49 protein-coding genes, 4 tRNA genes and 1 pseudogene (2 of these 54 only partly in view) are annotated in these 57252 nt (G+C 73.4%); 25 read left to right on the forward strand and 29 right to left on the reverse strand.

Annotated features, from left to right (window positions below):
• Nucleotides 1–4059, reverse strand: the 5' portion of a protein-coding gene (gene eccCb, locus Q2K19_RS04515) for a type VII secretion protein EccCb (protein WP_302767914.1). The gene continues 276 nt to the left of window position 1, outside the view; the window shows 4059 of its 4335 coding nt (coding positions 1–4059); its start codon is at nt 4057–4059; its stop codon lies beyond the left edge, outside the window.
• 3 nt (nt 4060–4062) lie between these two features.
• Entirely contained in the window at nt 4063–4488 is a 426-nt protein-coding gene (locus Q2K19_RS04520) for a hypothetical protein (protein ID WP_302767915.1), read from the reverse strand.
• Between the two features lie 391 nt (nt 4489–4879).
• On the opposite strand from Q2K19_RS04520, the pseudogene Q2K19_RS04525 reads away from it, so the two are divergent.
• Nucleotides 4880–5233, forward strand: a pseudogene (locus tag Q2K19_RS04525) (hypothetical protein); the annotation flags it as partial.
• The gene (locus Q2K19_RS04530) at nt 5230–5805 is read left to right on the forward strand and encodes a flavoprotein (protein ID WP_302767916.1); all 576 of its coding nucleotides are present in this window, start codon (nt 5230–5232) and stop codon (nt 5803–5805) included. The pseudogene Q2K19_RS04525 and the gene Q2K19_RS04530, both read left to right, overlap by 4 nt.
• Nucleotides 5806–6006: 201 nt before the next feature.
• Here Q2K19_RS04530 and Q2K19_RS04535 read toward each other — a convergent pair.
• The 3 genes from Q2K19_RS04535 to Q2K19_RS04545 all read right to left on the reverse strand — a co-directional run bounded on the left by Q2K19_RS04535 (nt 6007) and on the right by Q2K19_RS04545 (nt 8523).
• A tRNA-Lys gene (locus Q2K19_RS04535) sits at nt 6007–6079 on the reverse strand.
• Nucleotides 6080–6162: 83 nt separating this feature from the next.
• A complete protein-coding gene (locus Q2K19_RS04540; protein ID WP_302767917.1) occupies nt 6163–8328 on the reverse strand; it encodes an acyltransferase family protein in 2166 nt (721 codons plus the stop codon).
• A gap of 119 nt (nt 8329–8447) precedes the next feature.
• A tRNA-Lys gene (locus tag Q2K19_RS04545) sits at nt 8448–8523 on the reverse strand.
• A gap of 185 nt (nt 8524–8708) precedes the next feature.
• Here Q2K19_RS04545 and Q2K19_RS04550 point away from each other — a divergent pair.
• Both Q2K19_RS04550 and Q2K19_RS04555 read left to right on the forward strand, forming a co-directional pair.
• Complete coding sequence (locus Q2K19_RS04550) at nt 8709–9971, forward strand: L,D-transpeptidase (protein ID WP_302772273.1); 1263 nt, start codon at nt 8709–8711, stop codon at nt 9969–9971.
• Nucleotides 9972–10182: 211 nt separating this feature from the next.
• Nucleotides 10183–11487, forward strand: coding sequence for a L,D-transpeptidase (locus Q2K19_RS04555; RefSeq protein ID WP_302767918.1), 1305 nt, complete (start codon nt 10183–10185; stop codon nt 11485–11487).
• A gap of 102 nt (nt 11488–11589) precedes the next feature.
• Here Q2K19_RS04555 and Q2K19_RS04560 read toward each other — a convergent pair.
• Both Q2K19_RS04560 and orn read right to left on the reverse strand, forming a co-directional pair.
• Nucleotides 11590–11665: transfer RNA gene (locus Q2K19_RS04560), tRNA-His, on the reverse strand.
• Between the two features lie 101 nt (nt 11666–11766).
• Nucleotides 11767–12324, reverse strand: coding sequence for an oligoribonuclease (orn, locus tag Q2K19_RS04565; protein ID WP_302772274.1), 558 nt, complete (start codon nt 12322–12324; stop codon nt 11767–11769).
• A gap of 107 nt (nt 12325–12431) precedes the next feature.
• Between orn and Q2K19_RS04570 the strand changes: the two genes are divergently transcribed.
• The gene (locus Q2K19_RS04570; protein ID WP_302767919.1) at nt 12432–13688 is read left to right on the forward strand and encodes a glycosyltransferase 87 family protein; all 1257 of its coding nucleotides are present in this window, start codon (nt 12432–12434) and stop codon (nt 13686–13688) included.
• 154 nt (nt 13689–13842) lie between these two features.
• Here Q2K19_RS04570 and Q2K19_RS33490 read toward each other — a convergent pair whose 3' ends face one another.
• The 3 genes from Q2K19_RS33490 to Q2K19_RS04585 all read right to left on the reverse strand — a co-directional run bounded on the left by Q2K19_RS33490 (nt 13843) and on the right by Q2K19_RS04585 (nt 17425).
• Nucleotides 13843–14790, reverse strand: coding sequence for a hypothetical protein (locus Q2K19_RS33490; protein WP_446839691.1), 948 nt, complete (start codon nt 14788–14790; stop codon nt 13843–13845).
• 178 nt (nt 14791–14968) lie between these two features.
• Nucleotides 14969–15694 carry a YcnI family copper-binding membrane protein gene (locus tag Q2K19_RS04580; protein ID WP_302767920.1) on the reverse strand — a complete coding sequence of 242 codons (726 nt, stop codon included), beginning with the start codon at nt 15692–15694 and terminating at the stop codon, nt 14969–14971.
• An 18-nt stretch (nt 15695–15712) separates the two neighbouring features.
• On the reverse strand, nt 15713–17425 hold the full coding sequence (locus Q2K19_RS04585) for a copper resistance CopC/CopD family protein (RefSeq protein WP_302767921.1): 1713 nt from the start codon (nt 17423–17425) through the stop codon (nt 15713–15715).
• 278 nt (nt 17426–17703) lie between these two features.
• Between Q2K19_RS04585 and Q2K19_RS04590 the strand changes: the two genes are divergently transcribed.
• From Q2K19_RS04590 to Q2K19_RS04605, 4 genes are read left to right on the forward strand one after another with little or no spacing between them, the layout of a single operon-like run.
• Nucleotides 17704–18291 (forward strand): sigma-70 family RNA polymerase sigma factor, encoded by a 588-nt coding sequence (locus Q2K19_RS04590; RefSeq protein ID WP_302767922.1) that lies wholly within the window; start codon nt 17704–17706, stop codon nt 18289–18291.
• Between the two features lie 38 nt (nt 18292–18329).
• Nucleotides 18330–18848 (forward strand): MauE/DoxX family redox-associated membrane protein, encoded by a 519-nt coding sequence (locus Q2K19_RS04595; protein ID WP_446839690.1) that lies wholly within the window; start codon nt 18330–18332, stop codon nt 18846–18848.
• Nucleotides 18841–19557, forward strand: a complete 717-nt coding sequence (locus tag Q2K19_RS04600; protein ID WP_302767923.1) for a DsbA family protein — start codon at nt 18841–18843, stop codon at nt 19555–19557. The genes Q2K19_RS04595 and Q2K19_RS04600 overlap by 8 nt, the downstream gene beginning before the upstream one ends.
• Nucleotides 19554–20645 carry a hypothetical protein gene (locus Q2K19_RS04605; protein ID WP_302767924.1) on the forward strand — a complete coding sequence of 364 codons (1092 nt, stop codon included), beginning with the start codon at nt 19554–19556 and terminating at the stop codon, nt 20643–20645. The genes Q2K19_RS04600 and Q2K19_RS04605 overlap by 4 nt, the downstream gene beginning before the upstream one ends.
• A gap of 111 nt (nt 20646–20756) precedes the next feature.
• Here Q2K19_RS04605 and Q2K19_RS04610 read toward each other — a convergent pair whose 3' ends face one another.
• The 4 genes from Q2K19_RS04610 to Q2K19_RS04625 are packed head-to-tail and all read right to left on the reverse strand — an operon-like array spanning nt 20757 to nt 23408.
• Nucleotides 20757–21515 carry an energy-coupling factor ABC transporter ATP-binding protein gene (locus Q2K19_RS04610; protein ID WP_302767925.1) on the reverse strand — a complete coding sequence of 253 codons (759 nt, stop codon included), beginning with the start codon at nt 21513–21515 and terminating at the stop codon, nt 20757–20759.
• Nucleotides 21512–22282 carry a cobalt ECF transporter T component CbiQ gene (cbiQ, locus tag Q2K19_RS04615; protein ID WP_302767926.1) on the reverse strand — a complete coding sequence of 257 codons (771 nt, stop codon included), beginning with the start codon at nt 22280–22282 and terminating at the stop codon, nt 21512–21514. Before cbiQ ends, Q2K19_RS04610 begins: the two co-directional genes overlap by 4 nt.
• A 14-nt stretch (nt 22283–22296) precedes the next feature.
• Entirely contained in the window at nt 22297–22692 is a 396-nt protein-coding gene (locus tag Q2K19_RS04620; RefSeq protein ID WP_302767927.1) for a PDGLE domain-containing protein, read from the reverse strand.
• The gene (locus Q2K19_RS04625) at nt 22689–23408 is read right to left on the reverse strand and encodes an energy-coupling factor ABC transporter permease (RefSeq protein ID WP_302767928.1); all 720 of its coding nucleotides are present in this window, start codon (nt 23406–23408) and stop codon (nt 22689–22691) included. The genes Q2K19_RS04620 and Q2K19_RS04625 overlap by 4 nt, the downstream gene beginning before the upstream one ends.
• Before the next feature lie 121 nt (nt 23409–23529).
• On the opposite strand from Q2K19_RS04625, the gene bcp reads away from it, so the two are divergent.
• The 4 genes from bcp to Q2K19_RS04645 all read left to right on the forward strand — a co-directional run bounded on the left by bcp (nt 23530) and on the right by Q2K19_RS04645 (nt 25585).
• Nucleotides 23530–24000, forward strand: coding sequence for a thioredoxin-dependent thiol peroxidase (gene bcp / locus Q2K19_RS04630; protein ID WP_302767929.1), 471 nt, complete (start codon nt 23530–23532; stop codon nt 23998–24000).
• Between the two features lie 31 nt (nt 24001–24031).
• Complete coding sequence (locus tag Q2K19_RS04635) at nt 24032–24412, forward strand: hypothetical protein (protein WP_302767930.1); 381 nt, start codon at nt 24032–24034, stop codon at nt 24410–24412.
• Between the two features lie 491 nt (nt 24413–24903).
• A tRNA-Leu gene (locus Q2K19_RS04640) sits at nt 24904–24990 on the forward strand.
• Nucleotides 24991–25054: 64 nt separating this feature from the next.
• Complete coding sequence (locus tag Q2K19_RS04645) at nt 25055–25585, forward strand: GNAT family N-acetyltransferase (protein ID WP_302767931.1); 531 nt, start codon at nt 25055–25057, stop codon at nt 25583–25585.
• A gap of 21 nt (nt 25586–25606) precedes the next feature.
• Here the strand turns inward: Q2K19_RS04645 and Q2K19_RS04650 are convergent, their stop codons facing one another.
• The gene (locus Q2K19_RS04650; protein WP_302767932.1) at nt 25607–26440 is read right to left on the reverse strand and encodes a CmcI family methyltransferase; all 834 of its coding nucleotides are present in this window, start codon (nt 26438–26440) and stop codon (nt 25607–25609) included.
• 127 nt (nt 26441–26567) lie between these two features.
• On the opposite strand from Q2K19_RS04650, the gene Q2K19_RS04655 reads away from it, so the two are divergent.
• Both Q2K19_RS04655 and Q2K19_RS04660 read left to right on the forward strand, forming a co-directional pair.
• Entirely contained in the window at nt 26568–27647 is a 1080-nt protein-coding gene (locus tag Q2K19_RS04655; RefSeq protein ID WP_302767933.1) for an LCP family protein, read from the forward strand.
• Between the two features lie 110 nt (nt 27648–27757).
• Nucleotides 27758–29296: a sugar transferase gene (locus tag Q2K19_RS04660; RefSeq protein ID WP_302767934.1), complete on the forward strand. Its 1539-nt coding sequence runs from the start codon at nt 27758–27760 to the stop codon at nt 29294–29296.
• A gap of 57 nt (nt 29297–29353) precedes the next feature.
• Here the strand turns inward: Q2K19_RS04660 and Q2K19_RS04665 are convergent, their stop codons facing one another.
• The 3 genes from Q2K19_RS04665 to Q2K19_RS04675 are packed head-to-tail and all read right to left on the reverse strand — an operon-like array spanning nt 29354 to nt 32966.
• Nucleotides 29354–30334 (reverse strand): glycosyltransferase family 4 protein, encoded by a 981-nt coding sequence (locus Q2K19_RS04665; RefSeq protein ID WP_302767935.1) that lies wholly within the window; start codon nt 30332–30334, stop codon nt 29354–29356.
• Nucleotides 30331–31233: a glycosyltransferase family 2 protein gene (locus Q2K19_RS04670; protein ID WP_302767936.1), complete on the reverse strand. Its 903-nt coding sequence runs from the start codon at nt 31231–31233 to the stop codon at nt 30331–30333. The genes Q2K19_RS04665 and Q2K19_RS04670 overlap by 4 nt, the downstream gene beginning before the upstream one ends.
• The gene (locus Q2K19_RS04675; protein ID WP_302767937.1) at nt 31230–32966 is read right to left on the reverse strand and encodes an O-antigen ligase family protein; all 1737 of its coding nucleotides are present in this window, start codon (nt 32964–32966) and stop codon (nt 31230–31232) included. The genes Q2K19_RS04670 and Q2K19_RS04675 overlap by 4 nt, the downstream gene beginning before the upstream one ends.
• Nucleotides 32967–33403: 437 nt before the next feature.
• Between Q2K19_RS04675 and Q2K19_RS04680 the strand changes: the two genes are divergently transcribed.
• Nucleotides 33404–35191 (forward strand): hypothetical protein, encoded by a 1788-nt coding sequence (locus Q2K19_RS04680; RefSeq protein ID WP_302767938.1) that lies wholly within the window; start codon nt 33404–33406, stop codon nt 35189–35191.
• A gap of 12 nt (nt 35192–35203) precedes the next feature.
• Here the strand turns inward: Q2K19_RS04680 and Q2K19_RS04685 are convergent, their stop codons facing one another.
• The 7 genes from Q2K19_RS04685 to Q2K19_RS04715 all read right to left on the reverse strand — a co-directional run bounded on the left by Q2K19_RS04685 (nt 35204) and on the right by Q2K19_RS04715 (nt 43730).
• Nucleotides 35204–36709, reverse strand: a complete 1506-nt coding sequence (locus Q2K19_RS04685; protein ID WP_302767939.1) for an oligosaccharide flippase family protein — start codon at nt 36707–36709, stop codon at nt 35204–35206.
• The gene (locus Q2K19_RS04690; RefSeq protein ID WP_302767940.1) at nt 36706–37770 is read right to left on the reverse strand and encodes a glycosyltransferase family 4 protein; all 1065 of its coding nucleotides are present in this window, start codon (nt 37768–37770) and stop codon (nt 36706–36708) included. The genes Q2K19_RS04685 and Q2K19_RS04690 overlap by 4 nt, the downstream gene beginning before the upstream one ends.
• A gap of 22 nt (nt 37771–37792) precedes the next feature.
• Nucleotides 37793–38875, reverse strand: a complete 1083-nt coding sequence (locus Q2K19_RS04695; protein ID WP_302767941.1) for a glycosyltransferase family 4 protein — start codon at nt 38873–38875, stop codon at nt 37793–37795.
• Complete coding sequence (locus Q2K19_RS04700; protein WP_302767942.1) at nt 38872–40026, reverse strand: glycosyltransferase family 4 protein; 1155 nt, start codon at nt 40024–40026, stop codon at nt 38872–38874. Before Q2K19_RS04700 ends, Q2K19_RS04695 begins: the two co-directional genes overlap by 4 nt.
• On the reverse strand, nt 40023–41204 hold the full coding sequence (locus Q2K19_RS04705) for a glycosyltransferase (RefSeq protein WP_302767943.1): 1182 nt from the start codon (nt 41202–41204) through the stop codon (nt 40023–40025). The genes Q2K19_RS04700 and Q2K19_RS04705 overlap by 4 nt, the downstream gene beginning before the upstream one ends.
• 100 nt (nt 41205–41304) lie before the next feature.
• Complete coding sequence (locus tag Q2K19_RS04710) at nt 41305–42426, reverse strand: glycosyltransferase (RefSeq protein ID WP_302767944.1); 1122 nt, start codon at nt 42424–42426, stop codon at nt 41305–41307.
• A gap of 8 nt (nt 42427–42434) precedes the next feature.
• Nucleotides 42435–43730, reverse strand: coding sequence for a hypothetical protein (locus Q2K19_RS04715; protein ID WP_302767945.1), 1296 nt, complete (start codon nt 43728–43730; stop codon nt 42435–42437).
• Between the two features lie 97 nt (nt 43731–43827).
• On the opposite strand from Q2K19_RS04715, the gene Q2K19_RS04720 reads away from it, so the two are divergent.
• Genes Q2K19_RS04720 through Q2K19_RS04760 form a run of 9 tightly spaced genes read left to right on the forward strand, consistent with a single transcriptional unit; the run spans nt 43828 to nt 53581 of the window.
• Nucleotides 43828–44676, forward strand: a complete 849-nt coding sequence (locus Q2K19_RS04720) for a MurR/RpiR family transcriptional regulator (protein WP_302767946.1) — start codon at nt 43828–43830, stop codon at nt 44674–44676.
• Nucleotides 44677–44688: 12 nt separating this feature from the next.
• Entirely contained in the window at nt 44689–46338 is a 1650-nt protein-coding gene (gene hutU, locus Q2K19_RS04725; RefSeq protein ID WP_302767947.1) for a urocanate hydratase, read from the forward strand.
• 11 nt (nt 46339–46349) lie between these two features.
• Complete coding sequence (locus Q2K19_RS04730) at nt 46350–47570, forward strand: allantoate amidohydrolase (protein WP_302767948.1); 1221 nt, start codon at nt 46350–46352, stop codon at nt 47568–47570.
• A complete protein-coding gene (locus tag Q2K19_RS04735) occupies nt 47567–48922 on the forward strand; it encodes a formimidoylglutamate deiminase (protein ID WP_302772278.1) in 1356 nt (451 codons plus the stop codon). Before Q2K19_RS04730 ends, Q2K19_RS04735 begins: the two co-directional genes overlap by 4 nt.
• Entirely contained in the window at nt 48919–50127 is a 1209-nt protein-coding gene (gene hutI / locus Q2K19_RS04740) for an imidazolonepropionase (RefSeq protein WP_302767949.1), read from the forward strand. The genes Q2K19_RS04735 and hutI overlap by 4 nt, the downstream gene beginning before the upstream one ends.
• On the forward strand, nt 50115–51653 hold the full coding sequence (gene hutH / locus Q2K19_RS04745) for a histidine ammonia-lyase (RefSeq protein ID WP_302767950.1): 1539 nt from the start codon (nt 50115–50117) through the stop codon (nt 51651–51653). Before hutI ends, hutH begins: the two co-directional genes overlap by 13 nt.
• Before the next feature lie 34 nt (nt 51654–51687).
• Nucleotides 51688–52080 carry a hypothetical protein gene (locus tag Q2K19_RS04750; protein ID WP_302767951.1) on the forward strand — a complete coding sequence of 131 codons (393 nt, stop codon included), beginning with the start codon at nt 51688–51690 and terminating at the stop codon, nt 52078–52080.
• Entirely contained in the window at nt 52077–52280 is a 204-nt protein-coding gene (locus Q2K19_RS04755; protein WP_302767952.1) for a DUF6186 family protein, read from the forward strand. Before Q2K19_RS04750 ends, Q2K19_RS04755 begins: the two co-directional genes overlap by 4 nt.
• Nucleotides 52281–52330: 50 nt before the next feature.
• Nucleotides 52331–53581, forward strand: a complete 1251-nt coding sequence (locus tag Q2K19_RS04760; RefSeq protein ID WP_302767953.1) for a DUF6891 domain-containing protein — start codon at nt 52331–52333, stop codon at nt 53579–53581.
• 41 nt (nt 53582–53622) lie between these two features.
• Here the strand turns inward: Q2K19_RS04760 and rdgB are convergent, their stop codons facing one another.
• From rdgB to Q2K19_RS04780, 4 genes are all read right to left on the reverse strand, one after another.
• Complete coding sequence (gene rdgB / locus Q2K19_RS04765; protein WP_302767954.1) at nt 53623–54237, reverse strand: RdgB/HAM1 family non-canonical purine NTP pyrophosphatase; 615 nt, start codon at nt 54235–54237, stop codon at nt 53623–53625.
• Nucleotides 54234–54959, reverse strand: coding sequence for a ribonuclease PH (rph, locus tag Q2K19_RS04770; RefSeq protein ID WP_302767955.1), 726 nt, complete (start codon nt 54957–54959; stop codon nt 54234–54236). Before rph ends, rdgB begins: the two co-directional genes overlap by 4 nt.
• 102 nt (nt 54960–55061) lie before the next feature.
• Nucleotides 55062–56225 carry a glycosyltransferase gene (locus Q2K19_RS04775; RefSeq protein ID WP_302767960.1) on the reverse strand — a complete coding sequence of 388 codons (1164 nt, stop codon included), beginning with the start codon at nt 56223–56225 and terminating at the stop codon, nt 55062–55064.
• Nucleotides 56222–57252, reverse strand: the 3' portion of a protein-coding gene (locus Q2K19_RS04780; protein WP_302767962.1) for a glycosyltransferase family 4 protein. Its footprint extends 112 nt past the window's final position; the window shows 1031 of its 1143 coding nt (coding positions 113–1143); its start codon lies beyond the right edge, outside the window; the stop codon is at nt 56222–56224. Before Q2K19_RS04780 ends, Q2K19_RS04775 begins: the two co-directional genes overlap by 4 nt.

Below are 57252 nucleotides of genomic sequence, written 5' to 3' on the forward strand. Positions count from 1 at the left end.
CGGGTTGGTGCCGCCGGAGGCGACCAGGTCGTAGTCGTCGACCAGGAGGTAGAGATCGGGCCCCTGCCACCAGCTCCGGTCGCGCAACTGGGCCCGGGTCACCTCCGGGCCGGGCAGGCGTTCCTGCAGGGCGCTGCGGATCGAGCTGAGACCCTGACTGAACGCCTGACTCGACGGCGCGTAGTCGAGCAGGTGCTCGCCCTCCACCGCGCCGAGCAGGCCACGCCGGTAGTCGGCGATGACCAGCCGGGCCTGGGCCGGGGTGTACCGCTCGGCGATGCCCCGGGCGATCAGCCGCAGCAGGTTGGTCTTGCCGCACTCCGCGTCACCGAACACGGTCAGGTGCGGCTCGCCGGCCAGGTCCAGATGGACCGGGGCCAGCGCCGACTCGTCCAGCCCGATCGGCACCCCGGGCATCGCCGGGTCGCGCAGGTGGTTCAGCTCGGCGACGGTGAGCCGCCGCGGCAGCAGCCGCACCGGCGGCGCCGGCGGGCCCGGCCAGGCCCGGGCGGCCCGGTCGGCCAGGGCGGCGATGGCCTCCGCCAGGTCCGTCGCGTCGTGTGCACCGTCGATCCGGGCCAGCGCGGTCATGAAATGCAGCCGGCCCTTGGCCAGCCCGCGGCCCGGCGACGAACGGGGCACGTTCGCCGCCGCGTGCCGGTCGAACTCCGACTCCGCCGGATCGCCGAGCCGCAGCTCCAGCCGGGTGCCGAGCAGGTCCCGCAGGCTGGCCCGGATCTCGCTCCAGCGCAGCGCGGTGAGCACCACGTGCACGCCGTGGCCGAGGCCGCGCTGGGCGATCCCGGTGACCGCGTCGGCCAGGTCCTCGTACTCCTGGCGCAGAGCGCCCCACCCGTCGACCACCAGGAAGACGTCGCCGAACCGGTCGTCGATGGGCTCGCCGGCCGCCAGCGCGGCGCGGAGCCGGGCCATGGCCTCCGGGCCCCGGCGGGCGAAGTCGGCCTCCCGGGCGTCGATCAGCGCGTTCACCTCGGCGATCGTCCGCCGTACCGCCTCGGTGTCCCGCCGGCTGGCCACCCCGGAGACGTGCGGCAGCCGCTCCAGCGTCCCCAGCGCACCGCCGCCGAGGTCGAGGCAGAAGAACTGCACCTGCCGCGGGGTGTGGGTGAGGGCCAGGGCGGCCACCAGCGTCCGCACCAGGCTGCTCTTGCCGGACAGCGGTGCGCCGACCACGGCGACGTGCCCGCCACTGCCGGCCAGCTCCAGCACCAGCGGATCACGGCGCTGCTCGCGGGGCACGTCGACCACGCCGACCGGCACGCTGAGCGGCGCCGGCCGCTCGGCCACGGTCAGCCCCCGGGCCGGGTCGGTCAGCAGCGGCGGCAGCAGCTCGTCCAGGCTGGGCGGCTCACTCAGCGGCGGCAGCCAGATCTGGTGTGCGGGCGTGCTCCGCTCGCGCAACCGCTCCACCAGCACGTCGAGCATGCTCCGGCCGAGCAGCTCCGGCGGCAGGGCCTCGCCGCTCTCGCCCGGCCCCATCGGCCCCGAGACGTACGCCCCGCGGAACGCCGTCATCGTCCCGGCCGCCTTGAGGTAGCCGTGCCCCGGCGCGATGGGCAGGTCGTACGCATCGGGCACGCCGAGCACCACCCGGCTCTCCATCGCGGAGAAGGTCCGCAGCCCGATCCGGTAGGACAGGTGGCTCTCCAGCCCGCGCAGCCGCCCTTCCTCCAACCGCTGGCTGGCCAGCAGCAGGTGCACCCCGAGGGACCGGCCGACCCGGGCCACCTGGACGAAGACGTCGATGAACTCGGGTCTGGCCGTCAGCAGCTCGGAGAACTCGTCGCAGATGACCAGCAGGGTGGGCAGCGGCGGCAGCGGCGCGCCCGCCGCCCGGGCCTGCTCGTACTCCCAGCGGCTGGCCCGGTTGCCGGCGCTGCGCAGCAGCTCCTGCCGGCGGAGCAGCTCGCTGGTCAGCGCGTCGGCCAGCCGGTCGATCAGGGCGAGGTCGTCGGAGAGGTTGGTGATCAGGCCGCTGACGTGCGGCAGCCCGGTCAACGGGGCGAAGGTGGCGCCACCCTTGAAGTCGATCAGGACGAGGTTCAGCTCCGCTGCGGAGTGCCGCGCCGCGAGGGCCACCACGAGGGTACGCAGCAGCTCGCTCTTGCCCGATCCGGTCGCCCCGACCAGCAGGCCGTGCGGGCCCATGCCGTCCTGGGCCGACTCCTTCAGGTCGAGCAGCACCGGCCGGCCGCGCTCGTCGAGGCCCAGCGGCACCCGCAGGTGGTCCGGGCCCAGCGGGGTGTGGCGCCCGTCGAAGGCCGCCAGCGCCGCCCGGTCGGGCAGCCCGAGGACGACCAGCGCGTCGTCCGGCTGCGCGTCGGCCAGCGCCGGCTCTCCCCCCGCCGTCGTCCCGATCGTGGTCGTTCCCCACGCCTCGGCGATCGCCAGCACCATCAGCCCGCTGCCCTCCGGCGCCGCGGCCTCCGTCTCCGCGTCGCCGTCGATGTCGCCTGCGGTCAGGTCGGGCAGGGCGATCCGGAAGGTACGCCGGCCGTGGATGGCCCAGCCCGGCGTGTTCAGCGGCAGCCGGGCCGCCTGGTCGGGGTTGACCAGCGACTCGTCCGGACGGGACAGCCGGGTCTCGATCCGGATCTGCGGCAGCTCCCGCAGCTCCTCCGGGATCCCCCGCCAGCTGCGTTCGACGATGACGACGTGCATGCCGTAGCCGAGCCCCTTGTTGGCCAGGTCGACCACCCGGGAGGCGAAGTCCGGCAGCAGGGTGGCGAAGTCGCGCCAGCGGTCGACCACCAGGAAGACGTCCGGGGTCGGGCCGTTGTCCAGCGCGGCACGGCGGGCCCGGAGGCTGGTCGGCGACTCCAGGTTGAACCGGCGGAAGAGCTGCTTGCGGTCGAGGACGTCCTGCTCCAGCCGGTCGAGGAGCTTGCCCACCTCCCCCACCTCGTCGTCGCCGACGACCGCCCGCACGTGCGGCAGGCGCAGCATCGGGCCGAGCCAGTTCCCGCCCGACTCCAGGCAGTCGAAGGTCACCTCGGCGGCGGAGTGGGTGAGCGCGAGCCCGCCGATGATGGTGCGGAGCAGCGTCGTCTTGCCGGTGCCCGCCCGGCCGACCACCAGCAGGTGCCCCTCCGAGGAGGCCAGGTCGAGCCAGACGGGCTCGCCGGCCGGCTGGTCGATCCGCTGCGCCTGACCGACCGGCACCTTGAGCAGCCCGCGCCGGCGCCAGTCGGTCGCGCAGAGCTTCACGTCGTCGGTCGGCTGCAACGGCCCGAGCAGGTCACCCAGGCGGGGGTCCCGCTGGTCCCGGCGCCGCCGCTGCCGGTGGTGGCCCTCCCGGGAGAGGGCGATGTGGATCGCGTCGCTGGCGGAGCCGAACTGGCACGGCGTCTGCGCCGAGCGCTTGGGCAGCTCCAGGTGGACGTACCGCCAGAGGTCGTCCGGGGTGATCCGGCCCTGGCCGGTGATGTCCGCCGCCCCGGTGCTCAGGCCCTGGATGACGGTCTCGGTGAACGCGGAGCGGAGCCTCGGCCCGCTCTCCGACGCCGGCCGCCCGTCGTCGGCGCGCTCCACCGCGTTGGTCGCGGTGATGACGTAGCGGCCGTACCCGGTCTTCAGCTCGCCGTCGATGGCCAGGTCGTCCGTGGTCTTCAGGCCGGCCCCCTCGAACGCGCCGCTGTAGCAGCAGTCGAGCAGCATGACCGAGCTGGCCGCGTCGGACTCGTCGAGCAGCTCCCGGATGAAGGACGCGGAGACGGCGGTCGACGAGAGGTGGTCCAGCTCGGTGTTGGCGACCGCCAGGTGCAGCCGGCCGCGCTTGCTGCTCCGCACGCCGTGCCCGGAGAAGTAGAGCAGGACCAGGTCCTCCGGGCCGGCCGCCCGGAGCATCGCCTCGACCGCCCGCTCGATGGAGCTCTTCGACTCGTTCTCCAGCAGCACCGTCTGGTCGAACGCGCCGACATCGGCGTCGGCCAGCAGACTCAGCAGGTCCCGCGCCTCCTCCCGGGGCGCGTACAGGTCGGCCAGCGACTCGTCGATGTACCGGTCGTTGGCGATCAGGAGCGCCCGCCGCTGTCCCACGGCTCAGCTCCCGACCGGGGCGCCCCCACCGTCCGGCGACGAGGCGGGTAGTGCCGGGGCGGACGGCTCGTCGAGGAGCTGCGCCAACCGGTCCAGGACGGCCGGATCGAGCCGGGTGTCGCCGGTGACCACGACCTCCCGGTCGCCGTTGCGGATCCGGATCGACCGCGCCTTCACCCGGTCGGCGTACGCCACGGCGACCTGGGCCAGGGCCCGCATGGTGGACGCCGAGAAGAGCCCGCCGACGACGAGCATCCCCAGCTCCCACGCCTGCGCCGACTTGCCGTGCCCGGCGGCCGGCGACTGGGCGTGCGCGACCCGCAGCCCGCGTACGGTGCGCAGGTCGTCGGCGAGCCCGGCGGTGAGCCCGTCGACGCGTTCGGCGGGCAGGGCGGTCGACGGCTCGATCAGCAGGGACAGCTCGGACAAGGCCCACCTCCGGCAGCGAGACTGTCTACATTCAACACCACCCGGGGCGGGAAGCGGTGCCGGCATTGGCGTCCACTGCCTCACAGAGGTTGTCGTACGGGTGGCGGGGATGCCGTTCACGACGAGGCCTCCTCGATCCTGACGGCCGTCGTGCTCTCGGATTCCGCGACGCTGCCCGGCACCGCCGCGCACCTCCATACTGGCGGAGGCAGCATCCCCGACATCGACTCGGACGGCGACGTGCGGCGCAGAGACCTCCTGACCGGCGCGACGATCAGCGGCCCTGCGGAGCGTCGCAACCCTGCTCAACGCGCTGGTCGCACCACCACCCCGAAACACCGAGACAGTTGCCTTACCGGTCCGGCAATCGCTCGAGACGTCGCCGCTGCCAAGACCAGGCGCAGATGCCATGCTCGATAAGGCCTCCCACGCCGCCGGACGACTCGGCTGCGACGGCAACGACCGGTGGACCGGCTTCGGTTCCACCAACGTCCTGCTGCACCGCGTCAACATCGCGCTGACCCTGGGCGACGCCGGCACCGCCATCACCCTCGCTCGCCAGGTACCGCTGGACAAGATCCGCCTCGCCGAACGCAAGGCCTCCCTGTTCGTCGACGTGGCGCGGGCCTACACCCAGTGCCGGCCGGCGGTTCAGCGCATCGCCGCTGAGCTTGCAGTCCGCAGCCGCGGGCACGTCCGTAGTGCCGTCGTCGACTTCGCCCAGCACGCGGGGATCCGGGTATGACCGGTGGCCACCTGCAAATCGTCGTCTGCGCTGCCGGCCCTGCCGCAGACGTGACCCAACTGATCAAAACCGCGACGCAGCAATCGTGGACAGCGGCGGTCACCGCCACCCCCAGCGCCCTCGACTTCATCGACGCCCAAGCGATAGAGCAGCTGACCGGGCACCCCGTGCGGTCCACCTACCGATCGTCCCCCGGCACCCGCCGCTCCCTCCCCGCCACTGACGCGCTCGTCATCGCCCCCGCCACCTACAACTCCCTCAACAAGATCGCCCTCGGCATCGCCGACAACTACGCGATGATCACGGTCGCCGAGCTGATCGGCCGGCAGGTGCCTACCGTGGTCGTCCCGTTCGTCAACGCCGCCCTGGCCGCCCGCGCACCCTTCCAGCGCGCCATGGCCGACCTCCGCGACGAACGCGTACGGGTCTTGCTGGGGTCTGACGACGGATGGGAACCGCACCCACCGGGCAGCGGCAGCAGCCACCAGCGGGAATTCCCGTGGGCGGCGGCGTTCGAAGCAGCGACGCGGATGGCCGGAGACGGGCCGGCCAGCAGCGCCGATCACGGCTGACCCACCTTGCCTCCGGCCCAGGCGGCAAGATCAGATCCAGACATCGGCCAGTCAGGCTGGCACAGGTGTCCACGATCATGGCGCTGCGTCCACCGTCGGCCGGCACGATCCGCACCGCCCCCGACCAGCCAGCCGTCAACCTCGATACGAAAACGGCTCTGGCCTGGTGGAGAACCACCAGGCCAGAGCCACTATCACCGGTGCGCCGCCAGGGACTCGAACCCCGAACCCGCGGATTAAGAGTCCGCTGCTCTGCCAGTTGAGCTAGCGGCGCTCGCTGGCAACGGGGAGAAACCTTAACACGGGCCCGACCGGCCGTTTCTCCGGGCCGCCCGGACCGGCGGCCCGGACCGTCCGTCAGCGGGCGGGTAGCCCGACAGCGGCCAGGGCGACCGCGAGCCGCGGCGTCATAGATCGGACGTACGTCGAGGTCAGGTGGGAAGTGTCCCGGTAGAGGAGCACGTTGCCGATCACCGGAGCGCAGGGCCCGACCGGGCAGATCGCGTCGAACAGGTCGATCATCGGTACCCCGGTGCCGGGAACAGCGGCCCGCTGGGTCTGATACCCCCGGTCGGCGTCGTGTCGGCCGCGGTCGAAGGCACACGACGACAGGTGGCTCCGGTTCTGGTCGACGCACTTGTAGACGCTGAGCCCAGGATCCGGGTTGTTGGCGATCACTATGACCTTCGTGCCGACCGCCGCGAGCGTCCGCCACGACCTGTGCATCCCGGCGACCATCGCGTCGACCGACTGCTTTCCGTCGCCGTCGAGGGCCGTCGCCGCGTACTGGGAGGTGACCACGTAGTCGGGACGGTCCGCGACCAGCTTGGTGAGCAGCGAATTGTTCCACTCGGTGCACGACGGATAGCGCTTCTTGGTGTCGATGACGAGGTGGTCGGCCGACGAGAGCGGACAGTTCGACTTGATGTAGACGGTGAGCTTCCAGTGGTTCCGCGTGGCCAGCACCTGGAAGGCCGGCAACCACTGCTCGATCTTGGAGTCGCCGGCGAGCACGACCTCGGTGGCCGAGTTCCGGTCCCCGTACGTGCACGACAGCACCGTCGCGGACATCTGGTCCTGATGGCACTTGTCCTGGTAGGTGTCCGGCAGGTCGCGCTTCGCCTTCAACGGGTCCGGAGTGATGAACGGGACCTGGTCGGTCACCCGGCCGCGCGGATCGTTGAGGGGGTTCGCGGCGAGCACCGCCGCGCCCGGCGCCGTCCGCGGGGCGGCCGCGCCACCGCTCGCCGTCGAGAACAGGACGAGCAGCGCGAGACCGGCGCTGACGCCGACGAGGGTGAAGTTGGCGCCGAGGCTGAGGGCGAGCCGTGGCGAGCGGGAGACCGCCGCCGAGTATCGCAGCGGGTTCTCCACCAGCCGGTACGTGATCCAGGCGGGGATGACCGAGGCGGCCGTGATCGCCAGGCCCCGGGTGACCGACAGGCCGTGCCAGTGCGCGGTCGCGATCACCAGCAGCGGCCAGTGCCACAGATAGAGCGAGTAGGACAGGTCGCCGACCCAGCGGAACGGCCGGGTGCCGAGCAGCGCGACCGGCCCGGCCCGACCGGCGCTTGCGCCCGCCGCGAGCACGGCCGCGGCGCCGAGCGTCGGCAGCGCCGCGGCGTAGCCCGGCCACGCCGTGCCCGCGGTGACGAGCAGGCCGGCGGTCACCACGGCGGCGAGTCCGAGCCAGCCGCTCACGACGGCGGCGCCGCGCGGCATGCGCGCCCATCTCGACCCGACGAGTGCGATGCCGGCACCGATCGCGAGTTCCCACATCCGGGTCGTGGACATGAAGAACGCCTGTGCCGGCGAGGACTTCGTCTCGGAGATCGACCAGGCGAACGACGGCAGCGCGACGACGAGCAGGCCGACCCAGAGGATCGGCGTGACGCCCCGACGGAGCAGCCGGGCCGCGAGGATGGCCGCGAGGATCAGCAACGGCCAGACGATGTAGAACTGCTCCTCCACGGCGAGCGACCAGAAGTGCTGCACCGGCGACGGCTGCGCATCCTGCGCCAGGTAGTCGACCGCCCGATCCGCCAGGCGCCAGTTCACGACGTACGTGGCCGCGCCGACGATGTCCCCGCCGATCTCCTGCCAGCTGGTTCTCGGAACGAACCGCCACACGAGTGCCGCGGTCACCACGAGGACGACCGCCGCCGCCGGCAGGATCCGTTTCGCGCGGCGGGCGTAGAAGGCCGACAGCGAGATGCGGCCGGTGCGCTCGATCTCCTTGACCAGCTGCCCGGTGATCAGGAACCCGGAGATGACGAAGAAGACGTCCACGCCGACGAATCCGCCGGGCAGCCACGGCAGGCCGGCGTGGTAGAGCAGGACCAGCCCGACGGCGACCGCGCGCAGGCCGGCGACGTCTCCACGGAACGAGTTGCCGGTGGGCTGCTCCCGCGTCGCGCGCCGCAGGCCGGGGCGCCAGCGCGGCCTCGGCGTACGGATCGACGTAGGCTGCTCGGCGCCATGGCCCGAGCCGGAGCCGGCAAGTGTCGGCTGCGCCAGTGTCATGCAGGTCCTCTCGCGCCGTGGATCCGGGGAACCATAGCCCCGGAGGCGCACCCGCCGGCGTCCGGGTCGGAAAAGCGGTCAGGCCCGGTCCATGAGGACCAGGCCTGAGGTGTTACTGCTGGTGCGCCGCCAGGGACTCGAACCCCGAACCCGCGGATTAAGAGTCCGCTGCTCTGCCAGTTGAGCTAGCGGCGCTCGCTGGCAACGGGGAGAACATTAGCACGGCTCTTGACCCGGGTTCCAATCCGATCCCCGGCTCCCCTCTTCGGGCGAGCTTAAGGGACAAAGCCGCCAAACTTCCCATTTCCCTAGGCCAGGGGCCGGAGGTGAGGGCAGGGATGCGGCACGATGTGCGCCAGGCATGCGAGAACGGGGTGGGCATGGGCAGGTTCGCGCGGGCCGGGGCGATGGTGGGCGCCCTGGTCCTCACAGCGTCGCTGGCACTGACCGGCTGCGGGGACGACCACAAGAAGCCGACGTTCGTGGCCGGGGGGCAAGCGGGCCAACCCACCCCGAGCGCGTCGGCGGGCACCACGGGTGACCCGGCCCAGCCGGCCCCTGCGCCGCTGCGGGTGAGCCCGGCCGACGGGTCGTCCGGGCGGCCGGTCAGCACCGAGATCAGCGCGGGCATCCCCGGCGGCAAGGTGTCGAAGGTCGTCCTCACCGCCGCGAACGGCAGGTCGGTCCCGGGTCGGCTGCGCCTGGACGGCTCGTCCTGGGTGCCGTCCGCCCCGCTGAAGTACGCCACCCGCTACACCGCCACCGTCAGCGGGACCGACCAGGACGGCCAGACCCACCAGGGCACCAGCACCTTCACCACGATGGCCAGGCCGAAGTCGATGATCGGCTCGGGGCTCTACCTGTTCAGCGGCAAGACGTACGGCGTGGCGATGCCGGTGGTGGCCGAGTTCTCGCCGGGCATCCCGAAGAAGGACCGGGCCGCGGTGCAGAAGCGGATGTTCGTGCAGACCGACCCGCCGCAGCCGGGTGCCTGGCACTGGCTCGCCAACGGCACCCAGGCCTATTACCGGGCGCCGGAGTACTGGAAGCCCGGCACCACCATCACGGTGCGGCTGGCCCTGGCCGGCATCCCGCTGAGCAACGGCCGCTACGGCAACGTCGACCGGAGCGCGACCGCCAAGATCGGCCGCTCCTTCGAGATGAAGGTCGACAACGCGACCAAGCAGATGACCGTGTACGAGAACGGCGCCGTGATCCGCACCCTGCCGGTCAGTCTCGGCAAGAAGAGCACCCCGTCCTCCAGCGGCACCATGGTGGTGATGGAGAAGAAGGAGTCGACGGTCTTCGACACCCGGGACGAGCCGGACCCGAACAACCAGTACGTCACCGAGATCGACTTCGCCCAGCGGATCACCTGGGGTGGCGAGTACATCCATGCCGCACCCTGGTCGGAGGGGGTGCAGGGGCGCCGCAACGTCTCGCACGGCTGCGTGAACGTCTCGATGGCCGACGGCCGGTGGCTCTTCGGTCGGACTCTGGTCGGGGACCCGATCACCGTCCGCGGCACCGAGCGGAAACTCGCGCCGGGGAACGGCTGGACGGCGTGGAGCATGAGCTGGTCGCAGTTCGTCGCCGGCAGTGCCCTGCCGGTGCCTGAGGGTGGCGCCGGACCGGCCTTCTGAACCCGGCGGACCGCGGCCTCCGGGGATCTCGGGACACGGTTCGCCCAGGTCACGGCGGACGGAGTAGGGTCCAGCCGCTCCACACAGCGCGGCAAGGTACCAGAATCGTTACATCGCAGGCGGGTGTTTCGGTTCACTTCCGGCAACGGGTATTCGTCTCCGTGCGTCTGTAGGGAACGATGGGACCGGGGACCACGACTGTGAGGGAATCATGCGAGCTAGCCAGGACGAGCTGATCCGGCCCGGGGCCGCCCGGCGCGGCGGGGGGCGCCGCGTGTTCGCGGCCGCGGTGCTCGCCGCCGTGATGGCCCTGACCACCGCCTGCACCGGTGGTGGCGGCGGCGACAAGGGGTCGAGCTGGCAGGGTGGCGGGGAGAGCGCCCCGAAGGCGGCGGCCACCATCACCGAGCCCAGCGCCGACGCCAAGGACGTGCCCGCCTCCACCGCCATCACCTTCACCACGAAGGAGGCGAAGGAGACCACCGTCGAGCTCAAGGACTCCGCCGGCAAGGCCGTCGAGGGTGAGCTCGCCGAGGACGGGAAGAGCTGGCTGCCCGCGGGTGCCCTGGAGTACGGCGAGACGTACACCGCGACGGTGACGGCGACCGGCGACGACGACAAGCCGGCGACGGCGACCAGCACCTTCACCACCATGGCCAAGCCGGCCAAGCAGATCCGGATCAGCAGCTTCCTCGGCGACAACCAGGTCGTCGGGGTGGGCATGCCGCTGATCGTGCGGTTCAGCCGGGCCATCCCCGAGGACTACCGCGACGACGTCCAGCGGCGGATGACGGTCACCGCCAAGCCAGCCCAGGAGGGCATCTGGCACTGGGTGAGCCCGACCGAGGTGCACTACCGGCCGAAGGTGTTCTGGAAGGCCAACAGCACGGTGACCTACCGGGTGCAGGCCGGCGGCCTCCCGCTCGGCGACGACTGGTACGGCCGCTCCGACCTCACCGTCGACATCAAGATCGGCCCGTCGTTCGTGATGACCGTGGAGAACCGCACCAAGACGATGACGGTGACCAAGGACGGCCGGGTGATCAAGAAGATCCTGGTGAGCCTCGGCAAGAAGAGCACCCCGTCGTCCAGCGGCACCATGGTGGTGATCGAGAAGCTCCGCCACACGGTCTTCGACACCATGGAGGAGCTGGGCCCGGAGGAGGGCTACCGCACCGAGATCGACTACGCCCAGCGGCTCACCTGGGGTGGCGAGTTCATCCACGCCGCCCCCTGGTCGGAAGGCGTGCAGGGCAAGGTGAACGTCTCGCACGGCTGCGTGAACGTCTCGATGAAGGACGGCAACTGGCTCTTCGCCAACACCCGGATGGGCGACCCGATCACGGTGAAGGGCACCGAGCGCAGGCTCCAGAACGGCAACGGCTGGACCGACTGGAACATGAGCTGGGACGAGTACGTCAAGGGCAGCGCCCTCCCGTACGAGCCGCCGGCGCCGCCGAGCGACGAGGCCAGCCCGGGCACGACCGACGAGCCGAGCGTCGAGCCGACCCCCTGACCCGCGCGTACCCGTCAGGAGCCCTCTTCCCGGAGAGGGCTCCTGCCGTTTCTGCCCCGGATATGCCGGAAGCCCCCTCCCGAGGGAGGGGGCTTCCGTGACTGGGGTGACTGATGGGAATTGAACCCACGACAACCGGGACCACAACCCGGTGCTCTGCCAACTGAGCTACAGCCACCATGCTCTCCGCGCCGGTCGACCCGGGCGGGGCGCGGACTAATAATAGCCACACCCCTGCCGGCCGCGTCCACCGGGTTCGGGCCCGGCCGCCCCGCGGGCTCAGAGCTGGGCGGCGATCGCCTTGGCGCTCTCCACGTCCGGGCCGGGCAGCGGGACGAAGATCGTCCGCCGGTAGTACTCCAGCTCCCGGATGCTCTCCCGGATGTCGGCGAGGGCCCGGTGGGCCAGCCCCTTCTGCGGCTGCCCGAAGTACACCCGCGGATACCAGCGGCGGCAGAGTTCCTTGATCGACGAGACGTCGATCATGCGGTAGTGCAGGTGCGCGTCGAGGCGCGGCATGTCCCGGGCGATGAAGCCCCGGTCGGTGGCGATCGAGTTGCCGCACAGCGGCGCGGTGCGCGGGTCCTTGACGTGGGTGGCGACGTAGTCGAGCACCATGTCCTCGGCCTCGGCGAGGCTGACCGTGGAGCGGCGGACCTCGTCGGTGAGCCCGGACTTGGCGTGCATGGTGCGCACGATCTCCGGCATCCCGTCCAGCGCCGCCTCGTCGGCGTGGATGACCACGTCGACGCCCTCACCGAGCACGTTCAGATCGGGGTCGGTGACGAGCGCGGCGACCTCGATCAGCGCGTCCCGGCCGAGGTCCAACCCGGTCATCTCACAGTCGATCCAGACGAGAAGATCAGCCACCGGACCAGACTACGCGCCGCCGACCCACCCGCGCCTCGGCACCATGGCCCGGGTGGACCGTTAGGGTTTCCCCCGTGCCCGCCGAACCCGTCGCACCGCCCGCCGTCACCGAGGACGACCCGGGCGGCCGCGCGGCCCGTCGGCTCGTCACGGTGGTGGCGCTCCTGGCGGTGCTGCCGGTGCTCTACTGGCCGGGACGGGTCCACAACTTCTTCGATCTGAAGATTTACATGCGGGCGATGGACTGGTGGGCGGCCGGGAACCCGCTCTACGACTACATGCAGCCCGACCGGGTGCAGGGCGCGCTCTACTTCACCTACCCGCCGTTCGCGGCGCTGCTGCTGCGGCCGTTCGCCCTGCTGCCGCTGGGCGCCACCGTGGTGATCTTCACGGGGCTGACCGTGCTCGGCGTGGTGGTGACGACGCGCTGGCTGGTGACGCCGATGGTCCAGCGGCACGACCTGCCCCGGCTCTTCACGCTCACGGTCGCCGTGGTGCTGGTCTTCGCGGTGGAGAGCACCCGGGAGACCATCACCTTCGGTCAGATCAACATGCTGCTGGTGGTGCTGATCCTCGCCGACCTGCTGTTCGCCGTACCCGGGGAGCGGCGCTGGGCCGGGGTGGGCGTGGGGCTGGCGACGGCGCTGAAGCTCTTTCCCGGCATCTTCATCCTCTACCTGCTGGCCACCCGGCGCTGGCGGGCGGCGGTGGTCGCGTCGGCGACCGCGACGGTCGCGACCCTGCTGGCCGCGGCGGCCGCGCCGGCCGACTCGTGGCGGTTCTGGACGCACGAGCTGTGGGCGACGGACCGGGTGGGACGGACCGACTACACCGGAAACCAGTCGCTGTTCGGCCTGCTCAGCCGTCTCACCGCGCCGGAGAAGCCCAGCCAGCTGCCCTGGCTGCTGCTGGTCCTGGCGGTCACCGCGTACGGGCTGTGGCGGGCGGCCCGGGCCGCGCGGGCCGGCGACCCGCTGGCCGGGCTCACCCTGACCGGCCTGGTCGGCGGGCTGGTCAGCCCGATCACCTGGACCCACCATCTGTACTGGTTCATCCCGGCGGTGGTGGTGCTGGTCGACGCCACCCTGGACGCCGACCCGCGCACGGTGTCCGGCGCCCGCCGGCGCCGCTGGCTGCTCGCCGTCGCGGTCGGCACCGCGTTCGTGATCATCTACGGGGTGGTGACCTTCCTGGACTGGGGTGTCGCTCCGGCGCGGACGGACAACCTCGGTGAGTTCGTCGCCCGGAACGCGTACGTGCTGCTCAGCCTGTTGTTGCTGGTGGCGCTGCCAACTCGGCGGGCCAGGAAGGACAGGCCTGCCGCACCCTGAAACTTGCACCAAATGGACAGAACTCGCGACCGCGTTTGTTCGGCGCTAATCTGGACCCAACTACCTCAAGTTTCTCCCAGGTAGCACCGATCCCCCGGTGACGGTGGCCCTCCGTGTCGGCAGCGCGGAGGGCCACCGGCCGTTCGGCGGGAGGTCAGCCGTCCGCGTCCCCTGGCGAGGCCGGTCGCGCCGCACCGTCCACCCCCGACGGACGGGGTGTCTCGGCGGTCGTGGCCGGCGGCCACGACCACGCCGGACCGCCGGGCAGGTCGGCCAGGGTCTCCGGGCGGCGCCTGGGCACCGGCCCGATCGCCGCCCGGGCGCGCTCGGCGTGCACCGTGCCCACGGCGACCAGTTGCCGCTCGGGCAGGGGCGACCGCTCCGGCCGCGCCCCCAGCCCACTGAGCGAGCTCACCCCGAGCCGGCCGGCGAGCACCGGCACCTGGTCCGGCTCGACGACAAAGACCACCTCGCGCGGCCGCACCGGCCGCAGCAGCACCACCACGGCGAGGGCGACCAGCAGCAAGCCGCCGGCGAGCAGCGCCCAGGCCGCGCCCGGGAACCACCCGACCCGCAGCTGCGCCCGCAGCTCCAGGGCCAGGTCGGCCCGCCCGTCCGGCCGCATCACCACCAGGCTCAGCGACCGGTCGGCCAGCTCGGCCGGGCTCCACTCCAGCGCGCCGATCCCCTCGCGTACCCAGAAGTCCTGATCGAGCGGGGCAGCGGTGGCGGTGCCGGCGACGGCCGGGCCGGCCGGCTGCAGGCGCACCGGCAGCGGGCCGCGCGCGAGGGCCACCCGGTCGACGGTGGCGTGCGGGGTCGCGGCCAGCCAGCGTCCCACCTGGTCGGTGGGGGCCAGGCCGAGGAAGGCCGGGCCATCGGCGGTGCGCGCGGTCAGCCGCAGCCGGGCCTGCCCGGTCCGGGTGAAGGGCGCCTCGGCGCGGAGCAGGCGGTCCACGTCGGTGACCACCACGGCCTGCCCCGGGGTACGGACCGTCTCGAAGCGGGCGCCGAAGCTGCCGTCCGGGTCGGCGTGCCGGGCGGCGGCCCAGAGGCCGACGCCGGTCAGCAGCACTGGAATCCCCACGATCAAGAGCAGCATGCCGGCGATCGTTCGCACGAACCGCATTCGCGTCGTCCCCCTCGGTAGCCAATTACCCGGCCGACCTTACCGACGCGAACCGCCCAATCACCGGATATCCACGGCAAGCATCTGGCGGGACCGCAGAACGCACGCCGGCCCGCCGGAAGATCCGACGGGCCGGCGACTTCGAAGCGGGTCAGGACTTCGGCGTGGGCTCCCGGCGGGTGCGCAGGAAGGCCAGCCCGCCGAGGATCAGGCCGGCCAGGCCGGCGACCAGGCCGGCCAGCCCGAACGCGGTGGCGGCGCCGGAGTCGGAGTCGTCGTCACCGCCCGACGCGGCCGGCGCGGCGCTCGCGACGGGCGACGCGGACGCCGAGGCGGCGGTCAGGGTGAGCACCGGCGCCGGGTTCTCCGGCTCCTCCGCGCCCGGCGTCGGCTCCTCGATCCAGCGCGACACGTTGCCGTCCGAGTAGGTCTGGAGGACCTTGAACACCATCTTGTCGACCTGCGGCAGCGGCCCCATCGACACCGGGAACTCCTGGAACTCGCCCGGCTTGACCCCGCCACCGGCCGTCGCGGTCCAGGTCAGCTTCGACACCGCCTCGGTGAGCTGGCTGCCGTGCACCTCGATCGGCGGGTCCACCTTGCGCTTCTCCACCGCGACCGTCCACCCGGCCACCGGCTTGGTGGAGACCGATCCGAGCGGCGCGTTCTCCGGCAACACCACCTCCACCTTGGTGGTCGACGCCGTGTCGCTCTCGTTCGGCACCCGGAAGTCGAACCGGCCGTAGCCGCCCTGGGTCGCCTCCTTCGGGTTGATCGTGACGTGCGCCGAGGCGGCACCCGCGAGGCCGAACACGGCCGTGGCGACGGCGGCGAGCGTGAGCGCGGCAGCGGTTGCCGGGCGCCGGAATCGGATCATGGGTCGGAGAGCCTTCCGTTACTTGACGGGCACGGTGGCGGTCACCGTGGCCTGGTCGATGTCGGACGTGCGGACGGTGAAGCGGAGCTGCCACTGCCCCGCCGCCGGCAGGTTGATCTCGCCGGTGGCGTGGTTGTCGGTCAGCGGCAGCAGCGGGATCTCGATCGGCTCGATGCCGGCCGACGGCAGCGCGGCCGTGGCCTTCCACTCCTTGACCGGCTGCGGCCGGTTGTCCTTCGTGTACGCGTAGAGGTGCAGCGAGTTGTTGCCGCGCTCCGCCGGGTCGATCTCCACCTGCAACGAGTAGATCGGGCTGGACAGCGTGGTGGAGAAGTAGCCGGCGGGCGCACCAGCCACGTTGGCGGAGGCGGTCCGCGCGGGTGTGGTCTGCACCAGGTTGGCCGTGACGCCGAGCACCACCGCGGTGATCGCGAGCTCCGCGATCACCGCTCGGCGCATCGTCCCCGGCCGGCCCGCGGCAGCCCGCCGCCGCACCAGCGACCTGGAGTACGCGGCCACCCCGATCACCAGCGCGAACAGCACGATCTTGGCGAGCAGCAGCTGACCGTACGTGGTGTCGATCAGCGCCTTCGGGGTGGCCACCTCGATCAACCCCTGCACGGTGCCGGCGAGCAGCAGCGCCGCCACCGCCAGGGCCGCCCAGCGGGACCAGATCGGCAGGATCGCATCCAGCTCCCGCTCGTTGGCCCGGCGCAGCAGGAAGGCCGCGAGCATCACCAGGCCGCCCAGCCAGACGGCCATGCTGCCCAGGTGCACCGCGTCCACCACGACCGAGACCGCCGGCGCCGGGGAGGCCGCCGGGTGGCCGGCCAGCGGCCAGGTGAACAGCGTCGCCCCGCCGAGGATGGCCAGGATGATCCCGTCGGTGCGGCCCGGCGGCCCGGCGAAGAGCGGCCGGAGCAGGAACGCCGCCGCGGCGAGCAGACCCAGCCGGACCAGGTGCGCGGTGCCGTACGCGCTGCCGAGCACGTCGCCGAGACCGGCGCCGGTCGCCTCGAACAGGCCGCCGCCGTTGGTGTAGGGCACCTGCAACCACAGCTCGGCGAGGGTGGCCACGGCCAGCACGCCCAGGCCGGACCAGGCCAGCCGGGCCGGCCCGCGCCGGGACAGCCGGCGCGGCCAGAGCGCGGCCAGCACCAGGGCCGGGCCGACCAGCAACAGCAGGCCCAGGTAGCCGAGGTACTTCGCCACCTTGACCGCGTTCTCCACCACCGGGTCGGCCCGGGTGTCCGTGCCGGTGTCGCTCGGCGGGGTCGACGGCGCGCCCACCGAGTAGGTGAACGCCCCGGAGACCGGGTGGCTGTCGGCGGAGATCACCCGGTAGCTCACCAGGTAGGTGCCGCGCGCGCCGGAGGAGTCCACCGGGATCGTCACCACCGCGCCCTTGAACGTCGGCTCACCCCGGTCGGCCCGGGAGCCGTCGGGGGCGATCACCCGGATCTTGCCGGGGACCTTGCGGACCCCCTCGCTGAAGGTCAGCACCACCTCGGCGGGCGCGTTCGGCACCACGGCGGAGGCGGTCGGGCTGGTGCTCACCAGCACCGCGTGGGCGCTGGCCGGGGTGGCCGGGGCGAGCAGCAGCGCGACGAGCGTGACCAGCAGGCCGGCGGCGGTACCCAGCCGGGCGGCCCAGCGACGGTCGGCGACGGCCCGTCGGTCGGCCCGACGATCGGCGGCGGCCCCGGGCCGGCGGTGTACGGCAGCAGTCATGACCATCATGCTTCCCGAACCGCCCCGCGAACGGCGACCCGGCCTCATCCGCGTCCCGGGCGGGACGGGGTGGGCAGCGGGCGCGGGAGCTCCCCGCCGGCCCGGCCCGGGGCCGAGAGCCGGCTGGCCGGCGCCACCGCGGCCAGCTGAGCCGGCTCGTCGCACGTCATGCCCGGGTAGTCGGCGGGCGGGCGGAAAAAGTTCCCGGCGTGGCCCGGGTCATGGAATGGGCCGAAGGACCCTGTCCGGCACAGCTACCCCGCGTAACCTCGGGTGACGTGATCCCCGCCCCGCGCGACACCGGCGCCGACCGCCCCGATGCGGGGCACGACGCTGCGCGGGACCCGGCGACCCACTGGGCGCTGACCGCCCGCGCCGGCGACCCGGCCGCCCAGGCCGCCTTCGTCCGGGCCACCCAGACCGAGGTGTGGCGCTTCGCCGCCGCCCTGGTCGACCCGGACAGCGCGGACGACCTGACCCAGGAGACGTACCTGCGGGCGTTCCGGGCGCTGCCCGGGTTCGAGGGGCGGTCGAGCGCGCGGACCTGGCTGCTCGGCATCGCCCGGCGGGCCTGCGCCGACCACCTGCGCACCGTGATCCGCCGGCGGCGACTCGACGAACGGCTCGCCGCGCAGGCGGCCACCGACCACCCCTACCCCGACCCGGCCGGACAGCTCGGCGCCACCGACCTGGTCCGCCGGCTCCCCGCCGACCGGCGCGCCGCGTTCGTGCTCACCCAGCTGCTCGGCCTGTCGTACGCCGAGGCCGCGGCGGTGGAGGGGGTGCCGGTCGGCACCATCCGCTCCCGGGTCGCCCGGGCCCGCGGCGACCTGGTCGACGCCGCCGGCGACGCGCTGACCGGATGACGATGGAACCTTTCGCGGAGCCCACCCGACAAATGACCGTGAGCACACCTCGGATCCCCGCCGCCCGCTGGGTCACCCTCCGGCCCTGGCTGAGCGTCGCCGCGCGGCTCGGGCTGGCCGCCGTCTGGTTGGTCGCCGGCGGCAGCAAGGTCGGCGACCTCGGCGCCTCCGGCCGGGCGGTCAACGCCTACCAGCTGATGCCCTACGACGTGGCGGCCGTGATCGGCGCGGCGCTGCCCTTCGTGGAGCTGGCGCTCGGCGTACTCCTGCTCCTCGGGCTCGCCACCCGGATGGCCGCCGGCGTCTCCACGGCGCTGCTGGTGGTCTTCATCACCGGCATCGCCTCGGCCTGGGCGCGCGGCCTGGCCATCGACTGCGGGTGCTTCGGCAGCGGCGGCCAGCTCGCCGCCGGCCAGGCCCCGAGCTACCTCCCGGAGATCCTCCGGGACCTGGGATTCCTGGTACTGGCCGGATTCCTGCTGAGCCGGCCCCGCACCCCGTTCTCGCTGGACGGCTGGCTGGCGGGCGAACCATCCGTGGAGGGCGAGGATGAGTAGTCGCAAGGGACAGAAGAACGCGGCCCGGGTGGTCCGCCAGCAGATCGCCCGGGAGAAGCGGCGCACCCGCACGATCATCACCTCGATCGCCGCGGTGGTGGTGCTGGTGATCGCCGGCCTGATCGGCTGGGCCGTGTACTCCAGCCAGAAGTCGACGACCTACACCGCTCCGACCGGCGCCAACCACACCGGCACCGGCATCCTCATCGGCCAGGGCAAGGTCACCGTCGACCTGTACGAGGACTATCTCTGCCCGGTGTGCAAGCAGTTCCAGGAGACCAGCGGGCCGACCATCAACCAGTTGATCACGGACGGCAAGGTGCAGGTGGTCTTCCACCCGGTCGCCTTCCTGAACCGCTTCTCCACCACCGAGTACTCCACCCGCGCCTCGGCCGCCTCCGGCTGCGCCGCCCAGGGTGGCAAGTTCAAGGAGTTCACCGACCAGCTCTTCGCGAAGCAGCCGCCGGAGAACAGCGCCGGGCTCAGCGACGACGAGCTGATCGACATCGGCGCGGGCGTCGGGCTGAACCGGGACGACTTCGGCTCCTGCGTCAAGGACGGCACCTACAAGTCGTGGACCGCGCACGTCACCGACGAGGCCAGCAAGGCCGGCGTCACCGGCACCCCGACCATCAAGGTCAACGGCCAGGACCTCCAGGACCGCAGCCCCGACGGGATCAAGGCGGCGGTGGAGGCGGCCGGCAAGTGATCCGCGTACCGCTGCGGCGGGTGGGGCTGGTCGTCACCGCCGCGCTCGCCGCCCTCCTCGCCCCCGCCACCCCGGCCGCCGCGCACGGCGCGGACGCCCCCGACGGCACCAACTACCGGGCCGAGACCAGCGCGGTCAGCCCCGCCCGACCGGGCCTCACCGCCCGGATGGTCGAGGCGGGCGCCCGGTTGGAGCTGACCAACACCACCGGCCAGGACGTCGAGGTGCTCGGCTACTCCGGGGAGCCCTACCTGCGGATCGGCCCGGGCGGGGTGTACGAGAACACCCGCTCCCCCGCCACCTACCTGAACCGGACCATCGCCGGCGACACCCAGCTCTCCCCCGAGGCCGATCCGGCGGCCACGCCGGTCTGGCGGCGCATCTCCGACGGCCCGTCGGCCCGCTGGCACGACCAGCGGACGCTCTGGCGGGAATCCGGCCCGCCGCCGCAGGTCAGCGCCGACCCGAGCCGGGAGCAGCGGATCCGCGACTGGGTGGTGCCGCTGCGCGCCGGGGATCGGACGATCGAGGTACGCGGCACCCTGGACTGGGTGCCGCCGCCGGACCCGTACCCGTGGTGGGTGGCCGCCACGCTCGGCTTCCTGCTGATCGGCGCGGCCGGGCTGGTCCCGGCCGGCACGGCGACCGGCGTCCGAGCGCTGCGCGGGGTCGGCGCCCTGCTCGCCCTCGGCGGGCTGGCCACCGTGGCGTTCACCGTCGGCCGGGCCCTGGACGCCGGCGCCGAGGGCGTCGGCGGGCTGCTGCTCGGGCTGCTCACCGGGCAGCCCTGGGCGCTGCTCACCGGGCTCGGCGCACTCGCCGCCGGCGGGTACGCGCTGACCCGCCGGGGGGCGGCCGACTTCGCGCTCGCCCTGGCCGGGGCCTGCCTGGTGCTCTTCGCCGGGGTGGCGAACCTCGCCGTGCTGTCCCGCTCGGTGGTCCCGGTCTCCTGGCCGGCCGGCCTCGCCCGGATCCTGGTCACCCTGGCCCTGGCCACCGGCGCCGGCGCGGTCGCCGCCGGCCTCCTCCGCCTGCACACCGCCGCCCGCACCGCCCACACCGCCCACCCCACCCCCGTTCCCCGCTGACCCCCGGCCCCGCCAGCCCTCGTCGATCTTGCAGTTGCGGCCCGTGGTTGGCGGCGTTCGCCCTTTTTGCCCGGGCAGGAAGTGCAAGATCGCGGCGGGCGGGCGGGCGGGTCAGGGACGGGGGGCGAAGCCGTAGGGGAGTTCGAGGCGGTGGGCGGTCAGGAGGGGCTCGTCGGTGAGGATGTCGAGGGTGGGGGCGTCGGCGACGACGCGGCCGGCGTCGAGGATCACCGAGCGGGTGCAGAGCTCCGCCGCGTACGGCAGGTCGTGGGTGACCATCAGCAGGGTCACCGGCAGGCCGCGCAGGATCTCCGCCAGCTCCCGCCGGGCGGCCGGGTCGAGGTTCGACGACGGCTCGTCGAGGACCAGGATCTCCGGGTGCATGGCGAGCACGGTGGCCACCGCCACCCGGCGCCGCTGGCCGAAGGAGAGGTGGTGCGGCGCCCGGTCCCGGTGCTCGCTCATCCCGACCGCGGCCAGCGCCTCGTCCACCCGGGCGGCCAGCTCCGCCCCGCGCAGCCCCAGGTTCGCCGGCCCGAACGCGACGTCCTCGGCCACGGTCGGCAGGAAGAGCTGGTCGTCGGGATCCTGGAAGACGATGCCCACCCGGCGGCGGATCTCCGCGAGGGTCTCCCGGTCCCGGCTGACCGTCAGGCCGCCGACGCTGACCGTCCCCTCGGTCGGGGTGAGGATGCCGTTGAGGTGCAGCACCAGCGTCGTCTTGCCGGCGCCGTTCGGCCCGAGCAGCGCCACCCGGTCGCCACGCGGCACGGTCAGGTCCACCCCGTGCAGGGCCACGTGACCGTCCGGGTACGCGTACCGGACGCCACGCACGTCCAGGGAGGGCGGGGTCTGCACGTACCCGATCATGTCAGGACGAGCGCGACGGCGGCGATGGTGGCCGCGATCGCCGGCACCGTCGCGGCGACGGCCCACTGCCCGGCGGTGGCCGCGCCCGCGCCCTGCCACACCGCCGGCATCCGGCCGGTGTAGCCGCGCGACACCATGGCCAGGTAGACCCGCTCGCCGCGCTCGAAGGCGCGCAGGAAGAGCGCACCCACCCCGGCGGCGAACCCGCGCAGCTGCCAGAGGAAGCGCGGGTCGTCACCCCGGGACACCCGGGCCACCCGCATCCGCCGGGCCTCCCCGACCAGCACGTCCAGGTAGCGCAGCATGAAGGTGGCGATCTGGGTGAGCACCTGCGGGCAGCGCAGCCGGTCCAGGCCGACGATCAGGTCCCGCGTCGTCGTGGTCGCCGCCAGCAGCAGCGACGCGAGCACCCCGAGCGTGCCCTTGGCCAGGATGTTCCACGCGCCGTGCAGCCCGTCCACCGAGAGGCTCGCCCCGGCCACGTCGACCCGCTCGCCGGTGCCGAAGAACGGCAGCGCGAACGCGAAGAGCAAGAACGGCAGCTCGATCAGCGCCCGACTGAGCAGCCAGCGCGGCCCGACCCGGGCCAGCGCGGCCACCACCGCTACCAGCAGGGCGTACCCGCCGAAGGCCCAGTACGCCTCGCGGGGCGTGGCCACCACCGCGACGGTGAACAACACCATCGCGGCGATCTTGACCTCCGGCGCGAGGCGGTGCACCGGGGAGGTGGACTCGCGGTAGAGCACGTGCGCGTGCCCGGCACCCATCGGCCGCCGCCCCCTCAGCGGACGCCGGCGGGGCGCGCCGCCGGCTCGTCGGCGGCGTCGCCCGTCCCGGACGGGGTGCCCCGGCGGCGGGTCAGCCAGAACAGGCCGCCGCCGAGGGCGAAGGTGATCAACACGCCGAGCACCCCGGAGAGCCCGGTGGAGAGGAAGCCGTTGCTGACGCCACGGACGCCGTAGTCGGCCAGCGGGCTGTCGGCCAGCTCGTGGTGCCGGGCCTGCTGGGCCGGGCAGCTCCCGCCGGTGATCTCGCCCTCGGCGTTCACCGTGCAGCCCTTGAGCAGCGACGAGTCCAGCCCGTCCGGGTGGGACGAGGCGTAGTTGCTGACCACGCCGGCCAGCAGCAGGGCGACCAGCAGGCCGCCGAGGAGGAAGGGCCAGGACCGCCTGCTCATCGGGCACCTCCGGCGACCGGGACGACGGGAGCCGGCGTGGCCGGCTTCAGGGCGCGCAGCGCGTACACCAGGTCGGGGCGGACCTTCGCGACGGTGACCACGGTGGTCGCGGTGATCAGGCCCTCGCCGATGCCGATCAGCAGGTGGACGCCGGCCATCGTGCCGGCCAGCCCGGTCAGGTTGCCGCCCAGGTCGGTGGTGCCGCCCAGCCAGTACTCCAGGACGAAGCCCTGGCTGGCGACCACCACGCTGACCAGGGCGGAGACGAAGGCGGTGACGGCGAGACCGGTCGAGGTACGTGGCAGCACCCGCAGCAGCAGCGCGATCAGCAGGTAGCCGGCGGCGGTGCCGAGCAGCGCCATGTTGGTGATGTTGAGACCGAGCATGGCCACCCCGCCGTCCCCGAAGATCAGGGCCTGCACGATCAGGACCACGGCGACGCAGAGCGCCCCCACCCAGGGGCCGACCAGCAGCGCGGCGAGCGCGCCGCCGAGCAGGTGTCCGCTGACCCCGGCGGTGAAGATCGGGAAGTTGAGCATCTGCACGGCGAAGATGAAGGCGGCGACCAGGCCCGCCATCGGCGCCAGCCGGTCGTCGAGGTCGCGGCGCCCGCGCAGCACGCAGAAGGTGAGCGCGGCGAGCGCGAGCGCCGCGAAGATCGCGGCGACGGGACCGTCGATGATCCCGTTCGAGATGTGCATCGCCAGGGTTTCCACGCGGTGAGCTTATTGGCGGGTGGTCGTTGTTGCCAATCCCTTGCAACAAGCCATGGTGATCATCACCCGGATGGTGCGTCGCCTTCGGCCGCGCCCCGCCCGGCGGCGGTATCGTCACGCCATGACCGACCGCCTCAGCCCCGGCGACGCCGCCCCCGAATTCACCCTCCCCACCGACAGCGGCGGGACCCTCTCCCTGGCCGACCTGCGCGGCCGCAAGGTCATCCTGTACGCCTACCCGGCCGCCATGACGCCCGGCTGCACCAAGCAGGCCTGCGACTTCCGCGACTCGCTCGCCTCGCTCCAGGCCGCCGGCTACGAGGTGGTGGGCATCTCCCCCGACAAGCCGGAGAAGCTCGCCAAGTTCCGCGACCGGGACGCCATCACCTTCCCGCTGGTCGCCGACACCGACAAGGCCGTGCTGACCGCGTACGGCGCGTACGGCGAGAAGCAGATGTACGGCCGGACCGTCACCGGCGTGATCCGCTCGACCTTCGTCGTCGACGAGGACGGGAAGATCGAGCGGGCGCTCTACAACGTCAAGGCCACCGGGCACGTCGCCAAGCTGCGCCGGGACCTCGGCCTCGACTGAGCCTGTCGTACGCCGCCGCTACCCTCCGCGCGTGGTTCGGTACCGATACTCCCCGGAGGCGCTGGCGGCAGCGGCGGCGCAGGCCCGGAGCGTCACCGAGGTCATGCGGCTGCTCGGCGTGCGGATCAGCGGCGGCTCGCACGCCCACATCAGCCGGCAGCTCAAGCGCTTCGGCATCGACACCTCGCACTTCACCCGCAGCGCCCACAACAAGGGCCAGCCGAGCGCGCGGCGGACCACCTCCTCGCAGTTGCTCGTACGGCTGCCCGTCGGCTCCCGACGCACGCCCGGCACCCGGCTGAATTGGGCACTGCGCGACATCGGCGCGCCGGAGGAGTGCGAGGAGTGTCGCGTCGGCCCCGATCTGGCGCGGCCGCCCGCTGACCCTGCACGTCGACCACGTGAACGGTGACTTTCTCGACAACCGGCCGCCCAATCTGCGGATCCTCTGCCCGAACTGTCACAGCCAGACCGACACCTACGCGGGTCGTAACCGCAGCGGTGGACCGCCCGTCGATCCGGCCCCGCCGACCGTCCCACCGGCGCCACTGACTCTGCGGGAGGCGGAGGAGCTCATCAGGCAGGTCGACCTGGGTGCCCTCGGTCCCAGCGAGGCCGCCCGCCAGATCGGCTGTCACCGCAACCACATCGCGCGGCTTCGGGCACGCCTCGCAGCTCGGGGTACCCTCGCCCCCGCGCCCCGACCGGCCCGCCGACCGGTTCTCGAACAGACCGTCATCAGTTACGCCCGCACCAACCCGGAACTCGGCCCGCGCAAGCTCGCCGAACTCATCCGGACCGTCCGGCGGGGAATGTGCGGTCAGCCACGGCACCGTGTCGAACATTCTGCGGCGGGCGGGACTGCAGACCGTCGCGGCACGACGCTCTAGACTCAGCACGTCCGCGGGAGTGGCGTAATCGGCAGGCGCGATAGGTTTAGGTCCTATTGTCCGAAAGGACGTGGGGGTTCGACTCCCCTCTCCCGCACCAACGATGGTGTCGTGTGGATCACGAAGGTGGGTTCACGCCACGCCGTTCCCTCAGGATGGCGGGCGTGAGTCTGCGTTTCGTCCTCGACCCCGATCTGACCCCCGAGCTGCGCGAGCAGATCGTCTCCCTCTGGGTGGACGTCACCAACGCCGGCGGAGCGGTCGGCTTCGTCGCCCCGGTAACCGTGGCCGACGTCCGTCCCGTGGCCGAGGCGACCTTCGCCGAGATCGCCGACGGGTCGGACCGGCTGCTGGTGGGCTACGAGGGGGACCGCCCGGTCGGCGTCCTGATCATCGCGGACCATCGGTTCCACCTGAAGACCCACTGGCGGGTGCTCAAGCGGGTGATGGTCCACCCGGACACCCAGGGCCGGGGGTACGGCGCCGCGCTGATGCGCGAGGCCGAGCGGATCGGCCGGGAGCTGGGCCTGGCCGCGCTGCACGTCACCGTCCGCGGCGGTCTCGGGCTGGAGTCGTTCTACGACCGGCTCGGGTACCGGGAGGTGGGGCGGCTGCCCCGCGCGCTGCGTCTCGCCCCCGGCGACGACCGGGACGAGATCTTCATGTGGCTCGACCTGGCGGCTCCGGCCGCCTGACCGCCCGCGCGGACGAGACCCTCACCAGGCGACGCCGATGCCGTCCCCGGGGTACCAGTGCCGGGCGGGGGTCTCCCGGTAGGCGAGGAACCGGCGGCCGGTCCGTTCGGCGTGCTCGGCGAGGACGTTGGTGGCGGTGACGTTGTCGGTGAGGAGCATCGCCCCGGTGGAGAGCTTGCCCTCGATCGCCTCGAACTCGCTCCGCTCGTGTACGCGGCTGTGGTCGCTGTCGTGCAGGAAGAGGTCGACCGGACGGTCCAGCGCGTTGATCGAGGCGACCGAGTCGCCGATGACCAGGTCGACCACCTCGGCCCAGGGGGTGGCGCGGGCCAGGTAGCCGGCCTCGGGATTGATGTCGAGGGAGGTGAGCCGGCCGGGGTGGCCCTCGGCGGCGTTGCGCAGCAGGGCGGCGGCCAGGACGACGCTGCCGAGCCCCTTGTCCACGCCGGTCTCGACGACGTGGGCGGGCTTGCGGGCGCGGATGATCGCGTACCAGCCGATCCGACGGGCGTACTGGACCTGCCGGTCGGCCAGGCCGCGGCGGGAGGCGGTGGCGGTGGCGGTCTCGATGTGTCCGCGCAGCTTGTCGTCGCCCTCGATCTCGGCGAACCAGCCGCGCACCTGCCGGACCGGGACGTCGCAGACGACGCTGACGAACCAGGCCAGGTGGTGTCGGCTGAGCTTGGTCAGGTCGTACGTGTAGTTGTGGTGCTCCCGGGAGGTGAGCAGCCAGCGGGCGGAGGTGCGCAGCACGCGGGCGTCGTGCCGGGCGACCCGGGCCAACCGCTTGGGGAAGGCGGCGACCGGCGCGAACGGGGTGCGGGCGATGGCCCGCCGGAGCTTCGTTGCATCCACCTGTGCGGTTGTACCAGCTCAGCGCTGCCACCGGCGAGGAAAGTTTTGATTCCCCGACCGGCTGGCCGGAGCTGACCGGCCGGACGAGGGTCCCCGCGCCGAAACCCGAGTCAGTAGCATCGCGGACATGTCAGATCGCCACCAGCTCGCCGACCGCGACACCCGCTTCCCGATGTCTGAAGTGGAGTACGGCGAAGCTGAGGAGAACGTCACACCGGCTCCGCGTCGCCGCCGGGGCCGGCGGATCGCCCTGATCGTGCTGCTGGTGGTGGTGCTGCTCACCGGCGGTGGCCTCCTGGCCGGCGGCCTCTACTACCGCTCGGTCAACTCCTCGATCGAGCGGGTCGACGCCTTCAACGACGTGCCGGAGGAGTCCCGGCCGCAGGTCGTGGCCAAGGGCGCCATGAACATCATGATCCTGGGGAGCGACTCGCGCGACCCGGAGAACACCGGGGGTTCCCGGAGCGACACCATCATCCTGGCCCACCTGCCCAAGGACCGGTCGAGCGCCCAGCTCATCTCGATCCCGCGGGACACCTGGGTGCCGGTGCCGCGGTCCAAGAACGGCCAGCACGGCGGCCGGGATGCGAAGATCAACGCGTCGTACGCCTGGGGCGGCGTGCCGCTGATGGTGCAGACGGTGGAGCAGTTCACCGGCGTCCGCATCGACCACGTGACGATGGTCGACTTCTCCGGCTTCAAGGAGATCGTCGACGCCCTGGGTGGCATCGACATCGACGTCGAGCAGAGCTTCACCTCGACCCACTCGCTGAACCCGGACGGCCGGCGGGAGTTCGTCAAGGGCCGGCAGACCATGGACGGGGCCGCCGCGCTGGACTACGCCCGGGAACGCTACGCCTTCGCCAACGGCGACTTCACCCGGATCAAGCACCAGCAGCAGGTGATCAAGGCGATCCTCGACAAGGCCGCGTCCGGCGGCACGCTGAGCAGCCCCACCAAGCTGAACTCCTTCGTCAGGGCCACGGCGAACTCGGTGTCCGTCGACAAGTCGATGTCCCTCGTGGACCTGGCCATGGAGCTGCGCCACCTGCGCAGCGGAAACCTGGGGTTCTACACCTGCCCGGTGAAGGGGACCGGCCGGGTCGGCACCGAGAGCGTGGTGTTCGCGGACACGGCGAAGGCCAAGGTGCTGTTCGACGCGGTCCGTCGTGACGCGGTCGCGGAAATCCTTTCCGCCGGAAAGTAGGACCCGGCAGTGCCGTGCCGGTTCTGTTGGCGCGGCCGACCCGCTCGTATCCTTCGATCGCCCGGGGCCTGCTTCATGTGGGCCCCGGGCTGTCACGGGGGAGGATCGACATGTCAGGCCAATCGGCGACCAGAGACCCTGCGCAGCTCGACGAGGCAGCGCCGCAGCCGGTGCCGGCGCCGCTTGCGGGGAGCGACGAGCCCCTGCTCGCGGTGGTGCCGGCCGTCCAACTGTCGGGCGAGCCCGCGGCCGCGGTGCCGGCCCGACCCGGTCTCGACACGACCGCGGTGCTGCCGTACGCCAGCTCCCGGGCCTCGAAGCGGACCCGCGGGCTGCGGGCCTGGATGCTGACGGTTCCGGTCGACGTCGCGGCGCTGCTCGCGCCGCTGCTGCTGACCCAGAACTACTGGCGCGGGACCCTGGCCAACGCCACCCTCGCGGTGGCCGTCTTCGCCACCGGCGGGCTCTACCGGGCCCGTCGTCACCTCAGCATCCTGGACGAGCTGCCGAGCCTCGGCGGGCGGCTGCTGGCCTGCGGCGCGGTGGTGGCCATCATCGCGGCCTACCGCCACGAGTCGGTGCCGTACGTCAGCGGGTTCATGCACGGCGTTGCGATCTCCGCGGCGCTGGTGATCATCGGCCGGGGGTGCACCCGGAAGTTCATCGTCTTCGCGCGCCGGCACCGCTGGCTGGAGCACAACGCCATCGTCGTCGGCGGCGGCCCGATCGGCGCCGAGCTGGCCCGCCTGCTCCGCCGCTACCCCCAGTACGGGCTGCGGTTCGTCGGCTGCGTCGACGTGGCGTCCCGGCAGGAGCCCGGCGGGCTGCCACTGATCGGCACCATCGACGACCTGGAGCAGCTCGTCCGGCTGCTGAACTGCGACGTCCTGGTCATCGCCGACCCCGACTGTCCCGAGTCGACGCTGATGGAGTTCCTCCTCCGTCCGGTCAGCTCGCGCTGCGACCTCTGGGCGGTCCCCCGGCTCTGGGGCTCCCGCTCCCACGGCGGCTACCCCGACCACGTCGGGGCGATTCCGATCGTGCAGATCGGCGACACCACGCTGACCGGGCCGCGGTGGGCCATCAAGCGCGCCTCCGACGTCGTTCTCGCCACCCTGGCGCTCCTCCTGTTGAGCCCAGTGCTGCTGCTCTGCGTGATCGCGACGTTCCTCGACGGCGGCCGCGGCGTCTTCTTTCACCAGGAGCGGATCGGCCGGTACGGCAAGCCGTTCCAGGTGATCAAGTTCCGGTCGATGCGCCCGGTGGACGAGCACGAGTCGCAGACCAACTGGTCCATCGCGCACGACCGGCGGGTCGGGCCGATCGGCCGGTTCATGCGCCGTACGTCGCTGGACGAACTGCCGCAGCTCTGGAACATCCTGCGCGGGGAGATGAGCGTGGTCGGTCCCCGGCCGGAGCGGCCGTACTTCGTGGAGAAGTTCTCCGCCGAGTACCCGAACTACGCCATGCGTCACCGGGTGCCGGTCGGCCTGACCGGGCTGGCGCAGGTCAGTGGCCTGCGGGGCGACACGCCCATCTCCGATCGGGCCCGGTTCGACAACTACTACGTCGAGAACTGGTCGCTCTGGCTGGACATCAAGGTCGTGCTGCGTACGGTCGCGGAGGTGTTCCGCGGCGGCGGTCGTTGACCGGACCAGGCGTGGGACGAGCGAGGACGACAGGTCGGGCCGCCAGCCACGGTTCGCCTATCCGCTGACCGTGCTCGTCCTCGCCATCACGTCGTCGATCGCCGCCGACCAGTGCGCGGCGAAGCGCTCAAGACTGTTCTCCGCCCTTACGTACGCGGTGGCGGCGGCGACCGCCGCCTGCCGGGTGGGCAGCAGCGTCAATGCCCGGGTGAACTCGTCCAGGTCACCCGCCGGGGCGGTCAGATCGAGGTAGCCGGGCACCTCGTCGACGAGCGTGCGGACGTAGCCCACCCGCGTCGTGACGACCGCCGTCCCGGTGGCCATCGCCTCCAGGATGGCCAGCGAACACGCCTCGTAGTCGCTGGGCGCGAGCACGCAGTCCGCTGCCTGGATCCAGGTCCGCAACTCGGTCGGGGTGAGAACACCGAGGCTGGTCGCACCGGCGACCGAGCCCGAGCCGGCGGTCAACAACCGGTAGCCGGCGCGGGACGCCGCGGCCGCCGCGATGTCCGGCCGTTTGCGCGCCTCCGCACGGCCGATGAACAGGGCCAGCCGTTCGTCCGCGGAGACCTGCAACTGTTTGCGGGCGACGTCTCGGTCGCCGATCGCGAACGTTCCGGTGTCGATCCCGTTCGGGATGACCCGATGGACCCGGAGCCGGTACCAGTGCTCCACCTCCGCGGCCGTGGGCGCCGAGACCGCCACCCGGTAGGCGTGGGCACCCGCCCAGATCTCCTTCGCCGCGCCCTTGACCAGGAACTGCGTCTTCCAGGGCAGGGAGTAGTCGTTGGTGCGGGACCCCAACCGGACGTGGTCCACCCAGCAGCCGTGGTAGACGTGGATCCGGGGCGCGGTGGTGCGGCGGCTGACCATGCCGTTCGTGATCGCCAGGTCGTGGGTGACCTTGTCGAGGTCGGCGACGCCGACCACGCTGGACACACCGCCGAGCCGTCCGATCACCTCGGCGAGCGTGTGACAGAACCGCTCGACCCCGCCCGAGTTGTTGGCCGGGTTCGGACTGACGATGGCGACCCTCATCGCCGCGCCCACCGGGTGAGGCGCCGTCCGGCGGCGCGTACGAGCGGTTTCAATCGCCGAGCAACCAGCGACGCCTGCTCCTGCAGGGGTCGGCGGATGAGGCCTTGCTCGCGCAACCAGGCACCGTGTTTGCGCAGGAAGTACCAGTTGTTGCGGAGCACCGAACACTCGTACCGGAGCTTCGACTGCCGATCGATCCCGCCGCCCTGCCGGGACCGGATGTAGGTGTAACCCCGATCCGTCACCAGCGTCCGGTGGCCCGCCCGCGCCGCCGACACGTACAGGTCGGTTTCCTCGCGGTAGTAGTTGCCGGTGTAGGACTCGTCGTAGGTGACCACGTCGAAGACTGAGCGCCGGAACAGTGCGTTGGCGGGCATCCACACACACTGTGCCCAGGCCGTCTGGGGGAAGAGCCCGGGCCGGTCGAGCTCCGGGCCGCCCGGCGTCCTCGGCGCCCGGGCGACCAGCTCCTCGACGGTCTCCGCCTCGCCCAGGTTGAACCAGGGCACCCCGACGATGTCAGCGCCCGCCTCGTGCGCGACGCGGAGAAGCTCGGCGATGAGATCGTCGCTGGGTACGTCGTCGTCGTCGATGACGAGCACCCACTCCGAGGTCGTGGCACGAATCCCCGCGTTCTTGGCCTTCGGGGGGCCGACGCTGCGCTCGTTGACGATGACGTGGAGCCGGGAGTCCTGATCGGCGAGGCTCCGCAGCCGGGCCGCGGTGTCGTCCGAGCTCCCGTCGACGACGAAGATCACCTCGCGTACGGCGGGCTGCGCCAGCGCCCATCGCGCCCTCGCACCGGCCAGTTCGCTCCTGTTGCGGGTGGGCACGACCACGGAAACGGTGGCCGCGCCCGAGCGATCCGCCTCGCGCTCGCGCAGCGGCGTGCCAGTCACCGTGACCTCCCCCAGGCTCTACCGGACTTCGTGCTGACCCCCACCGATCCGGCGAGGATTCCGACCGCGACGCCCATCACCAGTGGCCACCGGCTCGTCTCGGAAAGGAACGGCGCGGTCATCAGACACAGCGGTGCGATCAGGCAGAACGCGGCGGCGGCTCGGACGACGCCGTCGCTGTCGGGCGTTCGCAGGGCCTTGAGCGCCGCCAGTCCGGCGACGACGAGGAAGAGGATCACCAGCAGTGGCGCCGCCGGGCCGTACCGCAGCCAGTCCTGCAGCAGCTCGTTGTGCACGTAAACGCGCGTGGCCTCGTGGGCGGCGAAGCCGTCGATCTGGGGCGCGAGGGGCCCCACCCCGGTCCAGAAGTTCGCCCGTACGTGCTCCCAGCCGAGGCGAAGGTCGCTGATGTGCCCGCCCGTGGACGCCGTCTGGTGGACGCTGCTCTCCTGGTTCGGCACCGCCGGCGCGGGCCGGGTGGCGGCGGGCACGGCCGATCCCCCGCTCGCGCTCGACGGCCCGCTCGGGCTCGGCGGGTTGGTCGCCGGCGTGCTACTCGGGCTCGCTGCCCCAGTTTTGCTCGGTGTGCCGCTCTTGCCCGGCGTGCCTGGTGCGCTCGGGGTCCGACTGGCGCCAGGGGCACGGGTCGGGCTCGGTGCCCGGCTCGCGGCCGTCGCTCCGTTCGCGCTCGGCACACTGCTCGGACTCGGCATCCGACTCGTGGTCGGCCCGCTGGTCGGGGCCGGTCCGCTGCTCGCGAGCTCGAAGCTGCCCGCGCTGCGCAGGCCGAGATCGGCGGCGAAACCCGGTGCGGCGAACACGACCGCCGCCACCACGAGCACCGCGAACCCGAACTGTCCGATCATCCGCTTCCAGCGCGGCCAGGTGAGCACGAAGACGACGACGAGGGCGGCCAGAGCCGCGAGCCACACGCTGCGACGGAAGCTGATCAGGACCAGGAGCGGCGCGGCGACGAGCACGCCCAGGTGACGCCAGTCCCAGCGCCGCCCGCCGCCTCCGAGCATGCCGATGAACACCGCCGCCGCGATCGCGGGGAACGCCGAGTCGTAGTAGACGAAGTAGCGGCTGAGCCGGTCGTCAGCGATCTCGCCGAACGGGATGGCGATGGCTGCCGCGACGAGCAGGCCGGTCAGCGCCACCCCGACCGCCCCCCGGAGCGACCTCTGGTCGTCCCGCAGCCGGCGCAGGCTCAGGCCGACGACGAGTCCGAGGACCAGCAGGATGAAGGGGCGGGCGTTCTGGTTGACCGCGGAGAAGACCGACTGCCCGTGGAGCAGGCCGCTGCCGCTGGCCAGGACGACGAGCGCGGCGGCCAGCCCGAGCAGCGCGCCGCCGAACGAACGGAGGCGGACGCGCTGCGGTGGCCACCACCGGGCCGCGGCGAACGCGGCCGTCAACGCCAGCGCCAGGAGAATGGGGATCTTCCCGGTACCGAAGTAGAGCTGGTGACCCAACGTGGTCAACACGCCGAACCGCCCGTTCGGCTTGATCTCCTGGGCGAGCACGGCCACGAGCACGATGCCGGTCAGGGGAAGGCGGAGCACGAGCAGCGGCAACGCGATCGCGATGACGACCCCGGCCGGGGACGGCAGGGTCCAGACGATGTACGCGGCGCTGAACGCCGCGAGCGCCCAGGACGCCCACCCGAGCGGCCGCCGGCCGGTGGCGGCGACCGGAGAGATGATGCCGTACGCCCAGCCGGGGAAACGCATCAGAGCTGGCCCGCGGCCCGTCTGACCGCGGCCATCGGGGCCGCCGAGAGGCTGTTGGGGGCGATTGACGGCCGCGTCGTCCGTGCCCGAATCAGTCAAAGTCCCTCTGGAACCCATCGCTGCCCTTGCCCCGAGATCGGATCCCGGTCGGCCTTCGCTGACCCGGAACCCTGCTGACCACAACGCCGAACCGGTTGCCGTGACAGTCGCGGGACGACCACAGCCCAAGCAATCCTGTGACCAGGGCGGCCGTGCAATGTGGTAGGTCGAACATCACGGCAGCGGCCGTCGCGGCACACAGTAGCAGGAAAGGCGAACAGGAGCGTCGACGCGAACTCGTCATCCCGACGAGGTGAACCGGGAGCGGGCCGGAGCAGCCACCCGAGGCTCACTACGATATTCATGGTTCCGGTCGGATGGCTCGAATGGTGGCAGCTTTGCGCACTCGCGGTCGATGGTCGCCACCCGGTAGCGTCATCCGCGGTTACCCTCCGGAGCCGCGGCTGGTCACCCGCCGCGCTCTCCTCGCCGCCGCCGGCGGCATGGTGGTCGCCGGCGACCTGGTCCTCGCCGGCGACACCCCGCGCCGGGCGCAGACCGTGCTGCTGCCGCCCCCGTCCGGGGGCGACGACACCGCCGCGCTCAACACCGCTCTCCTAGCCGGGGCGGGCGGCCCGATCCAGGGGCGCCGTGGCGCCCACTACCGGATCAGCGCCCCCCTCGTGGTGCGCAGCGGCACGACGCTGGCCATGTCGGGGTGCACCGTGACCCTGACGACCGGTAGCGCCTGCAACCTCCTCGTCAACAGCGCGGTCACCACCGGCGGTCGGGACCGGGACATCACCGTCGTCGGCGGCACGTGGGTACGCGCGGCGGGGGTCGGTGGTACCGGCCCCGACCTGCACACCCTGCGCTGGCGGCGGGTGGACGGCCTGACACTCAAGGGACTGGCGGTGGAGACCGCCAGCGACAAGTACGCCATCTCCCTCGGCGACGTCACCGACACCACGGTCACCGGGATCAGGTTCGCCGTGTACTCGGACGGAGTGCACATCCAGGGGCCGGCCGCGCGGACCAGGATCTCCGGGATCCGGGGCTCGACGGGCGACGACACCGTCGCCATCACCCCTCGCGACTGGCAGGCCTACGACGACGTGTCGGGCCCGGTGACCGACACCGTCATCGAGGACGTCAACGTGGCCTCGCTGGCGGCGCTGGTCAAGGTGCTCGGCGGGTCGCCGGAGACCGCGGCCTTGCGTACCACGGTCCGGCGCGTCGCGGGCGTTGCCGGCAACAACGTCGTCTGGGTCGGGGACGACACCGCCGAGTGGCGCACCACCGGCGGCCGGGTCGACGACCTGGTGGTGGAAGAGGTGGCCGCGGCGGCCCTGCCCGGCCGGGGCGGTGTGGTGCACATCAACGGCTCGGCCGTGGGGCACGTCCGGCTCCGGGGGCTGACCGCCGACGGTCCCGACGCGGCACTGCCACTGGTGCGCTTCTCGCCGCTGGCTCCCGCGACCCTGGACATGCTCACGGTCGAGGACGTCGCGGTCGCCCAGCTCGGAGCCCTGCCCCTGTTGGCCGTGGACGCGACGGCGAGGATCCGACGGCTGCAGGTGGACCGGTTGACCATCGGGGGCGCGTCGGCCGGCGCGAAGGTCATCCGGATCGCCGGCGTGGTGGACGAGCTGACCGTCCGGACGGCGACCATGACGGCGAGCGGCGACAGTCACCTGCTCGAACTCTCCGAATGGGCGGAGAAGGCCGCGGTGCGCCAGGCGGACCTGTCCGGGGTGCGGGTCGTCGGCAACGGCGGCCTGGTCACCGCCAAGGCGGCCACCCACACCCTGCCCCGGCTGGCTCTCGACGACGTGCAGACCGCCGGGACGCCCTGGCTGGTCGACCTCAACACCGACACCGAGCTGGTGCTGTCGAACGTGCGCATCGACCACAGCGCCGGCGGGCTCGCGAACGTGCATCGGTCAGGCGCGGTGGTGGTGCGCGGCGACGGGCTGCGGTCGACACCCGGTTCGCGGGGGGTGGCGGTCGCCGCCGGCGGTTCGGTGGTGTCGTACGCGCCGGATCTCGCGGTCGACGTCAGCAGGCTCGTCCGGGTCGACGGCAGCCGGGCCACGAACACCAATCCGCGCCTGTCCTGCGGGACGGGGCCGGTGAGGTGCACCGGCCTGACCTGGCAGCACCTCCAGACCGGCGCCACCTACTGACCGGCGGCGTGCTCACAGGGCCTTGCGGGACAGCACCCGCCTGAGGTCCGCCGGGGTGACCGCCCGCGCGGCCAGCACCGCCGCCCCGAACATGCCGGCCGCCAGCGCCGCCTCGATCGGCCACGGAAGCCGGACCAGCCACAACACGAGGATCGTGGCGGCGCCGAGGACGAGGACGCTCGCCATCTCCCGCACCGGCAGTCGCGACGTCATCGCCCGCGCCGCGAGCAGGCAGGTCGTGGCGCCGATGACGAACTCCGTGGCGGCCGCCACCGCCGCGGCGCCGGTGGCTCCCCAGCGGGCACAGGCCCAGAACTGTGCCGCGAGGTTGACCACCGCCACCGAGACCGTCAACACCGCGATCGGCCGTACGACGCCCAGCGCGGAGCAGATGGTCGTGCCGACATAGCCGAGGGTGACGCCGACGAAGGCCACGGCGAGCAGGATCAGGGGCGTGACCGCCGGGGCGAAGTCGTCGCCGTAGAGGTAGGCGACGAGGGCGGGCGCGAGCGCGATCAGCAGGACCGCCGTGCCCGCGCCGATCACGACGCCGGTGCGCGTCGCCAGGCTGAAGATCACATTTCGGCGGTGGGCGTCCATGGACAGGCTGGTCGCCACGATCGGCAGCAGCGGGGCCACCAACATGGCCGGGCCGAGCTGCGCGACGTCCAGGAACTTGTAGGCGGCCGAGTAGTAGCCCACCTCGGCAGCGCCCTGGAGGTGGAACAGGATCACCGAGCCGAGGCGGTAGTAGGCCATGACCGCCAGCGAACTGATCGCGAGCGGCCAGCTCAGCGAGAAGATCCGACCGGCCTCCGCCCACGACGGGCGGCCGAGTGGCACCAGCCTCCGGTTGATCACCACACCGACGGAGGTCTGCAGCGCGACGACCGCGACGAAGAACCAGCCGAGGAGAACCACGTCGCCGCCGGTACGAGCGACGGTCACCACCGCGACCAGCCAGAGGAGGCCCTGGACAAGGGCGAGGACGGACGACACCTCGGGGCGGAACCGGGCCGTCGCTCCCGCCGTCAGGATCGACGCCGCGGACAGCGGCGTCGCGACGGCGACCACACCGACGACCGAGCTGGATTCGCCGAAGAGCCCTCCGGCGGCGGCGGCGAGCAGGACGACGGTCGCGACCAACGCCACCGAGGTCCGGATGACCAGGCCGGTGCTCAGGATCCGGCCGGCGGCCAACTTCTCCCGCGCAATCCGGGAACTCACGGTGATCGTCGTGCCCATGTCGGCGACCTGCGCCGCCGCCGTGCCGAGGGTGAGCGCGAGGGCGAAGACGCCGAACCCGTCCGGGTTCAGGTAGCGAGCGAGCACGGAGTTGGTCGCCATGCCGACGACCATGCCCAGCAGCCGGAGGCCGAGGGAGACGGCGGTGGCCATGCTGAGCCCGCGCGCCGACCGCGCGCCGTCCGCCGGTCCGGTCGCGTCGAGATCCGGTACGGTGCCCGCCGGAACCCCGGCGTCCCCCGGCTTGTTCGTCGTCTGTCCAGGCGAGGTCACCGGAGGCACTCCCCGAAGATGCGTTCGTACGCGGCGAGCCAGTTCTCCCGGCCGTGCTGCTGCTCGACGTAGGCGACGCCGCCGCCGCGCAGGTCCAGGAGCGCGGCGGCCCGCTCGGCCGTCAGCTCCGACGGATCCTGGATCACCAGGCCACCGCAGCGGGAGACCAGTTCCGTCCCGGGATCTCCGGCGAACGCCACGACTGGCAGCCCGGCGGCGGCCGCCTCGAGCACGCAGGTCGGCGTGCCGTCGGTCTCCGCCCCGCAATAGAGGTAGAAGTCGCTGGCCGCGAGGAGGGCGGGCACGTCCTCCCGGTGACCGGTGAAGTGCACGTCGGTGCTGCCGGCGGCGAGCCGCTCCAGCCGCTCGCGGTCGGGTCCGTCGCCGACGACGAGCAGGGCGCTTCCGCTGGCCAGTGCCGCCGCCACGGCCCGATCGTGGCGCTTGGCGCCGTGCAACCGCGCGGCGAGGACGGCGACGCGCCGGTCCTGGAAGTGGCTCGGCAGCACCTGTCGCCGCAACGCCGCCCGCGTCTCGGCCGGCGGGGCGGCGTAGCGGCCGGTGTCGATCGAATTGGGGATCACCACGAGCTTGTCCCGGCCGACGACGGGTTCGAGGTCGCTGGCGACGGCCGCGCTGACGCAGATCACCCGGGCGACGTGCTCGGCGGCGCGCGCATAGCCCGCGAGAAGCATCCGGCCGGCGCGGCCGCCCATCCACCGCCCGTGTTCCGTCCAGACCACCGGCGCGCGGCGGGACAGGGGCGCGGTCAGGGCGATCTGTTCCCGCTTGAACTGGAGGTAGTAGAGCGAGGAGTCGGCGATGGCCTGTGTCCGGTGCCGCTCGAGGGGCACCCGCAGGAGCCCGGTGGCCATCGTCCGGCGGGACCACTTCGGCCCGAGCCCGATCTCGCGCCGGCTCAGGCCGCGCTCCTCCCAGCCCGGGCACCGGCCGTACAGGACGACATCGTGGCCGCGATCCCGCATCCCGCGGCCGAGCGCGACGGTGTGCGCCTCGGCGCCACCGGCGGTGTCCGAGACGGAGACCATCGTGACGGTCAACCTGGACAATGGAGGCCTCTTCTCAGCGGCTGCGGGCCGGGCCGTTGGTGCGGCGCTGGCGGGTAGCGGTGTATTCGTGAAGGAAACGGTTGGCGGCGTCCGCCGTGTCGACCGGCTCCGCGCCGAGTTGGTGTGCGGCGACGATGGCGTCCCGGATCGCCGCGACGCTGGTGTCCCGGGCGACGGCGGTGGCCAGCTCGCCCAGACCGCCGCACGGGGCCACCGCGGTCGGCACGCCCAGCCTGGCCGCGACCGCGAGCACGCCGGACTGGCTGGCGACCGCGTACGGCGCGACGACGACGTCGGCGCTCGCCACCAGTGCGGTGAACTCGTCGACGTCCAGATAGCGGTAGGCGGTCGTCACGGCCGCGCCGGTCGCTTCGATCAGCGCGTCCACCTGCCGGCCCGGTCCGAGGTCGTCGCCGACCACGGCTCCCCGCCAGTCGGGCAGCTGCGCCATGGCCTGGACGAACAGTTCCGGGTTCTTGTCCGCCCGGACCTGGCCGGGCAGCAGGGCGAGCTTGCCGCCGGCCGGCTTCAGCTCGGTGCGCCACCGCTCGACGAGGGCCGGATTCACGGGCGGGATCCACTGCACCAGCGGGACCCGGACCACGTCGGTCACCCCCCTGGCGAGGAGGTTCTGCCGGTCGGCGTCCGAGTAGACGAGGACGCGGTCGGTGTCGTGGAGCGCGCTGCGCAGGGCCCGGCCGCCGCCGGGGGCGTTCGACCGGACGAAGGTGTTGTGCGGGCTGGCGACGACCGTCGCGCCACGGCGGCGGGCGACCGAGACGAGTTCCGGGGTGAGCGCGAACATGCCCTGGATGTGGACGACGTCCTCCGGGCCGATCGCCCGGTGCAGGTGCGGCAGGGTACGCAGCAGGTAGCGCGCCGACGTCCGGGCCTGGCGGACGACCCGGTTGGGCGAGGCCCGGTGCCAGGTGACGCACCGGCACAGGGCCACCGAGGCGGGGACCTCGTCGCAGTCGTCCGCGGTGTGCACGACCACGTCCACCCCGAGTGCCGTCAGGCCGGCAGCGACCTCGACGGTGTGGTTGAAGACGCCACCTCGGCCGCCCGACTCGATCAGGTGAACCCGCCGGATCACGACGCCACCTTCCCCTCGGCGAGGGTCGAGATGGCGGTGACCAGCTCGCCCACCGCCTGCGGCCAGCCGAGCGCCGCGCAGCGCCGCCACGCCGCGTGTTCCCGCGCCTGCCGGGCGGACCGGTCCCGCAACCCGTCGACCACCGCGTCGGCGAAGGCCCGCGGTTCGTCGGCCACCCAGTAGGCGTCGGCGCCGCGCACGGCGCTCGGCAGGCCCTGCGCCGCGAACGGGCTCATCACCACGGAACGCCCACGCGACATCGACTCGGTCAGCTTGAGCTGCGACCCGCCGCCGGTGGTGGCGGGGGCGACGGTCAGCGCGGCGCCGGCGTAGGCGTCCGCCACGTCGTCGAGGGTGCCGAGCACGGTCACTCCGGGAGTGCCGGCGAACTCCTGGCTCAACGCCTCGCTCCGCCGGCCGGCGACCACCAGCCGAGCCGTGGGAAGCGCGGCGCGGACGAGGGGCCAGGTGTCCCGGACCAGGGCGCGCAGCGCCAGCACGTTCGGCTCGTAGTCGTAGGAGGCCAGCGCCAGGGCGTACCCGTCGGCCGGGGACGGGGTGTAGGGCTGGAGGTCCACCCCGTTGGGCACCAGGACGACGTCGCGGGCCCAGCCGCGCAGCACGTCCACGTCCGGCTGGGAGAGCGCGACGCAGAGGGCGGCGCGGGCGGCCACCCGAGGCTCCCAGAAGGCGGCCTTGGTCGCCTCGGCCCGCCGGGCCATCCGTTGCCACCCGTGGGCCGACGTCACCAGCGTCTGCAGGCGCCGGCTCTCGATGTTGGCGAATTCCACGACCTGCGGTACCGGTCGTGCCGAGGGCGGCGCCCACGCCGCCAGGTAGGAGTGGGACCAGTAGACCGCGTCGGGCCGGAACTCGTCGCAGAGCGCCAGGAGGGAGTCGGCGACCGGCACCAGGTAGTGCCCGCCCAGGTGAGGACGGCCCGACGCCCGGGTGCGGACCGCGGACGGTGGTGACCAGGGCAGCGGAGCGGTCGCGACCGGCGCGTCCAGTTGCCGCTCGCCATGGTCAGGGAACGTGACCAGCACGTCCAGGTGACGGCCCAGCGCCTCGGCCACCCGAGCCGTCCGGATGCGGCCACCGTGCTGCGCCGGCCAGGGCGGCTCGACGCTGACGACGAGTACGCGCTTCATCGCCCACGGACCAGTTCGGTCTCCAGCAGATCGCGCAGCAGCGCGCCGCGGCCCGCCCAGCCGTGTTCCGCCGCGCTCGCCATCCGGGCGTCCAGCACCGGGTCGGTGACCGGTTGGAGCAGCTCCCGCAGGCGGGCGGGGAAGTCGTCGGCCTCGGCCGCCGTCACGTGGGAGTTGGTCCGCGCGAGCTCGGTGACCGCCGGCAGCCGGGTGCTCAGCACCGCCAGCCCGGAGGACAGGTACTCGAAGCACTTCAGGGGGCTGACCCCCCGGGTGTAGTCGTTGATCTCGTACGGGATGAGCCCGACGGCGCAGGTGCCGGCCAGCTCGGCGAGCTGGGCAGGGGTGAGCACGCCGACGTGGCGGGCCCCGAGCTCCTGAAGCCGGCGCAGCTCCGCGTCGAAGCTGCCCCCACCGGCCGCGAGCGGACCGGCCAGCAGCAGCTCACCGTGCCCGCGCAGGGCGGTGGCGACCGCCTCGAGGAGTCGCATGTCGAGCTTGTGCACGGTGAGGTTTCCGGAGAAGAGGACGGCGGGCCGGCGCTCGGCCGCCGGCCTGCTGGCCCCCGTGAAGACCGACACGTCCGCGACGTTCGGCAGGAGCTCGACCCGGGGAAAGCCGGCGGTGACGAGATGCTGGTGCACCGCCGTGCTGGTGGCGATGGCGACGGCGGTGCGCGCCGACAACCGCCGCTCCCCGCGCGCCACGGCGACGCCGTCCACGCCCGGGAAGGTCGCCAGGAGGTCCACGCAGTGGTAGACGACGACGTCCGCCGCCTCTTCCAGGCCGTACGTGACGGGCGTGAACGTCCAGAGCACGCGCGGACGCGCACTCGTCAGCCAGCGACCGGTGGCCCTCCGGAGCAGGGCGCGGTTGAGCGGGCGGGTGGGCGCCCGGTGCACCGGCAGCACGAGCGGCGACACGATCTGCGCCCCCGCCGGCCGGGGTCGGTGTGCCGGCGCTTCCCGCTCGCCCACCGCCTTCCGGACCCGCCCGGCCATCCGGACCACGTCGTTCCGGTTGAGCCTGGGCCGGCGCAGCCCCAGTGACTCGACGAACGTCACCGTCGTGGTGCGCGCCAACTCGCGCGCGACGTAGTGCTGGTTCGTCGCGATCGGGGCGTCCCACTCGGCGGTACCCAACATCAGCACGTTCGCGACGGGCGACGCCGTCCCCATGAATCAATCCCCCGCTCGGAGTGCACTGAGCCCGGCCAGAGTATGTGAGGCTCCGTTCCCGGCCAATACCGCTACTAGATCCACGGACGGGAGTGGGCGGCTACCCCTGTTCGGTCAGCCACGCGGCTACGTTCGCCTGGAAGACCTGCGGCGTGAACCGCTGGGCGTTGGCCACCGCCGCCCGGGCGGGCAGGTCCGCCGCCCGACGGATCGGGTCCACGTAGTCGGCGGGGTCGGTGGCGTTGAGGAGAAAGCCGGTCTCGCCGGTCACCACGGTCTCCAGCAGCCCGCCACGCGCCCACCCGACGACGGGGGTACCGCAGGCCTGCGCCTCCACCGGGATCATGCCGAAGTCCTCCAACGCCGGGTAGAGCAGCGCCACGGCGCCCCAGTACAGCTCGCGGAGCCGTTCCCGGGTCGGCCTGATCTCGAACTCGACCGGCACGTCGACGCGGGCGGCGAGCCGCCGCAGGTTCGCCTCCTCGGGGCCGCCACCGGCGAGGACCAGGGGCAGGCGGGCCGCCGCGGCGATCTCGATCATCAGGTCGAAGTTCTTGTACGGGACCCACCGGCCGACACCCAGGAGATACCGGCGGTCCTGGTCGCGCACCTCCGGCGGGGCCGCCCCGAAGTAGTCCACCTCCACCGGCGGGTTGATCACCCGGGCGTCGCGTCCCCAGAAGCGGCGGATCCGCGCCTGCACCTCCCGCGAGTTCGCCGCGTAGCTGTGCACGTGCCGGCTCAGCCGCTTGTCCCCCGCCTGCAGCACCGCGCGCATCGGCGCGAGCACCGGGTTCGCGCCGCGCTGGTCCAGGTCGGGGCTCCAGACGTACCGGGCGGGTGAGTGCACGTAGCTCAGGTGGCGGGTCCGGTCCGGGTCCCCGATCCGGACCGTGTGCGCGAAGGCGTGGCTCGAGGAGATGACGAAGTCGTACTTCTTGCGGGTCAGTGTCCGCCAGGTGAGCGGCATGACCGGAAGCGCGAGCGCCTTGCTGCGCCGCAACGGCGTCTTCGCCATCCACGACTCGTGGATCTGCTGGTCCACCGTCGCGTCGTGGTCCTTCCAGAGCACGAACCGTTCCGCGTGCGGGACGACCTCGGCCATGCTCAGGAAGACCTGTTCGGAGCCGCCGGTGGCGCCGAACCACTCGTGGACCAGCGCGACGGACCGGTCGGCGAGGGGGCGGAGTGCGGCATCGGACGTGGACGAGGCGAGACTCACGACGCTCCTCAGAAGACGACCACGTCGCGGACGTAGCTGGCGAAGCGGCGCAGCTGGTAGGCCTCCGGCACGGGAGAGGTCATCCGGATCACCAGCTGCCGGTCGATCGCGCCGTCCTCGCCACTGCGGAAGTAGGCCACCACGACCAGGCCGTGCCGCTGCCCGCCGTCGACGTCGAGGATCTTCTCGGCGTAGCTCGCGTACTCGCCGCTGCGGATCCACTGCGCGCCCCAGGCCTCCTCGACACCGCGCATGGCGCTCTGCCACTGCTCGGTGCACGGCTGCGGGCAGCTCCGCACGATCACCTCTCCGCCGAGCGCCTGGGCGCCCGTCGCGGTCGTACCGCACTGGTACTTGACGTAGCCGTCGGCGCGACCGGCGAGCGTGCACTGCCAGTTCGTGGGGACCTTCACCGGGAAGCCCAGGCCGTCGAGATTCAGCGTCCGGACGGTGTCCCGCTCCTTGAACCGCGGCCACTGGGTGGGCCACGCGCCGGGCTTCGGCGGCTCGACCCCGGGCGACTCCGGTGGCGTCGTCGGCAGCAACGGTGGGGCGCTGCTGGTGCTGGCCGTGGTCTGCGGCTTCTCCTTGCCGCCCGAGCTCGCCAGGACGGCCACGCCACCGGCGGCGGCGAGGACCACCACGAGGGCGGCGATCCCGACCCAGAGCCCGGTCCGGCGCCGGGGCGGCGGGGCGGAGGGCGTGATCCGCCGGGCGGGCGCGGTGAACGGGTCCTGCGGCGGGACGCTGACCGGCCGCGGCTGCTCCGGCAGCGGCGCCGGGGAGACCTGCCGCGGCGCCGGGGACACCGGCTGGGGGGCGGGCGACACCGGCAGCGGGGACGACATCTGCTGGGGCACCGCGGCGTGCATCGCCCACGGCAGCGGCGCGCCGGAGGTGGGGCTGGGCGTGCCGGAGGTCGGCGCCCCGGAGACCGGCTGCGGCGGGCCGGCGACGCTGCCCGTCTCGGGGATGAGGACCTCCGCCTCGGACTCGGCCGGCTGCAGGTCCATGCCGAGGGTCTCGAAGAGGCGCTGCGCCCCCATCCCCTCCTCGGAGGGGTACGCCACCCAGGGCTTCGCGGCGGCGAAGTCGGCGTTGACGTAGCGCTGGCCGCCGGAGGTCAGTGCCATGGCGTTGGCCGCGTTGGCGAAGGCCTCCCGCCACGGCGGGTCCGCCGCCGCGGCGCCCTCCAGCACCGCCACCGTCAGCAGCCGGTCCTGCCCGTCGATGGCCCACCACGCCGTGCCCACCTGGCAGACGCCGAGCGCCTCGGTGAACCTGTACGGACCGACCGGCTGCATGCGACAACTCCTCTGCTCATCCGCCGTGCGGATAGTACAGAGGCGACGCTCGCGCCGGAGGTTGCGCGATGAAAGTTTTCATGCATAGAGTCGCACCATGAATGAAAGCGGTGCGGCGCCCCCCGACCGCCTGCTCGACCTCTTCCACGGCGTGCGGCTCACCCCGACCCAGCGCCGCATCGCGCACTGCCTGGTGCAGCACGCCGGCGCGGCGGCCTACCTGTCCGCGGCGGAGGTCGCCGAGCTGGCCGGGGTCAGCCAGCCCTCGGTGACCCGGTTCGCGATGGCGCTCGGCCACGACGGCTACCCCGCGCTGCGCCGCCGGCTGCGGGGCCTGACCGCCACGGACGGCGCCGGCCCGGCCGACGCCGGCAACGCCCTCCAGCGGGCGGTCCGCGCCGAGCTGGGCAACCTCGACCGGCTCGCCGGCGAGCTCGCCGACGCCGACCGGATCGCCGAGGTGGGGAAGCTGCTCGCCGCCAGCCGGCCGCTGCCGGTGCTCGGGCTGCGCGCCGCCGCGCCGCTGGCCGCGTACTTCGCCTACTTCGCCGCGAAGGTGCACCCCGACGTGCGGGTGCTCGACGACGGCGGCAGCCTCCTCGCCGACCGGCTCGAACAGGCCGCCGCGGCCGGGGCGACCGCGCTGCTCGCCTTCGTGCTGCCCCGCTACCCCCGGGAGACCCTGGACGCGCTGCGCGAGGCCCGGGACGCCGGGCTGACGGTCGTGGCGATCACCGACTCCCCGGTGAGCCCGGCGACCGACCACGCCGCGGTGGTGCTCCCCGCCGCCGTCGGCACCGATCTGGTCTTCGACCTGCACACCGCCCCGATGACCCTGGCCATGGTGGTGCTCCAGGCGATCTGCGACGCCGCCCCGGCCGAGACCCAGGCCCGGCTCGAGGCCTTCGAGTCGTCCGCCGCCCGCCGCCAGTTGTTCCTCAGCTGAGAGGAGTACGGAATGCACCAGCCCGTCCGCGCCGCCCGCGGCACCGCACGCACCGCGAAGGGGTGGCCGCAGGAGGCCGCGCTGCGGATGCTGATGAACAACCTCGACCCGGAGGTGGCCGAGCGCCCCGAGGACCTGGTGGTCTACGGCGGCACCGGCAAGGCCGCCCGGGACTGGCCGTCGTACCACGCGCTGGTGCGGACGCTCACCGACCTGCGCGACGACGAGACGATGCTGGTGCAGTCCGGCCGCCCGGTCGGCGTCATGCGGACCCACGAGTGGGCGCCCCGGGTCCTGCTGGCCAACTCCAACCTGGTCGGCGACTGGGCCACCTGGCCGGAGTTCCGCCGTCTCGAACAGCTCGGCCTGACCATGTACGGGCAGATGACCGCCGGCTCCTGGATCTACATCGGCACTCAGGGGATCCTCCAGGGCACCTACGAGACGTTCGCGGCGGTGGCCGCGAAGCGCTTCGGTGGCACCCTGGCCGGGACGCTGACGCTGACCGCCGGCTGCGGCGGGATGGGCGGGGCGCAGCCCCTCGCGGTGACCATGAACGGTGGCGCCTGCCTGATCGTGGACGTGGACCGCAGCCGGCTGGAGCGCCGGATGCACGACCGCTACCTGGACGAGATCGCCGACAACCTGGACGACGCGGTCGAGCGGGTGCTCGCCGCGAAGCGGGCGCGCCGGGCGCTGAGCGTCGGCGTGGTCGGCAACGCCGCGGTCGTCTTCCCCGAGCTGCTGGTCCGGGGTGTCGAGATCGACGTGGTGACCGATCAGACCAGCGCGCACGACCCGCTGTCGTACGTGCCGGTGGGGGTGGAGCTGGCCGATGCCCGGGACTACGCGGCGCAGAAGCCGGCGGAGTTCACCGACCGGGCCCGGGCGTCGATGGCCCGGCACGTGGCGGCGATGGTGGGCTTCCTGGACGCCGGCGCGGAGGTCTTCGACTACGGCAACTCGATCCGCGGCGAGGCGAAGCTCGCCGGGTACGAGCGGGCCTTCGACTTCCCCGGCTTCGTGCCGGCGTACATCCGGCCGCTGTTCTGCGAGGGCAAGGGCCCGTTCCGGTGGGCGGCGCTCTCCGGCGACCCGAAGGACATCGCGGCCACCGATCGGGCCATCCTGGACCTGTTCCCGGAGAACGAGTCCCTCGCCCGGTGGATGCGGATGGCCGGTGAGCGGGTCGCCTTCCAGGGCCTGCCGGCGCGGATCTGCTGGCTCGGCTACGGCGAGCGGGACAAGGCCGGCGTGCGGTTCAACGAGATGGTGGCCTCCGGCGAGCTGAGCGCGCCCGTGGTGATCGGCCGGGACCACCTGGACTGCGGCAGCGTGGCCAGCCCCTACCGGGAGACCGAGGCGATGGCCGACGGCTCCGACGCGATCGCCGACTGGCCACTGCTCAACGCGCTGGTCAACACCGCCAGCGGCGCCTCCTGGGTCTCCATCCACCACGGCGGCGGCGTGGGCATCGGCCGTTCCATCCATGCCGGGCAGGTCTGCGTCGCCGACGGCAGCGCGCTGGCCGGGCAGAAGATCGAGCGGGTGCTCACCAACGACCCGGCGATGGGCGTCATCCGGCACGTCGACGCCGGCTACGACGACGCCCGCGAGGTGGCCGCCCGCACCGGCGTCCGCGTCCCCATGACCGAGGCGTAAGGAAGGGCCCCTTGTTAACGCATTCGGTAGAGGAAGGGACCCTTCCTAACAGGTTCCGGACGCTGTGGGACGAGATCGCGCTGGTCGGGCGGGACGCGGGCAGCGGCGGCTACCTGCGGTACGCGCTGACCGAGCCGGAGCTCACGCTGCGGGACTGGTTCCGGGAGCAGGCCGAGGTGCGCGGCATGCCGGTGCAGGAGGACGGCAACGGCAACCTGTTCGCCTGGTGGGGCGACCCGACGGCCGGGCAGGCGGTGCTGACCGGCAGCCACTTCGACTCGGTGCCGCACGGCGGGGCGTATGACGGGCCGCTCGGCATCGTCAGCGCGTTCCTCGCCGTGGACGAGCTGCGGGCCGCCGGCGTCGCCCCGGTCCGGCCGGTGGCGGTGGCCGCGTTCGTCGAGGAGGAGGGGGCCCGGTTCGGCGTACCGTGCCTGGGGTCGCGGCTGCTCACCGGGGAGATCGCGGTGGACCGCGCGGCCGGGCTGTGCGACACCCAGGGGGTGAGCTTCGCCGAGGCGCTGGGTGACCGGCCGGCGGGCGCCGACCCGGCGCTGCTCGGCCGCTTCGCGGCCTTCGTGGAGCTGCACGTGGAGCAGGGTCGGGCGCTGGTCGACCTCGACGCGCCGGTCGCGGTGGCCAGCGCCATCTGGCCGCACGGCCGCTGGCGCTTCGACTTCCACGGCGAGGGCAACCACGCGGGTACGACCCGGATGGCCGACCGCCGCGACCCGATGCTCACCTACGCCTTCACGGTGCTTGCGGCGAACAAGGAGGCCCGGCTGCGCGACGCGCACGCCACGGTGGGCCGGGTGGCCGTCGAGCCGAACGCCACCAACGCCATCCCGGCACGGGTGACCGGCTGGCTGGACGCCCGGGCGGCCGAGCCGGAGACGCTGCACGGCCTGGTCGAGGCGGTGCACGCCAAGGCCGCCGAGCGGGCGAAGCGGGACGGCACCGAGCTGACCTGCACGCAGGAGTCGGCCACCCCGCTGGTGGCGTTCGACGGCGGCCTGGCCGACCGGCTGGCGAAACTGCTCGGCGCGCCGGTGCTGCCCACCGGTGCGGGGCACGACGCCGGGGTGCTCGCCGCGCACCTGCCGACCGCCATGCTGTTCGTGCGGAACCCGACCGGGGTGTCCCACTCCCCCGCCGAGTCCGCCACCGACGCCGACTGCGCGGCCGGAGTGACCGCCCTGGCCCGGGTGCTGGAGGAGTTGGCATGCCGCTGACCCGCTGGCTGGCCGAGTACGCCTGGCTGCCCGCGCACGCCGAGCCCACCCCCGACGTGCTGATCGAGACCGAGAACGGCCGGATCACCGCGGTCGCCCCGCTGGTCGGCGGCCGTGCCCCGATGGCCGGGGTCGAGGTGCTGGGCGACGCGGTACGGCTGCCGGGGCTCACCCTGCCCGGCCTGGCCAACGCCCACTCGCACGCCTTCCACCGGGCGCTGCGCGGGCGCACCCACGGCGGGCGGGGCGACTTCTGGAGCTGGCGCGAGGTCATGTACGCCGTCGCGACCCGGCTCGACCCCGACTCCTACCTGGCCCTGGCCCGGGCCGCGTACGCCGAGATGGCGCTGGCCGGGATCACCTGCGTGGGCGAGTTCCACTACCTGCACCACGGCCCGGACGGGAAGCCGTACGACGACCCGAACGCGATGTCGGCGGCGCTGGTCGAGGCCGCCGCGCACGCCGGGATCCGGCTCACCCTGCTGGACACCGCGTACCTCACCGCGAGCGTGGACGGGGCGCCGCTGGCCGGTCCGCAGCGCCGGTTCGGCGACGGGGACGCGCTGCGCTGGGCGGAGCGGGTCAGCGCGTTCACCCCGCAGGACGCGCACGCCCGGGTCGGCGCGGCGATCCACTCGGTCCGCGCCGTGCCGGCGGAGCAGCTCGCCACCGTGGCCGGCTGGGCGGACCGGCAGGGGCTGCCGCTGCACGTGCACCTCTCCGAGCAGCCGGCCGAGAACGACGCCTGCCGGGCCGTGCACGGCTGCACCCCGACCCGGCTGCTGGCCGACCACGGGGTGCTCGGCCGGCACACCACGGCGGTGCACGCCACCCACCCGACCAGCGCCGACATCAGCCTGCTCGGGGAGAACCGGACCGGCATCTGCCTCTGCCCCACCACCGAGCGGGACCTCGCCGACGGGATCGGGCCGGCCCGCCGGATGGCCCAGGCGGGCAGCCCGCTCAGCCTGGGCAGCGACAGCCACGCCGTGGTCGACCTCTTCGAGGAGGCCCGGGCGGTCGAGCTGGACGAGCGGCTGCGCACCCGCAAGCGGGGCCACTTCACCGCCGTCGAGCTGCTCACCGCCGCCACCGCCGGCGGGCACGCCGCGCTGGGCTGGGGGGACGCCGGCCGGCTGTCGGTCGGCGACCGGGCCGACCTGGTCACGGTACGGCTGGACAGCGCCCGCACCGCCGGGGTGCCGCCGGTCGGGGCGTTCTTCGCGGCCACCGCGGCCGACGTCACGCACGTGGTGGTCGACGGGCGGACGGTGGTGGCCGACGGCCGGCACCTGACCGTGGACGTCCCGACCGAGCTGCGGCACGCCATCCAGGAGGTGACCCGCTCGTGAGCAGCCTGCTGGTGGACAACATCGGGGAGCTGGTCACCAACTCCGCGTACGAGGGCGAGGGCGGGCCGCTGGGCATCCGCCGGAACGTCGCCCTGCTGGTCGAGGACGGCCTCGTCGCCTGGATCGGGCCGGCCCGGGACGCCCCGGCCGCCGACCGGCGGATCGACGCCGGCGGCGCGGCGGTGCTGCCCGGTTTCGTGGACAGCCACGCCCACCTGGTCTTCGCCGGGGACCGGGCCGCCGAGTTCGCCGCCCGGATGGCCGGTCAGCCCTACACCGGCGGCGGCATCCGCACCACCGTGGGCGCCACCCGCGCCGCCTCCGACGACGAGTTGCGGGCCACCGTGCACCGGCTGCGCGGCGAGGCGATGCGGCAGGGCACCACCACCATCGAGATCAAGAGCGGATACGGGCTCACCGTCGCCGACGAGGCCCGCTCCCTGCGGATCGCCGCCGAGTTCACCGAGGACACCACGTTCCTCGGCGCGCACGTCGTCCCCGCCGAGTACGCCGACCGCCCCGACGACTACGTCGGCATGGTGTGCGGGCTGATGCTCGCCGCCGCCGCCCCGTACGCCCGCTGGATCGACGTGTTCTGCGAGCGGGGCGCCTTCGACGTGGACCACGCCCGGGCGATCCTCGCCTGCGGGCAGGCGGTCGGGCTGGGCGTGCGAGTGCACGCCAACCAGCTCGGCCCCGGGCCGGGCGTGCAGCTCGGGGTGGAGCTGGGCGCGGCCAGCGTGGACCACTGCACCCACCTGTCCGACGCCGACATCGACGCGCTCGCGTCAACCGGCACGACGTGGGTTTCCGGCTTCGAGCCGACCACCGTCGCCACCCTGCTGCCCGGGGCGGAGTTCTCTACCCGGTCGCCGTACCCGGACGCGCGCCGGCTGCTCGACGCCGGGGTGACCGTGGCCCTCGCGACGGACTGCAACCCCGGGTCGTCGTACACGTCGTCGATGCCGTTCTGCATCGCCCTCGCCGTACGCGAGATGCGGATGACCCCGGCGGAGGCGGTCTGGGCCGCGACCGCCGGCGGGGCGGCCGCGCTGCGCCGCGACGACGTGGGCCGGCTCGCGCGGGGCGCGCGGGCCGACCTGATGATCCTCGACGCCCCGTCCCACCTGCACCTGGCCTACCGGCCGGGAGTCCCCCTGATCCGCCAGGTTCTGCACAACGGAGTCCCGCAATGTCGACCGTGACCATTCTGCCCACCGGAATCTCCCCCGCCGACGTGCTCGCCGTGGCCCGCGGCACCGCCAAGGTCGTCCTCGACCCCGCCACGGTGGACGCGATGGCGACCAGCCGGTCCATCGTGGACGGCATCGAGGCCGCCGGCCGGCCCGTGTACGGCGTCTCCACCGGGTTCGGGGCGCTCGCCAACACGTTCGTCGCGCCCGAGCGGCGCGCGGAACTCCAGCACGCGCTGATCCGCTCGCATGCCGCCGGCGTCGGCGCGCCCATGCCCCGCGAGGTGGTGCGGGCGATGATGCTGCTGCGGGTGCGCTCGCTCGCCCTCGGCCGCTCCGGGGTCCGGCCGCTGGTCGCCGAGGCCCTGGCGGACCTGCTCAACCACGAGGTCACCCCGTGGGTGCCGGAGCACGGCTCACTGGGCGCCTCCGGTGACCTGGCCCCGCTGGCGCACTGCGCGCTGGTGCTGCTCGGCGAGGGCTGGGTGCTCGGCCCGGCCGGGGAGCGGATCCCCGGCGGCGAGGCGCTGCGCCGGGTCGGGCTGGCGCCGATCGAGCTGGCCGCCAAGGAGGGGCTGGCGCTGATCAACGGCACCGACGGCATGCTCGGCATGCTGCTGCTGGCCATCCACGACGCCCGGCACCTGTTCGCCATGGCCGACGTGACCGCCGCGCTGGCCATCGAGGCGATGCTCGGCTCGGAGCGGCCGTTCCTGCCCGAGCTGCACGCCATCCGGCCGCACCCCGGCCAGGCGGCGTCCGCGGCGAACATCCACCGGCTGCTGCAGAACTCGGCGGTGATGGACTCGCACCGCGACGACCTGGCACACGCCGTGCAGGACGCGTACTCGATGCGCTGCGCGCCGCAGGTGGCCGGCGCGGCCCGGGACACCCTCGACTTCGTCGAGGTGGTGGCCGGGCGGGAGCTGCTGTCCGTGGTGGACAACCCGGTGGTGCTGCCGGACGGGCGGGTCGAGTCCACCGGCAACTTCCACGGCGCGCCGCTCGGCTTCGCCGCCGACTACCTGGCCATCGCCGCCGCCGAGGTCGGGGCCATCGCCGAGCGGCGGGTGGACCGGCTGCTCGACGTCACCCGCTCCCGGGACCTGCCGGCGTTCCTCTCCCCCGACGCCGGGGTCAACTCCGGGCTGATGATCGCCCAGTACACCGCGGCCGGGATCGTCGCGGAGAACCGGCGGCTCGCCGCGCCCGCGTCGGTGGATTCGCTGCCCACCAGCGGCATGCAGGAGGACCACGTCTCGATGGGCTGGGCGGCGGCCAAGAAGCTGCGCACCGTGCTGGACAACCTGACCAGCCTGCTCGCGGTGGAGCTGCTGGCGGCCGTGCGCGGGCTCCAGCTCCGCGCCCCGCTCACCCCGTCCCCGGCCGGCCGGGCCGCGCTGGCCGCGCTCGGTGAGGTGGTGGGCGAGCCGGGGCCGGACGTCTTCCTCGCCCCGCTGATGGAGGCCGCGCGGGAGGCGCTCGGCGGCCCCGAGCTGCGCGCGGCGATCGAGCGGGAGGTGGGCCAGCTCGGCTGAGCGGATTCCGGCCGGGCCGGTCCACACTGGAAGGGTGGAACAGACCACCGCCGGCACGCTGGCGTCACCCTGGTGGCGCCGGGTCGTGTGGTGGGCCGCCATCGGGTACGCCCTGGTCGCGGCGGCCGCCCGCCCGCTGACCGGCCCGGCCGCGTGGGCAGTCCTGGCGCCCGGCGTCGCACTGCTCCTCGCGGGCCTGCGCCGAACGCCCGTCCGGCGACCGCGCGTCGGGCGGCGCGCCGCCGTCACCTGGCTCGGTCTCGGGGTGCTCTTCTGCCTGTGGGAGCTGGGCGCGTTCCTGGCCGGCAACGACGACGCGCACCCGACCTTCAGCATCCTGACCGATTCCGTGCTCGCCACCTATCCCGGGCGGGTGGTCGGCTACCTGCTCTGGCTCGGGACCGGCGCCTGGCTGGTGACCCGGTGACCGCCCGGGGCCTGATCGCCGCCGGCTTCGCCGCGATCCTGCTGCTGATGGTGGCCGCCGACGCGGCGGCCCGGCGGCGGACGGGCCCCTGCCTCGCACCGCTCGGTGCGGCCTTGACCGCCGCGCTCCGGACGACCACCGGCCGGGCCCTGGTGCTGGGCGTCTGGCTCTGGCTCGGCTGGCACTTCCTCGCCCGGTGACGCCCACGAGGCGGCGTGGCTGTCGGACAGCGCTGCTACCGTTCGTCGCCGTGACCGACGATGACGCCCGGGTGGCGGTGGACGCCCTCGACCGTGACGACGCCCCGAGCGGCGACAGGCTCGACGGCGAGATCCGCGCCTTTGTCCGCCGCCACGTGGCGCTGGCGGAGCTGCCGGCGGCGGCCATCGTCGCCGAGACGGTGGAGTACCTGGACGGCGAGGCCGAGCCGGCCCGGATCGCGGAGCTGGCCTGGCCGGTGGTGGCGGAGGAGCTGACCGCGCACCTGGCCGACCAGGAGAGCTGGCCGGAGGTGACCGACAGCGATCGGCTCGCCGCCGCGTTCCGGGCACTCTCCGCCGCCGGCATCGTGGCCCGGGAGAACTTCGCCTGCTGCCAGAACTGCGGGCTCAGCGAGATCGGGGCCGAGGTGCCGTCCGAGGTCACCCCGCGCGGCTACGCCTTCTACCATCAGCAGGACGCGGAACATGCCGTGGACGGGTCGCCGGTGTTCCTCGCGTACGGGCTCTTCGAGCAACCGCCCTCGGTGGAGATCGGCGAGGAGGTGGCGGCGACCCTGCGGGGCGAAGGGCTGACCGTGCACTGGAACGGCGACACCGGCAGCCGGATCCAGGTGCCGATGGTCTGGCGGCGGCGCCGGGTCGGCCGCCTCGCCGCCGTGCCGCCCACCGTGGACGACGACGTCGAAATCGAGGTGGAGCTGCTCAGCGCCTGGTCGGGGATGCACGCGCCGCACGACGGGGTGCAGTCAGCCGCGCGGCTGACCGCACTGCACCTGCCGTGGCTGCCGGCCGACGCCCGGGTGCGCCTGTCCACCGACTCGCTGACGGTCACCGTCCGCCGCGACGGGGACGCGCTGATCGGCGAGTACGACGACCCGGACCGCCGCCCCGCCACGGTCGGTCGGTACGACGGCATGGCGCTGCTGGGCCGACCGCCGGCCACCGTCCCCTCGCCCGACGACTACGTCGACGCCACCTACGAACACCCGACCGGGCACGGCAACAGGGTGGCGTTGGAGGCGGCGGAGGCCGTCGCGATCGCCCACCGCCTGCAACCGGGCACCCGCGACTTCCTCTCCTGCCTCGGCCGCTCCGGCGGTGTGGTGCAGATGGGCTGGGAGGCGGACCGGCTCTGGTTGGAGACACCGCATCCTGAGACAGCCACGGTGACCGGTCGGCACGTCACCCTCGCCGAGGCGGAGCGGATGATCACCCTCCTGGCCACCGAGGACCGGGTCGCGGTCGCCGAACTCGGCGACACGGTGACCAAGCCCTGGTGATCGGTAGCCGCCCAGCTCCGACGGACCGGGCGGCTGCGGGCTCAGGGCTGCGGGAGCACCTTGGCGACCAGCTTCGCCAGCTCGCGCAGCGCCTTGCCGCGGTGGCTGATCGCGTCCTTCTCCTCCGGGGTCAGCTCCGCGTTGGTCCGCTCCTGGCCGTCGCCGAGGAAGATCGGGTCGTACCCGAAGCCGCCCTCGCCGCGCGGCGCGCGCAGCAGCCGGCCGGACTGGCGGCCGTCGACCAGGTGCTCCTTGCCGGTCGGCAGGACCAGCGCCACGGTGCAGACGAAGGCGGCGCCCCGATGCTCGTCCGGCAGGTCGGCGATCTGGTCCAGCACCAGCTGGAGGTTGGCGTGGTCGTCTCCGTGCCGGCCGGACCAGCGGGCGCTGAACACCCCCGGCATGCCGTTGAGCGCGTCCACGGCCAGCCCGGAGTCGTCGGCGATGGTCGGCAGGCCGGTGCGCCGGGCGCCCTCCCGCGCCTTGATCAGCGCGTTCTCGCCGAAGGTCAGGCCGGTCTCCGGCAGCTCCTGGTACTCCTCGACGTCGTCGAGGCCGAGCAGGGCGATCCGGTGCGCGCCGAGCGCGCCGTCGAGGATGCGCTGCAGCTCGACGAGCTTCTTGCGGTTCCGGGTGGCGAGCAGCACCTTGTTCATGAGAGCGCCTTCCGCTGGGCGTCGGCCAGTTCCAGGCAGCCCGCCACGCCCAGGTCGAGCAGGGCGTCGAGCTGCTCGCGGGCGAAGATGCCGGCCTCGCCCGTCCCCTGCACCTCGACGAAGTCGCCGGTCCCGGTGCAGACCACGTTCATGTCGACCTCGGCCGCCACGTCCTCCTCGTAGCACAGGTCCAGCCGCGGCTCGCCGGCGATGATGCCGACGCTGACCGCCGCCACCGACCGGTGCATCACCTTCTCCACCTTGCCGGCGAGGGCCTTCCGCTCGGCGAGCCAGGTCACCGCGTCGTACAGCGCCACGTAGGCGCCGGTGATGGCGGCGGTCCGGGTGCCGCCGTCGGCCTGCAGCACGTCGCAGTCGAGCACGATCGAGTTCTCGCCGAGCGCCTTCAGGTCGACGCACGCCCGCAGGCTGCGCCCGATCAGCCGGGAGATCTCGTGGGTGCGCCCGCCGATCCTCCCCTTGACGCTCTCCCGGTCGGAGCGGGTGTTCGTGGCCCGGGGCAGCATCGCGTACTCGGCGGTCACCCAGCCGAGACCGGAGCCCTTGCGCCAGCGGGGGACGCCCTCGGTCACGCTCGCCGTGCAGAGCACCCGGGTCGCGCCGAACTCGACGAGCACCGAGCCCTCCGGGTGAGTGCTCCAGCCCCGGGTCAGGGTCACCGGTCGGAGTTGGTCGGGCTGCCGCCCGTCAGGTCGCGCCATGCCTGCACCTTATGCGGTGCCCTGATCGAAGCGCCCTCGGGTGCCGGTAGCCGGCGACCCGGGCCCTGATCCCCGCGACCCGGCGGCCGCCCGGGGCGCGGGTCAGGTGACGGCGGGGGTTTCGGACCCCGCCTGACCGGCGGCCACGCCGTGCGCGCGGAGGAAACCGGCGACCGCGGCGGGCCAGCCGAACTCCTCGGCTCGCTGCCGGGCGGCCCGGCGGCGAACCGACTCCGGGCGCTCCAGCAGCCGGACGACGGCCGCGGCGAACGCCGACGGAGTGCCGTCCGCGGCGAGCCCGCCCGGCCCGATCACCTCGGGCAGGGCGCTGGCCGCGTTCGCCACCACCGGCGTGCCGCTCGCCAGCGCCTCCAGCCCGGCCAGGCCGAAGGTCTCCACCGGCCCGGGCGCGAGCACCACGTCCGCGGTGGCCAGCAGCGCGGCGATCGCCGCCCGGTCGGGCAGGAAGCCGGTGAAGTGCACCGGCAGGCCGGCCGCCCGCCGGGCCAGCGCGGGCCGCAGCGGCCCGTCGCCCACCATCACCAGCACGGCGGGTACGCCGACGCGGCGCAGCCGGGCGAGGGCGGCCACGGCCAGCTCGGGGCGCTTCTCCACCGACAGCCGCGCGCAGTGCACCAGCAGCACCTCGGTGTGGTCGGCGTACCGCTCGCGCAGCATCGGGTCGGCGCGTCGCGGATGGAAGGTGGCCAGGTCGACGCCGAGCGGCACCAGGTCGACCGGCGATGCGCCGAGTCGGGCGAACTCCTCGGCGGCCCAGCGGGTGGTGCAGACGATCCGGTCGTACCCGTGCCGGGTCTGCAGGTTGAGCCGGTCGGCGACCCGACGGGCGAGGCCGGCGGGCAGCCGCCACTGGCCCAGCAGGCCGGTCAGGCTCTCGTGGGAGACCATCACCGACGGCACGCCGTGGGTTCGGGCCCAGCGGCCGGTCCAGCGCAGGGTGCTCCTGTCGGAGACCTCCAGCCGGTCCGGCGCCAGGTCGGTGAGGACCCGGGCCAGCCGGCGCCGGTCGGCCAGCACCCGGTAGCCGCCGGTGCCGGGCACCTCCGGTCCGGGCAGCGTGATCTCCCGACCCCATGGCCGGCGGGTGTCGCCGTACCGGGCGCCGGGGATGACCAGCACCGGTTCGTGGCCGGCGGCGAGGTAGCCCGCGCCGAGGTGCCGCAGGGCGGTCCGCAGGCCGCCGGAGCGGCCGGTCACGAAGTTCGCCACCCGCACGATCCGGGCCGGGCTCACGCCGGCGGTCATCCGCGCGCCGGAAGGCCGGCCGCCGGTGCGCCGGCCAGCACCGCCTCGTAGTGCCCGATCAGTTCGTCCCCCACGGCGCGCCAGCTGCGCCGACTCACCGCGGCCCGGGCGGCGCGGCCGTAGGCGGCCCGGCGGGCCGGATCGGCGATGAGTTCCGCCACCGCGGCGGCGAGCGCGTCCCCGTCACCGGGCGGCACCAGGACGCCCGTCACGCCGGTCTGGACCAGGTCCACCGGGCCGCCGCTGGCCGGGGCGACCACCGGCACGCCGCTGGCCGCCGCCTCCTGGAGCGTCTGCCCGAACGTCTCGTGCGGCCCGGTGTGGACGAAGACGTCGAGGCTGGCGTAGAGCCGGGCCAGTGCCTCGCCGTGCTGGACGCCGAGGAAACGCACCCCGGGCAGGGCGCGTTCGAGCTGCGGGCGGGCCGGGCCGTCGCCGGCCACCACGACCCGTACGCCGGGCAGCCGGGCGGCGGCCGCCAGCAGCTCCACCCGCTTCTCCGGGGCGAGGCGGCCCACGTAGCCGACGAGCAGCTCGCCGCCGGGCGCCAGGGTGCGGCGCAGCTCCTCGCTGCGCCGGGCCGGCTGGAAGCGGTCGGCGTCGACGCCGCGCCGCCACAGCCAGATCCGCTGGATGCCGTTGGCGATCAGGTCGGCGGCCGCCCGGGTCGACGGCGCGAGGGTGCGCTGCGCCGAGTTGTGGATCCCGCGCAGTCGGCGCCAGGCGGCCGCCTCACCCCAGCCCACCCGGTACGCCCGGGCGTAGGAGGCGACGTCGGTCTGGTAGACCGCGACGGCCGGGAGGCCGTGCCGGGCGGCCAGGGTGGCCCCGGCCGCGCCGAGGATGAACGGGCTGGCCAGGTGGACGACGTCCGGCCGGTGGCCGAGCAGCGCGCCGGACAGCCCGGCGGTCGGCACGCCCAGCCGGAAGCCCTGGTAGCGCGGGAGCGGCACGCTCGGGATCCGGACCACGGGGTACGGCTGGCGCGCGGTGGCCCGGCGCCGGCCGCCGGCCGGCGACGGCGCGA

It is taken from the genome of Micromonospora sp. NBRC 110009, assembly GCF_030518795.1.
Classification (GTDB): Bacteria; Actinomycetota; Actinomycetes; order Mycobacteriales; family Micromonosporaceae; genus Micromonospora.

Coding starts and splice junctions, on each gene's coding strand:
- Q2K19_RS04540 (WP_302767917.1), bottom strand. CDS start 8,328: ATGACACTGGCGCAGCCGACACTTGCCGGCTCCGGCTCGGGCCATGGC.
- Q2K19_RS04555 (WP_302767918.1), top strand. CDS start 10,183: ATGCGAGCTAGCCAGGACGAGCTGATCCGGCCCGGGGCCGCCCGGCGC.
- Q2K19_RS04660 (WP_302767934.1), top strand. CDS start 27,758: ATGTCAGGCCAATCGGCGACCAGAGACCCTGCGCAGCTCGACGAGGCA.
- Q2K19_RS04715 (WP_302767945.1), bottom strand. CDS start 43,730: ATGCAGCCGGTCGGTCCGTACAGGTTCACCGAGGCGCTCGGCGTCTGC.
- Q2K19_RS04580 (WP_302767920.1), bottom strand. CDS start 15,694: ATGATCCGATTCCGGCGCCCGGCAACCGCTGCCGCGCTCACGCTCGCC.
- orn (WP_302772274.1), bottom strand. CDS start 12,324: ATGACCGGGTTGGACCTCGGCCGGGACGCGCTGATCGAGGTCGCCGCG.
- Q2K19_RS33490 (WP_446839691.1), bottom strand. CDS start 14,790: ATGCTGCTCTTGATCGTGGGGATTCCAGTGCTGCTGACCGGCGTCGGC.
- rph (WP_302767955.1), bottom strand. CDS start 54,959: ATGGCGCGACCTGACGGGCGGCAGCCCGACCAACTCCGACCGGTGACC.
- Q2K19_RS04620 (WP_302767927.1), bottom strand. CDS start 22,692: ATGAGCAGGCGGTCCTGGCCCTTCCTCCTCGGCGGCCTGCTGGTCGCC.
- Q2K19_RS04775 (WP_302767960.1), bottom strand. CDS start 56,225: ATGACCGCCGGCGTGAGCCCGGCCCGGATCGTGCGGGTGGCGAACTTC.
- Q2K19_RS04665 (WP_302767935.1), bottom strand. CDS start 30,334: ATGAGGGTCGCCATCGTCAGTCCGAACCCGGCCAACAACTCGGGCGGG.
- Q2K19_RS04705 (WP_302767943.1), bottom strand. CDS start 41,204: ATGGGGACGGCGTCGCCCGTCGCGAACGTGCTGATGTTGGGTACCGCC.
- Q2K19_RS04700 (WP_302767942.1), bottom strand. CDS start 40,026: ATGAAGCGCGTACTCGTCGTCAGCGTCGAGCCGCCCTGGCCGGCGCAG.
- Q2K19_RS04585 (WP_302767921.1), bottom strand. CDS start 17,425: ATGACTGCTGCCGTACACCGCCGGCCCGGGGCCGCCGCCGATCGTCGG.
- Q2K19_RS04720 (WP_302767946.1), top strand. CDS start 43,828: ATGAATGAAAGCGGTGCGGCGCCCCCCGACCGCCTGCTCGACCTCTTC.
- Q2K19_RS04675 (WP_302767937.1), bottom strand. CDS start 32,966: ATGCGTTTCCCCGGCTGGGCGTACGGCATCATCTCTCCGGTCGCCGCC.
- rdgB (WP_302767954.1), bottom strand. CDS start 54,237: ATGAACAAGGTGCTGCTCGCCACCCGGAACCGCAAGAAGCTCGTCGAG.
- Q2K19_RS04600 (WP_302767923.1), top strand. CDS start 18,841: ATGAGTAGTCGCAAGGGACAGAAGAACGCGGCCCGGGTGGTCCGCCAG.
- Q2K19_RS04655 (WP_302767933.1), top strand. CDS start 26,568: ATGTCAGATCGCCACCAGCTCGCCGACCGCGACACCCGCTTCCCGATG.
- Q2K19_RS04530 (WP_302767916.1), top strand. CDS start 5,230: ATGACCGGTGGCCACCTGCAAATCGTCGTCTGCGCTGCCGGCCCTGCC.
- Q2K19_RS04550 (WP_302772273.1), top strand. CDS start 8,709: ATGGGCAGGTTCGCGCGGGCCGGGGCGATGGTGGGCGCCCTGGTCCTC.
- bcp (WP_302767929.1), top strand. CDS start 23,530: ATGACCGACCGCCTCAGCCCCGGCGACGCCGCCCCCGAATTCACCCTC.
- hutU (WP_302767947.1), top strand. CDS start 44,689: ATGCACCAGCCCGTCCGCGCCGCCCGCGGCACCGCACGCACCGCGAAG.
- cbiQ (WP_302767926.1), bottom strand. CDS start 22,282: ATGGGTGCCGGGCACGCGCACGTGCTCTACCGCGAGTCCACCTCCCCG.
- Q2K19_RS04610 (WP_302767925.1), bottom strand. CDS start 21,515: ATGATCGGGTACGTGCAGACCCCGCCCTCCCTGGACGTGCGTGGCGTC.
- hutH (WP_302767950.1), top strand. CDS start 50,115: ATGTCGACCGTGACCATTCTGCCCACCGGAATCTCCCCCGCCGACGTG.